33 protein-coding genes and 1 tRNA gene (1 of these 34 running past the window's edge) are annotated in these 57,671 nt (G+C 54.3%); 14 read left to right on the top strand and 20 right to left on the bottom strand.

The window, feature by feature from the left end; genetic code table 11:
• The 7 genes from FRY97_RS10255 to FRY97_RS10225 all read right to left on the bottom strand — a co-directional run.
• A protein-coding gene (locus FRY97_RS10255) for a T9SS type A sorting domain-containing protein (RefSeq protein ID WP_147167436.1) crosses the window boundary here: on the bottom strand, positions 1 to 483 show its start. The gene continues 4,074 nt to the left of window position 1, outside the view; only the first 483 of its 4,557 coding nucleotides appear in the window; it begins with the start codon at positions 481 to 483; the stop codon falls past the left edge of the window.
• A gap of 64 nt (positions 484 to 547) precedes the next feature.
• Positions 548 to 7,441, bottom strand: coding sequence for a LamG-like jellyroll fold domain-containing protein (locus FRY97_RS10250; protein WP_147167435.1), 6,894 nt, complete (start codon positions 7,439 to 7,441; stop codon positions 548 to 550).
• 22 nt (positions 7,442 to 7,463) lie between these two features.
• Positions 7,464 to 8,381, bottom strand: coding sequence for a hypothetical protein (locus FRY97_RS10245; RefSeq protein ID WP_147167434.1), 918 nt, complete (start codon positions 8,379 to 8,381; stop codon positions 7,464 to 7,466).
• A gap of 10 nt (positions 8,382 to 8,391) precedes the next feature.
• Complete coding sequence (locus tag FRY97_RS10240; protein WP_147167433.1) at positions 8,392 to 9,297, bottom strand: hypothetical protein; 906 nt, start codon at positions 9,295 to 9,297, stop codon at positions 8,392 to 8,394.
• A gap of 22 nt (positions 9,298 to 9,319) precedes the next feature.
• Complete coding sequence (locus FRY97_RS10235) at positions 9,320 to 10,336, bottom strand: hypothetical protein (RefSeq protein WP_147167432.1); 1,017 nt, start codon at positions 10,334 to 10,336, stop codon at positions 9,320 to 9,322.
• Positions 10,337 to 10,368: 32 nt separating this feature from the next.
• Entirely contained in the window at positions 10,369 to 17,223 is a 6,855-nt protein-coding gene (locus tag FRY97_RS10230; RefSeq protein ID WP_147167431.1) for a LamG-like jellyroll fold domain-containing protein, read from the bottom strand.
• A 33-nt stretch (positions 17,224 to 17,256) separates the two neighbouring features.
• Entirely contained in the window at positions 17,257 to 18,144 is an 888-nt protein-coding gene (locus FRY97_RS10225; RefSeq protein ID WP_147167430.1) for a hypothetical protein, read from the bottom strand.
• 1,376 nt (positions 18,145 to 19,520) lie between these two features.
• On the opposite strand from FRY97_RS10225, the gene FRY97_RS10220 reads away from it, so the two are divergent.
• On the top strand, positions 19,521 to 21,161 hold the full coding sequence (locus tag FRY97_RS10220) for an AraC family transcriptional regulator (protein WP_170254580.1): 1,641 nt from the start codon (positions 19,521 to 19,523) through the stop codon (positions 21,159 to 21,161).
• An 11-nt stretch (positions 21,162 to 21,172) separates the two neighbouring features.
• On the opposite strand, the gene kynU is transcribed toward FRY97_RS10220, so the two are convergent.
• Complete coding sequence (gene kynU / locus FRY97_RS10215; protein WP_147167428.1) at positions 21,173 to 22,477, bottom strand: kynureninase; 1,305 nt, start codon at positions 22,475 to 22,477, stop codon at positions 21,173 to 21,175.
• Positions 22,478 to 22,528: 51 nt separating this feature from the next.
• Complete coding sequence (locus FRY97_RS10210; RefSeq protein ID WP_147167427.1) at positions 22,529 to 23,527, bottom strand: alpha/beta hydrolase; 999 nt, start codon at positions 23,525 to 23,527, stop codon at positions 22,529 to 22,531.
• 379 nt (positions 23,528 to 23,906) lie between these two features.
• On the opposite strand from FRY97_RS10210, the gene FRY97_RS10205 reads away from it, so the two are divergent.
• On the top strand, positions 23,907 to 25,502 hold the full coding sequence (locus FRY97_RS10205; RefSeq protein ID WP_170254579.1) for a T9SS type A sorting domain-containing protein: 1,596 nt from the start codon (positions 23,907 to 23,909) through the stop codon (positions 25,500 to 25,502).
• 90 nt (positions 25,503 to 25,592) lie between these two features.
• On the opposite strand, the gene FRY97_RS10200 is transcribed toward FRY97_RS10205, so the two are convergent.
• From FRY97_RS10200 to gltX, 5 genes are all read right to left on the bottom strand, one after another.
• The gene (locus FRY97_RS10200; RefSeq protein ID WP_147167423.1) at positions 25,593 to 27,635 is read right to left on the bottom strand and encodes an OmpA family protein; all 2,043 of its coding nucleotides are present in this window, start codon (positions 27,633 to 27,635) and stop codon (positions 25,593 to 25,595) included.
• Between the two features lie 390 nt (positions 27,636 to 28,025).
• The gene (locus tag FRY97_RS10195; RefSeq protein WP_147167422.1) at positions 28,026 to 28,997 is read right to left on the bottom strand and encodes a PorP/SprF family type IX secretion system membrane protein; all 972 of its coding nucleotides are present in this window, start codon (positions 28,995 to 28,997) and stop codon (positions 28,026 to 28,028) included.
• A 65-nt stretch (positions 28,998 to 29,062) separates the two neighbouring features.
• Complete coding sequence (locus FRY97_RS10190; protein ID WP_147167421.1) at positions 29,063 to 36,238, bottom strand: T9SS type B sorting domain-containing protein; 7,176 nt, start codon at positions 36,236 to 36,238, stop codon at positions 29,063 to 29,065.
• 430 nt (positions 36,239 to 36,668) lie between these two features.
• On the bottom strand, positions 36,669 to 36,863 hold the full coding sequence (locus FRY97_RS10185) for a hypothetical protein (RefSeq protein ID WP_147167420.1): 195 nt from the start codon (positions 36,861 to 36,863) through the stop codon (positions 36,669 to 36,671).
• A 36-nt stretch (positions 36,864 to 36,899) separates the two neighbouring features.
• On the bottom strand, positions 36,900 to 38,636 hold the full coding sequence (gene gltX / locus FRY97_RS22335) for a glutamate--tRNA ligase (protein ID WP_170254578.1): 1,737 nt from the start codon (positions 38,634 to 38,636) through the stop codon (positions 36,900 to 36,902).
• A gap of 442 nt (positions 38,637 to 39,078) precedes the next feature.
• Between gltX and FRY97_RS10175 the strand changes: the two genes are divergently transcribed.
• Complete coding sequence (locus tag FRY97_RS10175; protein WP_147167418.1) at positions 39,079 to 39,729, top strand: polysaccharide deacetylase family protein; 651 nt, start codon at positions 39,079 to 39,081, stop codon at positions 39,727 to 39,729.
• A 94-nt stretch (positions 39,730 to 39,823) separates the two neighbouring features.
• Here the strand turns inward: FRY97_RS10175 and FRY97_RS10170 are convergent, their stop codons facing one another.
• Positions 39,824 to 40,375 carry an ExbD/TolR family protein gene (locus FRY97_RS10170; protein ID WP_147167417.1) on the bottom strand — a complete coding sequence of 184 codons (552 nt, stop codon included), beginning with the start codon at positions 40,373 to 40,375 and terminating at the stop codon, positions 39,824 to 39,826.
• A 115-nt stretch (positions 40,376 to 40,490) separates the two neighbouring features.
• Here FRY97_RS10170 and FRY97_RS10165 point away from each other — a divergent pair, with 115 nt between their 5' ends.
• The 5 genes from FRY97_RS10165 (at position 40,491) to rfbA (ending at position 46,303) form a co-directional block, all read left to right on the top strand.
• On the top strand, positions 40,491 to 41,492 hold the full coding sequence (locus tag FRY97_RS10165; protein ID WP_147167415.1) for a tocopherol cyclase family protein: 1,002 nt from the start codon (positions 40,491 to 40,493) through the stop codon (positions 41,490 to 41,492).
• 96 nt (positions 41,493 to 41,588) lie between these two features.
• On the top strand, positions 41,589 to 41,975 hold the full coding sequence (locus FRY97_RS10160) for a YkvA family protein (protein ID WP_147167413.1): 387 nt from the start codon (positions 41,589 to 41,591) through the stop codon (positions 41,973 to 41,975).
• Between the two features lie 189 nt (positions 41,976 to 42,164).
• Positions 42,165 to 44,612 carry a TonB-dependent receptor gene (locus FRY97_RS10155; RefSeq protein ID WP_147167412.1) on the top strand — a complete coding sequence of 816 codons (2,448 nt, stop codon included), beginning with the start codon at positions 42,165 to 42,167 and terminating at the stop codon, positions 44,610 to 44,612.
• 427 nt (positions 44,613 to 45,039) lie between these two features.
• Positions 45,040 to 45,426: a response regulator transcription factor gene (locus FRY97_RS10150; protein ID WP_147167410.1), complete on the top strand. Its 387-nt coding sequence runs from the start codon at positions 45,040 to 45,042 to the stop codon at positions 45,424 to 45,426.
• Between the two features lie 10 nt (positions 45,427 to 45,436).
• On the top strand, positions 45,437 to 46,303 hold the full coding sequence (gene rfbA, locus FRY97_RS10145) for a glucose-1-phosphate thymidylyltransferase RfbA (protein WP_147167408.1): 867 nt from the start codon (positions 45,437 to 45,439) through the stop codon (positions 46,301 to 46,303).
• Here the strand turns inward: rfbA and FRY97_RS10140 are convergent.
• Complete coding sequence (locus FRY97_RS10140) at positions 46,300 to 47,400, bottom strand: glycosyltransferase (RefSeq protein WP_147167407.1); 1,101 nt, start codon at positions 47,398 to 47,400, stop codon at positions 46,300 to 46,302. The two genes, rfbA and FRY97_RS10140, sit on opposite strands and share 4 nt — an antisense overlap.
• A 234-nt stretch (positions 47,401 to 47,634) precedes the next feature.
• Between FRY97_RS10140 and FRY97_RS10135 the strand changes: the two genes are divergently transcribed.
• Positions 47,635 to 48,789, top strand: coding sequence for a vWA domain-containing protein (locus FRY97_RS10135; protein WP_211356845.1), 1,155 nt, complete (start codon positions 47,635 to 47,637; stop codon positions 48,787 to 48,789).
• Here FRY97_RS10135 and FRY97_RS10130 read toward each other — a convergent pair.
• The gene (locus FRY97_RS10130; protein ID WP_147167406.1) at positions 48,786 to 49,274 is read right to left on the bottom strand and encodes a regulatory protein RecX; all 489 of its coding nucleotides are present in this window, start codon (positions 49,272 to 49,274) and stop codon (positions 48,786 to 48,788) included. The genes FRY97_RS10135 and FRY97_RS10130 overlap by 4 nt on opposite strands.
• Positions 49,275 to 49,736: 462 nt before the next feature.
• On the opposite strand from FRY97_RS10130, the gene FRY97_RS10125 reads away from it, so the two are divergent.
• From FRY97_RS10125 to FRY97_RS10115, 3 genes are all read left to right on the top strand, one after another.
• Positions 49,737 to 50,552 carry a mechanosensitive ion channel family protein gene (locus tag FRY97_RS10125; RefSeq protein ID WP_147167405.1) on the top strand — a complete coding sequence of 272 codons (816 nt, stop codon included), beginning with the start codon at positions 49,737 to 49,739 and terminating at the stop codon, positions 50,550 to 50,552.
• A 161-nt stretch (positions 50,553 to 50,713) separates the two neighbouring features.
• A tRNA-Ile gene (locus tag FRY97_RS10120) sits at positions 50,714 to 50,787 on the top strand.
• 200 nt (positions 50,788 to 50,987) lie between these two features.
• Positions 50,988 to 51,197, top strand: coding sequence for a hypothetical protein (locus FRY97_RS10115; RefSeq protein ID WP_147167403.1), 210 nt, complete (start codon positions 50,988 to 50,990; stop codon positions 51,195 to 51,197).
• Positions 51,198 to 51,243: 46 nt separating this feature from the next.
• Here the strand turns inward: FRY97_RS10115 and FRY97_RS10110 are convergent, their stop codons facing one another.
• The gene (locus FRY97_RS10110) at positions 51,244 to 52,785 is read right to left on the bottom strand and encodes a hypothetical protein (RefSeq protein WP_147167402.1); all 1,542 of its coding nucleotides are present in this window, start codon (positions 52,783 to 52,785) and stop codon (positions 51,244 to 51,246) included.
• Positions 52,786 to 53,162: 377 nt separating this feature from the next.
• On the opposite strand from FRY97_RS10110, the gene FRY97_RS10105 reads away from it, so the two are divergent.
• Both FRY97_RS10105 and FRY97_RS10100 read left to right on the top strand, forming a co-directional pair.
• Positions 53,163 to 53,570 carry a LytR/AlgR family response regulator transcription factor gene (locus tag FRY97_RS10105; RefSeq protein ID WP_170254577.1) on the top strand — a complete coding sequence of 136 codons (408 nt, stop codon included), beginning with the start codon at positions 53,163 to 53,165 and terminating at the stop codon, positions 53,568 to 53,570.
• A gap of 65 nt (positions 53,571 to 53,635) precedes the next feature.
• A complete protein-coding gene (locus tag FRY97_RS10100; RefSeq protein ID WP_147167400.1) occupies positions 53,636 to 54,799 on the top strand; it encodes a glycosyltransferase family 4 protein in 1,164 nt (387 codons plus the stop codon).
• Here the strand turns inward: FRY97_RS10100 and FRY97_RS10095 are convergent.
• A complete protein-coding gene (locus FRY97_RS10095) occupies positions 54,753 to 55,907 on the bottom strand; it encodes a prolipoprotein diacylglyceryl transferase (RefSeq protein ID WP_147167399.1) in 1,155 nt (384 codons plus the stop codon). The genes FRY97_RS10100 and FRY97_RS10095 overlap by 47 nt on opposite strands.
• Positions 55,908 to 55,987: 80 nt before the next feature.
• Positions 55,988 to 57,337, bottom strand: a complete 1,350-nt coding sequence (mtaB, locus tag FRY97_RS10090; protein ID WP_147167398.1) for a tRNA (N(6)-L-threonylcarbamoyladenosine(37)-C(2))-methylthiotransferase MtaB — start codon at positions 57,335 to 57,337, stop codon at positions 55,988 to 55,990.
• Between the last annotated feature and the right edge of the window lie 334 nt (positions 57,338 to 57,671).

Raw genomic sequence — 57,671 nt, 5'->3', positions numbered from 1 at the left:
GAACGCCTGCCCCTGCAAGGAGAAACGGGTAGGTATGCCGTTGAGCAAAATCGGGGCATCACCTCCGGGGTAAGCATCGATTACGTAAGGAGCTAAAAGGCTGCCAAACTCGGCTTGATGAGAAAAAGAGAGCGCAGAGAGGGCTTCGATAACTTCATCTTCTTCATCACTGTAAACCCAAACCTCGATCTCGGCCATTGGCTCATGGGAGAAAACAGTAGCAAAATGATAGGTAATGCCATTGATCATGAAAGGGCTGCTCAAGCCAACGACCTCCCCATCGGAAATAAAGGCTACCTGATCTTCCAGACGGTTGGACAGCTGCCCTTCTATAGAGATGATCGCGGTGACTGTTGCGCTATAATTGTAAGTACCGGGTGCAGGAGCCTGCCAGTCCGGAGCCTGAGCATAAGCAAGTGATGGCAAAACAGCCCAAACTGCCAGGCAGGCCAAATACTTTAAGTTGTCAAAAAGGAGCTTCATTGCTGTAGGGTTTTAACCAAAAGGGGGGTACAAATCAGTTGCACCCCCGGAAAAGGGGAAATGGTTATTTTCGGATTTCTATTTTTTGTACGGCTTGCTGTCCGCCAGTGCGCAGCACAGCCAAGTATAGCCCATCTGGCAAATGGTGTACATGCCACTCTAGAACATTGAGACCAGGCTGAGCAGTACCCTCCAGTCTGCCGACCTCCCGGCCGAGTAAATCGTATAGGCATACCAATGATTCGCCTGCTCTTGGGGCATGATACTCCATTGAGGCTACGTCTTGGGCAGGGTTTGGGTAAGCCCGGAAGGACAACCCTTTAGACCGATAGCCGTTACTACTGCTGGGAGGTAACAATGACAAAAGTACCGGGCTCTCCACTTCCCCTAAGACCGTATTGGAGATAAAGGTGAGCTCTTCGGACAATAGGCGTTCCTCGCCTACAGCTGAATCATAATAGCGGAAAGACAGAGGCTCTCCCTCTTCATTAGCAAAGACCGTAAGGAACACCAGGTGAGCACCGAGGGCCTCTATGTATATGGCCGGCCCTGCACCGCGCAGTTGTTCGCCGACAAATGCACCTACTTCATCTCCTTCTTGGAGCAGTACCTCGCCGTCTTCTCCCTGCACAATAGCCACCAAGTTCATGTTGAGCTCATAATCATAAGCATCAACTTCCCAATAGGCAGAAGGCAGCCGCTCTGCTAAGCGGTACGGAACGCGCAGCTCTTCTTCGCCCGCGCCACTCAAGCTTTGTGGATAGGCCAAAGCCCCTCCATTTTGCAAGCGTATCTGATACCCTTTAGTTGGGCTCATAAAGTTGAGGTTGCCTACCCAGCCCACACCGGCTACATACTGTGCAAAAGTCCCTTGCCCTTTGACAACATCCCCATTGGAGGGGGAGAGGGAAGCCAAAGCAGTATCCACAGGAAGCCCTTGCTGTGGCAAGTAGCTGATCCAGTTCCAGCCCGGCTGCAGCGACAAGACGGTAGAATCCGTATCGACAGGCCGCCCCTCAACCCATAAAGAATCAATAAAGGTAGACTTATACTGATAGCTTTGAGTGTGGCTGAGCGCTGTCAATGTACCTGCCCAGGCGTTGCCCGCTTCAAAGTACAGCGCAAAAGCCGACTGCCCTTTGATGGTCGCCCCTTCTGGCCTTGAAACACTAGAAAGCACTTGCCCAATAGCGGGGTTGTCCACCTCCACGTTATAGGAGATCCAGTTCCAGCCGGGGTACAAAGGGATACGTTTCAACTGCCTGACATTGGTATTCAAGGCCTGAGGTGAGGTGGGATTGCCGACAAACCCACCTGCGGTGAAGGGGAAAGACTCCTGCGTGCTGTTGTAAAGGATACATTCTTCTGCATCCCAGACTTTAAAGGTAACCTCTTCTCCTGTAGGCTGATTGCTGTATACAGTTAGGAATACCAGATGGGTATTGAGCTGAGGCACAAACTCAACATCTGCAGTGCCCCTCAGCTCTCCCCCGACAAAAGCGGCTACCTTATCGAGCCGGTCAGAAGAGGGCTCCCCCTCTATGCTCAGGGCTAGGGTAAGGTTCATGGAAGAACTGAACGCCATAGGATTGACACTCCATGCAGGAGGAGGGCAGACGACCCGCAAATCCATAGTGAGCGGCTCTGAACCCTCTGCGGTGACCATCTGCAGCAGGCCACTATACGCGCCAGCGATCAAGTCATCTCTTACGGTGAAGGTAACTGTCTCAGTGCCTCCGGGCAGTATGCTCCCCATCATAGGGGACACTTGTGCCCAACTTGGTATATTCTGCAGCTCAAAGCTCTGTACCAGCCCACTTTGATTCTTGATTTCCCGTTCGATGACTAAGGTATTCCCTTCCGTAACCACCTCGCTGATCCGGGCCTCAGACCAGTACAATGCCGAACGGTTGACAAAGAACTCCCATACGATAGGGGTTTGCATAGCGTTGCCAAAGAGGTCTTCAATCCCCTCTGCCCTCACACGGAGCGTTTTGTTCTCAATAAACGGATTGGCTACATTGGGCACAATGACAATTTCATCTTCGCTACAAGAAATGACCGCATCGACCAATTCCCCCGTGCTTGTATCATAAAGCCCCAAGTTGTTGTTCTGAATATTGGAACCGATGCCTGCAGCCTGTATGATTTGGTTGCAGTTTACCCGCTTGGTAAACATGACCGAAATTTCATCGCCCAAATTCAGGATGCCATCGGCAGGTTTGGGAGTGCCAAACAATTGGGGAGGCTGTGTTTCTTTACGCCCTTTAATGACTTTGGAGAACCCCGGCGGCAGGCTCGTACCGGAGCATTGGGTTACTGCCCGTATCTCATAGGGGCCATCGTTCAGAGGGGATAAATCCCATTCCACCACTTCAAAAAGCGCTCCTAGTGAATCTTTGGGCACTTCCGCAATATTGATCCAGCTGCCGTCGCCCATGGTCGGCCGGTACTGCAGCCGGATGAGCTGCAAGTCAGCATCTGACTTGTCGTATCCATTCAACGTAATGAGGAGCCGGTTGGTATCCTCAGGGGTAATCAGCCAGTTCTGCATGGGCGAGCCAATGCTGACTTCACTGCAAGGCTCCAGAAAGTAGACATCGAGCTCCAGCTCTTTATAAAAGCGTGGATCCACCCCTGCCCGGGGGATGCCGAGCCCTACTGCCCGCTCAAACTCGCATTCTGAATATAGGGCGATGCGCAGGTTTTCATAAGTGTACGCTTCCGGCCCCCGTTCTATCGTCAGGGTGACTGTTTGCGTGCCATTAGCCGGGATTTGATACATCTGCCCGTCTCCGAGGAGGGCATCTCCATTTACACTCAGCGCAGCACCATCCGGGTTGCTCTCCGGCACTAGGGCCAGGATATAAAACCCAATATCCCCGGAAGGGGCTGTGTTTTCCAATGAAAGGGTGAAGACTGCTGCATCTTCCGCGTTCACGTTTGTCGCGGCCAGGCGATCCGCCGAAAGGCCTACCTCTTCGCGGTGCTCGGAATACTGCTGTTGGGCATCCAAAAAAGAGGAAGTGGGCTCGTTCGGGCAAGAAGTTGTGCCCGCCTTGAGGTCAAATACCGGTACTTTGAATACCTTATCCTCGCGGATGTCTACTGTGAAATTATCAAATACATCATCGTCGGTCAGCACATAGCCTACCGTACGGGTAGATTGCTCTGTGTCCGTTATTTCGCTCCCGCCGCTAAGCGTAACGCCTAACTCCGTACTGACCTCCCCGCCAATACCAGCAACGGCAGCTCCGACCGCCCCTGATATGGCAAATCTTGTAGTAACTCCTCCACCAAGGGTTGCACTAGTGGCCTCCTCTGAAGTGTAGGTTTCTTCAAAAACCGTCCCCGCAGCAAAGGAGATGTTCTCCTTGAATGCGGCTACATTTCGAATGGTTTCATTGGTGTTTAGTATGCTGTTCCAACGATCTACAGAGGCCATATCTCCAATGGTCTGTAAACCCGGTATCACAATATCCCTAATCTGCCGCTCTGTATATAAAAAGGTGGTGGCAAAGCCTTCCGGGAAAACGTAGATACCCTGGCTAAGGTCGTAGGCCGAATCTGCCTCAATGTAGTTGAGCTCATCTGTTATGCCGTACAGCAGGTTCAGCGCTGCCCCCATAATGACATCGCCCCCCATATTGCTGCCGACTACCAGGTCTTCATCGGAAGTAGAAATGGTCTTGGTAGTCGTCATACAGAGCTCTGCCGTTTTACTGGTAAAGTTGTTGTACGACATTTCAAAGGTGGCCCCGATGTCAAGGGTGTTATCAACATCAAGCGAGATCCCTGCCCCGATCCCAACGTCGACAGATAGGTCTGCTCCAAGCGAAACCACGGCCTCCACTGAAGCATCGCCACCGATGCTCCCAGAAAAGGTGAGGGCAGAGCAGGTCGTTTCCCCTTCCTCTACAAAAGCATAGCTGCCATCTCCTGGCGGGTCGTGCAGAATGAGCATTGGGATACCGGGTGAAGTAGTGGCAAACTGTGTCTCCCTGGGCCGGCGCCCTAAAACTACCGCTTCCACACTTTTGGCGACATAGTTGCTGGAGGAGTCCCTTCTGGCTTTGACTTCTATTTTCTTGCGGAAGCCTTCCGACTCGATAATATTTGGCGCCCCAGCTTTGAAAGTGTGTATCAACACGCCCGCTGTCATCAGCGTATCAATATCTTCCGTCAAATCGGCTATTTCGTTGGTAATGACTAGCTCAGCCGTGTCCAGATAACAGGTTTCCCCTCTGAGGTAAGGCTCGAAGACTTTGATGTTAAGCTGAGAAGGCTGCGTCATGCTTAACATATTATCGCCTATGCTGTTCTGGGGGAGCTCTGAAAATTCCAGCTCCGGGCTGGAACGGTAAACAAAGTCTACGGTATCCCTTTCGGTAAACCGCATATCTAGCGTCACCCCTCCGATTTGGCTCTGCAAGTAGGATTTAATTTCCGGAATGTCATGGTGGCTGACCGCTATCTCTATGGAATCGGGGGGTAGGTCATCGAATACAAAGGTGCCTGCTGTATTGCCCGGGCTAATGGTAATTTCCTTCTCGTAGCATCCGTTCAGGGTACGGGCTTTTACTTTCACACTGCCGGTTTCAGGAATGATCGTCGCCCCGCAAAGGCCGCCGGCCACCCGGCCTACCACCGTGCGCTTGGTCTGATTTTGAAAGAGTACGCCCGCAATCGGGGACTGTAAGTTAAAGGTTTCAAACACAGCGGGAAGAAAGGCCTGTCCTTCGCGTACAGGCTGTAGACGGACGGTGGCTCCCGGCTCGAACTCCGCGATAAAGCGCCCTTCCTCGTTGGTCTTCACCGGCGGGATGCGGGGCGCCCCGTTGACATAAATTTCGGTATTGGGGGCCGCACAATCTGTGTTCAGGTACCGTATTACGCCAGCAACCGGTACCGTGGAATTATCCCGGAAGTTGATTTCTCCAATGGCGGTATTGCTGGTATTCAGGTTGACAATCCTCGAAGCCGGGCTGAACAAATGGGGGCGGGCCCGCTGCCGGTAGGCATCCGGAGTGAACACAATACCCTTTAATTGGCCAAACCCGGTCATCAGTTCCCCTGCGTCCCGCACCTCTGCACCGCTCCCTTCATCGAAACCAAAGTAATTGGCCAGGCGAGTATCGCCAGGATCTATCCCCCCCGTAGAAGCAGCATGGAGCTGTAGGTCGGCAACAGGCAGGAGGGTATCGAAAACAGCCCATTCATCCACGAGCCCTAAGAGGGTGTGTTGCCCATCTGGGCGTGAGCCAATGTACCAATGCCCCCCGCTGTAATCTTGCGACAGTTGCAACGGCTGACTACCGCCTACCTGATTGCTATCGATATAACTGCTAACGGTCTGCCCGACCCGGTCAATGAGCAGGGACAAGACCTGATACCCCGTATCTACAGGGCCGAGATTGACTGGGCTGCCGCCTGTTGTCAGCCAATAATTTCCGTCTTCCACATACCACTCCAGCTCATAGCTTTCGTGGGCCAGCAGCGTCTGCCGCAATTGCTGGCTGAATGGCTTGGCGGCCAAGGTGAGGGTGAACAGGCTATCCGGCAAGTCAAAAGCAGGTAGCCGGGCCTCGCTATCAAATGCCGGGTTAAACTCCAGCGCGTAGCTATCGTAGAATTTTTTGGATGGCTTGGCCTGGAAAGACTGCGCCTGACTGTAATTGACCCCTTCTATATAATACAGCCCAGCCTCATCGGTCACGCCGCCGTTCAGGACAGGAGCGCTATCGGTGTCGAAGGCAGGCCCATCGAGTTCAGTATCAAAGTCGTTGGCGGTAATATCAAATATTTTTGCGCCGGTGCCTTCGTCAAACTTCCAGTAAGCGACCAGGCCATCAGCCAGGCTTGACGCCGTAATCCCTTTAAAAAGAAGCAGTTCGCGTTGTGTAAGCATGCGGTCGTAGATGCGCACATCATCCAGCCTTCCGGCAAAAAAGCCGCCTTCTTCCCGGAAAGCACCCAGCCGGAAACGGGCTGGCTCGGTGAGCATAGGCGCTTGCAGGAGCCCGGCAAATTTGCCATCTACGTACAACATCCCTAAGCCGGAGGCATAGGTGAACGCTACGTGGTGCCAGCCGGAAGGGGCGTCCTCAAATAAGTAAACGACTTCATGCGGCGCGCCATCGCCCACTCCGGCAATGAGCCCCTTGCCCTCGGGCGTATTCACGGCGTGCAGCCACCAGTTTTTATTCAGGTCGCTCCCCAGGTCGATGATGCCTGTGCGTTCTTCTGCGCCACCCACTTTTACCCAGGCCGTAGCCGTAAAGGCGGTATCCGGCAGCGCATCCTGATAACTCATACAGAGGAAATCGTCTTGCCCGTCGAATGACAAAGCGTACCCGGCTGTGGGCGTAAGGGTGACAACGACCTCCTTCACCGGGTTTTGGCTGGCCGTCTCCACTCTACCCGTTACGACCCCATTGGGATTGACGAACCCTACATTGCTTCCCGGGAAGCCCTGCCCGAAAGCGTTGATGCCAATGACCTCATAGGTGTAAAATTCACCCGCCTGAACGTTAAAATCAATGAAGCTGGTGGAAGACCGGTTGAGGTTGGCTATTGTGGACCCGTCGCGTCTGAGAATGAAGCCGCCGCTCGCCTTGGGGCTAAAGGGGTCCATCGTCCATCGGATCTCGATGCGGTCGGGGAAATCCCCCTGCGAAGCGCGCACCACCGGGCCAATAGGAGGGGCAAGCAGGCGGCCCCAAAAACCACCGCTCAATAGGCCCGTGCCCGAATACGCCTGCCCGGTAGCCGGCTGCCCAACGGTAAAGTTGGCTTTGCGGGTAGCGGAAAGGGCATTGCTCACGCTGCCAAAATATACGGATGCTTCCCCGGAGGCGATGTCCGACGCTGCAAGCGGGTTGCACTCCGTTTCGGGCTGCGCCTGCCCCAGGACGGGGCAAAGCAGGAGTAAGTAAAGTAAGTATGGATAAGCCTTCATAAGCTCAAACTTTTTCGTTGTTTTATCGGACCCGCATATACATGTACACGGCTATGTTTTGGGGCCGGGTTTCACCACTTCCGCTAGGATTGACCGTTATTCCTGTAGTAGCAAGGGCGGTATCGTGCCCATCTTCAGGGGTGTTAAGCTCTGTACTAACTACTGGCTCTGGATCAATATCTTGACACAATATGACTTCCGGTTGATCAACCTCGGATGTCTCTGAAATATACTTTTCAGTATAATTATGTATATGCCCAGGGTCTTCCACCTCGTGTACATGCCTTTTGAGGCTATCTGCCTGATAGGTGCCCACAGGAGTATCCGGGCTGCGACCGGGATCCTGACGCCCCTCACTCAGGCTCCGGTTATCGTGCCCCCGAATGAATTTGCCGTAGGCATTGGGTACTGCAGATAGCCCGGACAGCTGTGCAAGAGGGCTGTCAGATGGTATGGCCTGACCCCGCATCAGCTCCCAGCAATCGCCGTGCTGCTCCTTAAAGAGGGCCTCCGGTAACAGGGACCAGGCTACATCGCCCACAGCCCCCTTACAGCCCGTTATTTCGAAGACAGCGTTCACGCTTGCCGCCCTCAGGGCGTAAGGGATGGTCGTCAGCTGAAACCGGGGTTCAAACTCTTCCCCTTCGTAAACTACCCCAAGGTAGAGCTGCGTTTTGAACAACTGCCCATCGAGGGGCTCGTAGCTGCCCAGGAAATGTATAAAACTGCCTTCTATAAGCTGTACCGGACCGGTTTCTGACCATAGGGGGGTGCCACCTTGCCCTTCATCGTAGAGGTGAAAAGTAAGCGGGCACTGCCCATTCAGTACGAGCCCGGCTGCCGTGGGCCGCAGTACGCCTTCGCATTTCACCTTCGTCTGTGCCCAAAGGGGGCTACCTCCCAGCAAGAACATTAGCCCGAGTATCCAATAATTTTGCATGGCATGATTTTTAATGAATGCGGATGTAAGCATAGAGATTGATATTTTTGGGGCGGGTCTCCACTCCTCCAAAAGCAAGCACAGAAATATATGTACTATCAGTTGAAGTAGTGCGCTGTTCGCTATTTGGTGAAATATCTGCAGCTCTGTTTGTTTGCGCGGTTGCATCAGTTGCTGCCGTTGTTTGCCCATTACGAGTGTCCAGGTAATTGTGCTTGTGCCCGGGGTCTGAGACTTCATGGCTATGAGACTGAAAGGTATCCGCCTGATAACTGCCCACAGCCTGCGGGTTGCCTCCCCGTTCGGGGTCCCACTGCCCGGTGGGGTCAAACGCCCGGAAAAATGCCCCCCTTCCTTCCGGTATCGTATCCATTTCTGGCAAGAGCTGCTTGAGGCGGGTATCCGCTGCCAGGGTCCGCTGCTGCAGAAGCACCCAACAATCGCCGTTGACCTCCGTGAAGAGATCAGGAGGGAGTACCGACAATTTAATCTGCCCCACACCACCCAGGCAGCCGGTTACATTTTCAGCTACGCCTGCGTGGTTGGCCCGTACAGCATAAGCGGCGGCGGTGATCTCTGAACGAGGAGCAATGGTCACCTTCTCAGTTGCCGTTTCCAGATAGACCTGACCATCATTAAAAAGATTGCCTTCCAGAGGGCTGTTGAAACCTAAATCATGGTTGTAAAAACCATCCCGGATTTCCAGGGAATCAGATTCTTCCCAGAGCAGGTTGCCCGCTTGTGGGCTATCGTACAGCCGGAAGGTTACCCACTCGGTACGGTCAGACACCGCTTCTCCGGCACTATTTTTAAAACTGCCCTGCACATTGATGGTTACCGTGCCCGGCTGTGCCATTAGGGTAAAAGGCAGGGTTATCCATACCACGAAGGCCCATAGTTGTATCCTGTTTATCATTGCTACTGTAGTTTTCCTTGTGTTAATCGATGCGGATGTAAATGTAAAAGTTGAGGTTTTCCGGCCGGGTTTCCACCTCACTTGACCCGCCTTCCAGAAGGGTAATTCCGGTGGGGATTTTCTCGTTCTCAGGGGGGAGTGACGGAAAAAGTGGATTAGGTATCTCATTCGTAGTCCGGGTTGTTTCAGCAGCATTAATCCAACCCGCCACATCTTTTTTGAACAAACAGAGATTTCCATCATTAAACCGTCGATTGTCGGGATTGAACCGATCGGTAAACGCATGCTTATGCCCCGGGTCATTCAGGCTATGGGTGTGGCTGGCAAAGGTATCCAACTGCACCGTGGCGACAGCCGGGCTATTCCCCCGGTCGGGGTCCCGCCCCTGATCGCCCCGGTCGTCAAAGGCACGCAAGAACATCCCCCTGGCATCCGGCACCTCCTCCATGCCCGTCAGTTCCCGCAATTGGGTATTCAACCCTAGCCCCTGCCCATCCATAAGCACCCAACAATCGCCGTTCTGCTCCCGGAACTTATCGGGCGCGAGTGCCGAGATTTTCACATCCCCCACAGCCCCCAGGCAGCCGATGAGCTGATCAGCCGTAGTTGCTGTAAGCGCGCGCATAGCGTAAGGGGCACTAGTGAAAGCCACCCGCGGGCGCAGCTCCTGCCCGTCAATTGTTATGCCCAGGTACAACTGATCGTCAAAAACCTCAGGGTCGAGGGGGTTTTCGGAGCCCAGGTTATGGCTAAAGACACCCCCGGAAAGATTCACTTCGGCAATTTCCTGCCAGAGCACAGATCCACCGTTCTCGCTACGGTATAATTTGAAGGTCATGGTCTGTGCCCCATCGGCCAGAGGGCCATCGAGCACATCCCGTACAAAGCCCTGTACATTGAGCAGGGAGCCGGCCTCCTGCGACAGCAGCGGCAGCGGCAGCAGGCCGAGCAGTAGCAACGCGCCAGCCTTTAGTATAACCCGGAACTGCTGCCAACTGTCTGAAACTGCCACCTTCTGCCCATAGTGTTGGTTTTGCATTAGCCCAGAAAAATGATTATTGATATTGCCCATTACTTTTGAATTTCCAGTCTGCTTGTAAAATATTGATTGCCCAGCTGCAGCCGCAGGAAGTAAAGCCCGGATGGCAATGTGCCGGGAAGCTGCCAATCGAGTTGGTTTTCTCCGGCAATAGCGCTCAGGCTCTGCTCTGCTGCTTTTCGCCCCAAGGCATCGTAAAGGCCTATAGTTGCAGGCCCAGGGAGCGGGGCATAAAAGTGGAGGCTGATGGATTCGCTTGCCGGATTGGGATATACCCGTAGCCTGTCATGCTCTTGTCCTTCTACAGTATTGCTGCCCAGAGTCAGCGGCTGAGGTTCTGCTACGGTGCCGAGTACCGCGTTTGATACGAAAGGGACCGACTCTTCCAGGGGGATAACCGCTCCACTCTCGGCCTCGTAGTAGCGGAAACGGATATCGCCAGCATCTTCTGCTCCATATACCGTGAGGAAAGCGAGGTAAGCATCGAGATGAGGGACATAAACCGGGCGGCAGCTCCCTCGAAGCGCTCCCCCTGAGAATGCGCCAACCTCATCATATGCCTCCAAGATGTTGCCGCCTTTATCCGATGCTTCCACGAGCGCGATGATGTTCATACTCCTTTCGAAAGCCCTTGGGTCTGCCTTCCAAAATAAAGGAGTACTGCGCTCTTCTACGCTAGTGCCACCACTGAGCTGTGGTGCCTCACCTCCGCTCAGGGCCGGGTAGGCCAATGTCCCTCCATTTTGCAAATAAAGCTGATAACCACGCGTGGGCTGCATAAAACCGAGGCTGCCAATCCAGCCAATACCGGGAACAAATTGTGCAAATGCATCCTGTGATTTCAGGATATCGCCCGCTGCGGGCTCAAGTGCCGTCAGGGCGCTGTCTATACTGAGCCCCTGCTGCGGCAGATAGCCGATCCAATTCCAGCCCGGCTGAAGGGGGATGAGGACAGAATCCGGATTGACCGGGTGGCCCAAAATGAGCAGGGAATCTTGGACGGAGGATTTGTACTGATAGCTTTGGACGTGGGACAAAGCTTGCAGCGCGCCAGTCCATACATTGCCTGCATCAAAAAAAACACTAAACGCAGCCTGGCCCTTTATTGTCCCTCCCTGCGGACGGCTCAGTGCAGCGAGTATATTGTTGAGGGCCGGCTCAGGTGCTTCTACATTATAAGAGAACCAGTTCCAGCCTGGATCAAACGCTATTTTACGCAGCAGCAGGTTGTTCGTGTGCAGTACCTGAGGAGCTCCCGGCGAACCAACGAGCTCGTCGGCTATGAAAGAAAAAGACTCCGCAGTGCTGCCGTAGAGTATGCACTCCCGGGCGTCCCAAACACGGAAAGCGATGCTCTCACCTGTAGGCTGATTACTATAGACGGTGAGAAAGGCCATATAGGCACTCAGTTCGGGGACAAACTCCACATTGGCAACTCCCCGTAACTCCCCGCCAACAAAAGCCCCAATCTGGTCTAGGGGGTCTTGAGACATTGCCCCTTCAATATCCAATGCCAGAGTGAAGCTCATCGAATAGCTGAAAGTATTGGGGTTGACCTCCCAAACCGGAGGAGGGCATACCACCCTGATATCTAAATCGAATGGCTCTACCCCCTGAGCGGTCACCATATTGAGCACCTCCTGATACTCTCCGGGCGGCAAGTCATTATCTACTTGGAACATGACCGTCTCAGATACACCAGGTGGGACCGTACCCGTAGTGGGGAATACCTCTAGCCAATCCGGGATGTTCTGCAGCTGATAGCTAAATGCTGCTCCTCCCTGATTAATGATCTCTCGCGCCACAGCCAGGCCGCTGCCTTCCACAACCGCTTCTTTGATACGGGGCTCCGACCAGTACAGCGCAGAGCGGTTGACCTGAAACTCCCATACCACAGGCACAGCTAATGCATTGCCAAAGAGGTCTTCCACTGCTTCTACTTTCACCCTCAGCAGCCGGTTTTCGATATACTGATTGGGGACATTGGGCACGATTTTCAGCTCGTCCTCATTGCAGGTAATAATGGCGTCTATCAAAACACCAGTGGCCGCATCGTACAACCCCACGTTGTTGTTTTGTATGTTCGTCCCTATGCCCTCTGCCTGTGTAATATCATTACAATCGATACGCTTGGTGAAGCGGATAGAGATTTCATCCCCAGGGCCCAGTACCCCATCAGAGGGCTGCGGGGTGCCCAACAGCCTCGGGGGGCGGGTTTCTTTCCTTCCACGAATGACCTCCGAAAAACCAGGGTTCAGGGCTGGGTCATCACATTGAGTAACCGCCCTGAGCTCATAGGCGCCATCGTTGAGGTTTGACAAACTCCAAGTGGCCACCTCGAAGACCTCGCCTAGTGAATCTTTGGGGATCTCGGCTATGTTGATCCAGCTGCCATCTCCAACCTCTGGACGGTACTGCAAGCGGATCAAGACGAGGTCGTCGTCGTTTTTATCGTAACCGTTCAAAGTAATGAACAGCGTATCCTGATCTTGAGGCGTAATGACCCAATCTTGCATAGGTGCGCTGATGTTGACCTCACTGCAAGGCTCCAGGAAATAGACATCTAGCTCCAGCTCTTTGTAAAAAAGCGGATTGACCCCTGCCCGTGGGATGCCCAGCCCGACAGCCCGTTCAAACTCGCACTCAGAGTACAGTGCTACCTTGAGGTCTTCATAAACATAAGCCTCCGGCCCTCTTTCTACAGACAGGGTTACCGTTTGGCTGCCGTTTGCTGGGATTTGGTAGACCTGCCCGTCGCCCAGGAGTGCATCTCCATTGATCGTAAATGCTGCTCCATCGGGGTTGCTCTCCGGTACAAGGGCCAAAGTGTAGAAGCCGACATCCCCGGAAGGGGCCAAATTGCCCAAGCTAAGGTTGAATACGGCCGCATCGGTGGAATTGATATTGGTCGCTACTGCATTGCCGACGGAAAGTGATACTTCCTCCCGGTGCTGCGTATTGGGCTCGTGTGGGCAGGAAGATTGACCAGCTTTGAGGTCAAAGACCGGCACTTGATAAACCCTATCCTCCCGGATATCCACCGTGAAGTTGTCGAATACGTCATCATCAGCAAGGGTATACCCTACCGTGCGCGAAGTTTGGCTGCTGCTGCTGTTCTCGGTGCTCCTGTTGAAAGTAATGCCCAACGATAACTCTTCCAGTGCCCCTACACCGTTTAGTGTCCCCCCTGTGGCAACAAATCCGCCAAGGCGGGTACTAAACTCATTGCCGGATGTAGAAATGGTTGTCTCCTCAGAAGTGAACGATTCCTCGTACACGGTGCCGGAAGCAAAAGAGATGTTTTCCCGGAAGGGAGCATTCGCCCGGTTTTGCTCGTTGTACGCCAGTATCCTGTTCCAGGCATCAACAGACTCGGTATCGTTTATAAGTATAAGAGCCGGGATGACGATATCCCGGATTTGCCGCTCTGTGTAAATAAAGGTCGTCTCAAACCCATCGGGCTGTACCAAGATGCCTTCGCTGATCACATATTGCTCTGTAGTGTCATTGTAGCTCAACTCCAGCGACTTCCCATACAGGATGTTCACCGCTGCGCCCACAAATACATCTCCGCCCATACTGCTGCCTACGATCAAATCTTCATCCGAAGTGGAAATCGTCTCTGTGGTGGTTACACATACTTCCATCTCATTGCTCAAATAGGCATCAAACCCCAGACTGACGGAATATCCAAAATCAAGAGTGGTCTCTATGGGTATAGAGATTTGGGCCACCGGTGGGCCCACGTCTACCGAAATATCGGGGCCAAGGGATACTTGTCTGCTATTCACAGCCTCACCCCCTCCGCCTATGGTAAAGCTCATCTGATTACAGGTCGTCTGCCCGGATTCTACATAAGCGAAGCTGCCGTCGCCCGGGGGGTCATGCAAAACGAGAAAAGGGATAGCCGGGGATGTGGTGGCAAACGGAGTGGAAAGGGGGACTTTGCCCAAGACTACCGCTCTGATCTGCCCGTCTACGTAGGTATCGGCACTGTCTCTTCTGGCTTTTACAACAATAGGCTTTTTATAGTCGCCTACCGTCCTTGGCCAACCGGCTCTGAACCGGTGCCGGAGGATACCTTCCGTCATAAGGGTATCAATGTCCTCGGTGTAATCGGCCAAATCATTGGTGATGACCAACTCTGCGGTATCCAGATAACACACCCCATCGTAGTAAGGCTCATACACCCGGATATCCAATTGGTTGGGCTGCTTCATCTGCAGCATAAAATCGCCCCGGCTGTTGGTGGGGAGGTCGGAAAACTCCAGCTCAGGCCTGGAGCGGTAAATGAAGTCTACCGTATCCCGCTCGGTGAAGCGCATATCGAGGACAACTCCTCCAAGCTCGCTCATGAACGACTGTACATCAGGGTCCGGGTGGGTTACCACCGCTATGGATACAGAATCCGGGGGCAGATCGGTGAAGGCGAACTTGCCATTAGCTGGGACGTTCAGGGTTTTTTCGTAACATCCATTCAGGGTACGGGCTTTGACTTGAACTACCCCCTCATTGGGGCTGGGGATGATGGATTTCCGGCACAGCCCGCCAGCTACCTGCCCGACCACCGTCCGTTTGGTTTGGTTTTGGAATAAGACTCCGGCTATGGGCGTTTGCAGGCTGGGGGCTTCAAAAATAACTGGCAAAAAAGTCTGTTCGCCGCGCACCGGTTGCAGGCGGATGGTCGAGCCCGGTTCAAAATCAGCTACGAAGCGCCCGTCAGCATCGGTCTTGATAGGAGGAAGGGCAGCGGCCCCATTTACAAAAATCTCGGTATTGGGCGCATAACAGTCCGTATCGATGTAGCGGACTACTCCGGCAATGGGCACTGAAGATTGGTCCGTAAAGTCTACTTCACCAACCGCAGTATTGCTACTGTTCAGGCTGACCACGCGCACACCGGGGGAAAAAGCATGTGGCGTAGCTTTCTGCCGGTAGGCCTGAGGCGTAAACTCCACCCCGGAAAGCTGCCCAAAGCCCGTCATCATTTCGCCGGCATCCCGGGCTTCCGTACCGCTCCCTTCGTTGAAAGCAAAATAATTGGCGAGGCGGGCATCACCAGGGTCTATCCCTACATTCACATCTACATGCTCCAACAAATCTGCCATTGGGAGGAGGGTATCAAATATAGCCAGTTCGTCTACCAGCCCGAGCAATGTATGCTCGCCGTCAGGCCCGGAGCCTACATACCAATGCCCATTGCTGTAATCAGAAGACCAAGCCAGCCCTTGGGCCGCTGCTACTTCTGTACTGCCAATATAACTGCTCACAGACTGCCCCAACCGATCGATACGAAGCGCAAGCAACTGATAGCCGGTATCTACGGCCCCGAGTTGGATGGGTGCCCCGCCTGTAGATAAATAGTAGCTTCCATCTTCTATGTACCACTCGAAATTACCGCTTTCGTGTGCCAGAAGGGTCTGCCGGAAGCTGCCGCTAAACGGTTTGAGCAGTAATTCCACAGTAAGGCTGCTATCCGGCAGATCAAATGCTGGCAATTTCACCTTGCTTTGAAATACAGGGTTGAACTCCAAAGCGTAATTTTCGTAGAAACTCTTATTTGGCCGGGCCTGAAAGGTCTGAGCAGCGCTGTAATTGATGGACTCGATAACATAAATGCCTGCTTCGTCGGTGATGGCCCCGTTCCTGACTCCCGCATCATCCGCATCAAAAGCCGGGCCTTCGAGTAGGGTATCGAAGTCGTTATCGGTAATGTCAAAAACTTTCTCCCCCATGCCCTCGTCAAACTTCCAGTAAGCTACTAATCCGGGGGTGTTTCTCGAAACGGTGATGCCTTCGTACAGCAGCTGTTCCCGCTGACTGAGCAGGCGGTCAAAAATCCGTACATCGTCGATCAACCCCTTGAAGTTCCCGCCTTCATTGCGGAAGGACCCTATGCGGTACCGGGCCGGGGCAGGCTGCATGCTGGCTTGCATGGCTTGCACAAATACACCGTCTACATACAGCAGGCATAGGCCGGAAGCGTAAGCAAAACTGACCTGATGCCAACCCTCCGGGTTGTGCTCGAATATATAGGTCAGCTCGTGGGGGGTACCATCGCCCACCCCCGCAACAATCCCTTTGCCCTGAGGAGTGGAAACGGCGTGCACCCACCAATTTTGGCTGAGGTCGCTACCTAGATCAATAATGCCGGCACGCTGTGGGGCATCTTCGGCTATCTTCACCCATGCGGTGAAAGTGAATGCCGTATCGGGCAGGGCTTCTTTATAGTCCATGCACAGGTAGTCGTCCACTCCGTCAAAGCGGAGGGCATAGCCTACCGTTGGGGTAAGGGTTACCGCCACTTCCCTGACCGGGTTTTGGCTATTGGTCTCTACCTTGCCAGCCACCACTCCATTAGGGTTGACGAAGCCGACATCAGAACCTGCCGAGCCATCGCCAAAGACATTCAAGCCAATGACTTCATAAACATAGACCTCTCCGGCTTGTGCGTTGAAGTCAATGAATTTTTTAGCCGACCGGTCAAGGTTGGCAATGACGGAGCCATTGCGCCGGATGATCCATCCATCCGTAGCCCTTGGGCTAAAGGGGCCAAGGTTCCAGGTGATGTCTATGCGGTCCGGGTATTCTCCTTTGGTGGCTACCACGGTGGGCTTCAGCGGGGGAGCAAGGAAACGCCCCCAAAAACCTGTGCTCATCAGGATGTCGCCGGAGAAGAACTGCTCGGTCAGGGATTGCCCTACCGTTATGTCCAACCGGCTGGTATTGCTCACTGCATTGGCCTTGCTGCCGTAGGTAAAGTAGGCTTCCACGGCTGCAACCGTTGAGGCCGGCTCCGGGTAGCAGACGGTATCCACCTGTCCGTTCAGCCCAAAGGGTAGGCATAAAATGACCAGGTATACGGCCCTACGTATTTGTTCTTTCATTGCCCTGCTTTTTACCGGTTGTGAAGTCCTCTCTTAATTGATGCGGATGTAGACGTAGAGGTTGATGCTCTTCGGCCGGGTCTCGGCTCCGCCGGTGTGCTGAATGGAAATGCCAGTGGTGGAAGTCGTTGTAGGGCCAAAATGGCTTCGGTCTTCTACACCTCCACTTTGGTTTTGCTCGGCATTTGAGACAGCTTCTGGAAATGTATTTGGATGGCTTACACCCCTATTATGACTATGCCCAGGATCATTCACCCCATGATTATGCGACCGTATCTCGTCCCCTACGTAGGTACCGGGCGGCGTATCAGCCGAGCGGCTGGGGTCTTGGCGGTTGCTGTTGCGGTCGTCGTGCGCCCGCAGGAAGAGCCCCCGGGCATCGGGCAGCTCAGCTATGCCGTAAGCGGCATTGAGCTTGGTATCCGAAGAGAGCCCGACCCCATTCATCAATACCCAGCAATCGCCGTTTTCCTGCCTGAACTGATCGAGCGGGAGGATGGAGTACTTGACATCGCCCACCGCCCCTTTGCAGCCGGTCAGGGAGACAGCAGTAGTTGCAGAGTGGGCATGTAGGGCGTAGGGGGCAGAGGTCAGCTCCACGCGGGGGGTCAGCTCGGTGCCATCCACCGTTACCCCGAGGTATACGCGCTGGGAAAAAACATCCAAATCGATAGGGGTCGTGCTCCCCAGGTTGTAGTTGTACACGCCTCCTGTGACGGTTACTTCAGCAGTCTCTTGCCACTGTGCCGTCCCTCCAGCCCCATCGTGGTACAGCTTAAAGGTCATGGTCTTGGTGCCATCGGGTATAGCGGCCCCATCGGAGTTTTTGAGGGCGCCCTGTACATTCAGGCGGGGGGCGCCTACCTGTGCCCAAAGGGCAAAGGCGGAGAAAAGCATTAGGAAAGTAAGGAGCTGTTTCATGGTCAATGCATCAATTAAGTTTGGGTTTGACGTATTCTTTCCGTCTCTACTCAAACATATAGCCCCTTCCCTTTAGCCTCTGTCTCAAATCACGAAAATAAATGAGACCGCCTTTTTTTTTAACTAATCCAGCAGCAACAAAACACCATAAAACACTTAAAATCAGAATCTTGACTTTAAAGAACCCAACACATCTTTAGGCCCCTTCCATTGAATTGTTGCACTGCCCCGGCTCCAAAACCATCGGGTAAAAACAAGCGGCAGGCACCTCAATCACTAGAACAAAAACCAGATTGTCGTTTCTTTTGGAGTTTGCCCAGCCTGCTTTGCAAGATGGGCCTGCCCCCTCCGAAAGGATAGGGGCCTCCCCCTGCCTAGCAGCAGGGGTCGCTATGCTGCGGGGCTCGCTATCCGCTCGGCCCTATCGGGCTTGCCACCCCTCCGCAGCGCTAGTCCGATGCCATCAAGAGGGCTAAAGTCTATTTATACCTTTTAAACTATTTGCGGACAAAATTTGGAATTGCTTTACCCTTATCCTAATTTGCAGCTTGATAGCGAAAGCACCTAGTTCGCTACCTGCCCAATCCACTCCTGTAACACTTCTCTGAACTTCACTTCAACGCTTTGCTTAGGCTGCTCCACAGCCTGGCACAAGATGTCAATTTATTATCATGCTAGTCAGGGGAGTGGGCTAGTGCATAAGCTCATTCCTCTCTTTTACCCTGATTGCCCATCCCTCTACTGTACCTTCGTTGAGGCAGCTGAGCTGCCCACTCTGTTGCAGGCTTCTGCCCTGCAAATAAACACAACTACTATTACGGGCAGCAAATTGAGGTTTGTTGCCCCTTTTTATTGCCGTACAGCCTATTAGCCGCTAAGGCTCTATGTCCGGGAACTGTAAAATAAAAAAAAGGGGAACTGCGCTATAGCACTTGATGTTGCCCATCTGCTTTATCTTTGGCTTCATACCAAGCCTTTCCCTAATGCCTTAAGTCATAAATCTCTGATACTTAAGTTGAAGTTGTTTTCCGGCTAATCAAGGCGAAGGTTCGCGGCTTTAGCCCGAGCTAAAGGAGCGGTTCTTTAACGAAGAGTAGGCGGAAAACAACGAAACTTGGGGGGTCAAGGATTTATGGCTTGAGGCACTAATCCTGTGCATGCTCACGTAGCGATCAGCAAATCGCTGAAGGATAAATGCTGCTGTGTTGAAAACCAACTATCCTACGCCAACATAGCTGCAGGTATACCCCTATTGTGCTCGGCTTTTTGCTTAGGCCACTGCTACGCGAGCTATAAAAGTCGTGCCGTCTGGCCAAAAACTACCTGATACGCAGGAAAACAGCCGGCCTATTGCCCCAATTCAAACTATGCCCCTTATGTCTACAGCCACATTTCGCACAGGCAGCTTAGTATGTTTTTTCCTATTGCTGTTTTTCCTTGGGACAGCTCAGGTTTCCCGTAAAAACTTTCAGCAGGTATTTGTACAGGCACAACAACTTGCACATCGTGCCCCCGATTCGAGCATAGTGATCGGCAATCAACTTTTGGAATATGCACAATCCACGGTAGAGGACTCACTGCTCGCTAAAGCCTATTACGCCTTAGGCTACGCCCATTATTTCTCCGGCAATTCTCTATTATCCAATTACTACTATGAGCAGGTGATTGGGGCTCCTTACGTAGAGCAGCATAAAGCCTTTGCCTCTTCTATTTACAACAATATAGGCATCAATCACGAGGTCATGGATAATTTCGACCTGGCCATCGACAACTATCTGAAGTCTATACTCCTTGAAGAAGAGAGAGGGAATATCCGTGGGAAATACCTGACGTGGATCAACTTGGGCATCCTTTATCAAAAAATCAACGGCCTAGAACAAGCCCATCGCTACCTAAATGGGGCACTCGAGTATTTCGAAGCAGAACAAGATAGCACAAGCCTTGCCTTGTGCCACCAAAACCTAGGCACCCTGTACATTAGAAAAAACAAGAAGGATACGGCCTTTTTCTACAATCAGCTTGCACTTGATTATTACCAGGAGCAAGGGCTTTTTTTCAATTATGCCAATACGCTTCACAACATCATCATTGGCACCCTTTCTAATGAAGATACAGAGCTGGCCAGCTACTATTTCAAAAAAGTGGAACCCCGCTATGGACAATATAAGGACTTCCCTGTCCTAAGGGCGTCCTACCACTTGCTGAAAGGCGAGCTTCTCGTTCAACAGGGCTACCCTCATGCAGCAAGGGCCGAACTTGACCAAGCTATTACTGCCTACGATTCTCTGGAAATCAAACAAAGCGTCATTCAAGCCCTTGAATACGTCCTAATGTCTTTTGTGCCCGAGTCAGAGCAAGATGCCTTCAATGCCTACTTTCGCAAGTACACCGCCTACAATAATGCCATCTTCTCCAATAAAGTCGCTCAAAACCTGAGCCGCGCCGAGGTAGCCTTTGGCGTGAAGTTGCTGGAAAAAGACCTCGCACTGAAGGAAGCCCAACAAACTGCACACCGCAGGGTGATACAAGGGCTAGGGCTGTTCCTTCTGCTGCTCAGCGGCAGTACCTATACCATCTTTAGGCTATGGAGAAAACAGCTCAGCCAAAACCAGAATTTGCTGCGCCTCAACAAAGAGCTTTCCCTAAAATGGCGGCTATCTACCAACCCCGAAAAACAGAAGGGGCAAGACTTATTCTTGCTCATCAATAGAGCCGTAGCAGAGGAAAAACTTTTTAAAGACCCCAACCTCAACCTCGATATGCTGGCTCAGAGAATCGGTACCAACAAACGCTATATTACAGATGCCCTGCGCATCCACCACGGTCAAAATTTCAATCAGTTTGTCAATGAATTCAGGATTGAATATGCCAAATCTCTGCTCGAAGCCAACCCCGAGCTCAATACAGACAGCCTCAGTGAAGAGGTGGGCTTCAATAGCCGGGCTACTTTTTACCGGGCATTCAAACAATTCACAGGGCTTACCCCTGGCGAATATGTGAAAGCAGGAAAAAGTTAGAGCCTGCCCCCCTATCCCGCTTGGCCCAGCAAAGTTACAAACCGGTGTACCTCTTCGAACGTGTTGTACAGCGGGACGGGGGCGACCCTTATCACACCGGCTTGCCCTGCTTCCAAGCCCCGGCCAGAGAGGTTGTCTTCCCGCCAGTCACAGACTACGCCCTTCTGCCCAAGGTAGTCGTACAGGGCCCTGCCCTCCTTCTCCGTATAAATAGAGACCTGACAGCCACGGCTCGCTGCGGCAGCCGGAGTGATGACCCGGAATCGGGCTGCACTGCCGGGCAAAGCGGCAAGCTCCTGAAGGAGGAAGGCGGTAAGCTTTTCGCTTTTCGCCCTTAAAGCCGGCATAGTGGCTTGCTGAAAAATATCCAGGCTCGCTTTATGTACCGCAAAGCTAAAGATTTGGGCATTGCTCAGCTGCCAGCCGGCAGCTCCCGGCATAGGGCTGAACCCCTTGCGCATCAAAAAGCGCTCACCCTCATCGTGGCCCCACCACCCTGCGAACCGGGGCAGCTCAGGGGACCGGCCGTGGCGCTCGTGCACAAAAGCCCCGCTTGGCCCGCCGGGCCCGGAGTTGAGGTATTTATAACTGCACCAAACCGCAAAATCGGCGCCCCAGTCGTGCAGCGCCAAAGGGGCATTGCCCGCTGCGTGAGCCAAGTCAAAGCCTGCATAGGCTCCTACCCGGTGGGCGGCTCCCGTAATCGCCGCCATATCAAACAACTGCCCCGTGAAATAATTGACACCGCCGAACAAAACCAATGCGGTTGCTGCCCCGTGCTCATCTATCGCCTCCAGGATATCGGCCGTGCGAAGGGTGTCCTCGCCCGGGCGGGGCTTCACTTCTACTATGGCTTCGGCCGGGCTGTAGCCATGCCACTTCACTTGGCTCTCTACCGCATACTGATCCGAAGGGAATGCCCCTGCCTCCATAATGATCTTGTACCGTTGAGCCGTAGGGCGGTAAAAACTCACCATCATCAGGTGGAGGTTGGTGGTCAGTGTATTCATGACCACGACCTCTTCGGGCTTTGCGCCGACCACGTGGGCCGATTGTGCCAACAAAAACTTATGGTAGTCCATCCAAGGCATCTCCCCGCGGAAGTGCCCTTCTACACCGTGTGCCCTCCAATGTTCCAGCTCATGCAGTAGCGCGGGCTCTGCAGACTTGGGCTGCAGGCCTAAGGAGTTGCCGCAAAGGTAAAGGCTGTCCCTCCCTTCGTGCTGAGGGATGTAAAACTGATCGCGGAAGTGGCGCAGGGGGTCCTGCTCGTCTAGCTGACGGGCGGCTTCTAAGCCGGTAATGGCCGTGGGCATTTTTTCTTGTAAAGATAAAAAAACAACCGTAGAGTAGTGGGCTACAGCCCGCTACTGAGGCGCCCACCCTAGCACGCCCTCTGCAAAGTCGTTGATCGCATTTTGAACGGCTGGCAAATCGGCTGAACCAACGTAGGAGGCTAATGCGTGATTGGCAACGTTGGCAAAGGCGGCCTTCCGCTTAAGAGGGCCGGGGGTGCTGATCTGCTCATACATCTGCAACATAGCAGGCACAGATACGACCTCATCCTGTTCCTCCTCGTTTTTGTAATAGTACCCCAAGAATAGCGGCTGCCGGACCCCAGCGAAGGTCTCAGGCAACATGGTATGTTCTACCAGGTTCTGCAGCTGCACAAGCCCTTCCAGCCGGTAGCTGTTGTACCAGTATTTTTTGAACTCCTCGTCAGCTTCAAAAGACCGGTTTTTGCTGCCCATCATTTGCCGGGCAATCTGTAGCCCCCAGGGCTTGGTCAGCAAGCTGGCACTGCCCGACTTGATCGCGATGTTGGGGGAGAATGCAATGAGCGCGTCTACCGCCTCAGGAGCGTGGGCGGCCAGAAAAAGGGATAGGGTGCCCCCAGTGGAAGTGCTCATGACCAATACTTTTTCGCCCAAGCGTTTCCCCACGGCAATCGCGTGGGCGGCTGTAGCCAAAACAGAATCCGGGTGATAGTGGAGCAGTTTGTCAGGGACATCAAGCCCGTGGCCGGGCCAACGAGCGACGTACAAGTTGCACCCGTACCGCTGTGCAAACTCCCGGTGGGTAGGCTCGCCCTCCATATAAGTGGCTGTGAACCCAGGAAGGTAGACTACCGACCATGGCGTGGGCCGGTGCATGCTATCGGCCCAGATAATGCGGGCTTCATTGTCAGGCTTGAGATCAAGAACCTCGCTTTCTGCCCGCGCAATGCTGTCTGCTAATGCCTGCAAGCTGCTGTCTAGCTCAGGGAGCCTGACTTGCAGTACAGGGGGTGCTGGCTTGGGGCCAAGCAGGTACCCCACCATCAGGCCCACAACAACCACTGCCAGAGATAACTGTGCTTTCTTCACCTCGCTTTTTCCGTTAAAGGTAAGTTAAAAACTAGTGCTTATATGACTTTGGTCACGCTAGAAAGCGGAAATGTGTGCTAGGTTTACCGGGCGTAGGCCAGATTGCCATTTTTTTAGGGCCTGCCCCTGCCGCAAGGAGGGGGCCTGCCCCTGCCAAAGGGCAGGTGCCGCTATGCTACGGGGCTCGCTGTCCGCTCGGCCCCTCGCCCTACAGGCGTCGGGCCTGGCCTTTGGCCACCCCTGCGCAGCGCTAGGCCAATGCCAGGCTATAAAGCCCGGAAACATAAACACCTGCGGCATTTTAGTTTACGCCCATTTTACCCTTCCATCTGTTAATACAGCACACCTCATTGGGGTGCGCACTGAAAAAACGAGAACCATGTTCAGAAGCTTATTCGCGCTCTTGTTTGCCTTGGCATTCCCCTTGCTAGCTCAGGCACAGCCTGCTTTCTCAGTTGGCGTAAGCCCTTTTTCCATCCCCGGCTTCGAGGGGGTACAATCCTTTGTCTCTGCTACACACAACGGCTACATAGTGCTATTGGGCGGCCGCAAAGATGGGCTGCATCAGCGGCAGCCTTTTGCTTCTTTTGCGGCAGCAGGCAATAACGCCACAATCCACGTCTTACAGCCAGCGTCTGGAGCGTATTGGAGCACAGCCCTTTCCGGCCTTCCTGAAGCGCTGCAGGAGCAGCTGCAGTCGACCAATATGCAGTTTCATCAGTCTGGCGAGCAGCTTGTCATTACTGGCGGCTATGGGTACAGCGAAAGCGTAGGGGACCATATTACGCACGCCCTCCTGACGGTAGCCGATGTGCCAACCCTCATCAATGCCGTGATCAATGACGGTGATTTGGCCGCTGCATTTGAGTTTGCCCCTGATGCCCGGATGGCGGTCACCGGTGGTTACCTCCACCACCTGCAGGATACCTTTTACCTGGTGGGCGGGCATAAATTTACCGGAAGGTACAACCCTCACAACGGGCCTTCCTTTGTACAGGAGTATACCAATCAAGTGCGCCGCTTCACCCTGGACATGGAGGGCTCCCCTGCCATCGGGTTTTATGAAGCTTGGACGGACGAGATGAACCTCCACCGCCGGGACTACAACCTAGTGCCGCAGGTCTTCCCCGGGGGCATACATGGCTTCACCGCTTTTTCTGGTGTTTTCCAGCATGCTGCTGACCTGCCTTTCCTGAACAGCGTAGACATCACAGCGGAAGGCTATACTGTCAACAATGATTTTGAGCAGTTCCTAAATCATTACCACTGTGGCACTGCCCCATTATACGACCCGGCAACAGGCGAAATGCACACCTTGTTTTTTGGGGGCATGAGCCAATATTATTTCACCCCGGAAGGCGATTTGCGGCAAGATGATCAGGTGCCTTTTGTCCCTACCATAGGTGCAGTTACCCGCTACAGCGACGGCACCATGTCGGAGTATAAAGTGGGAGAGCTGCCTGCACTGCTTGGAGCTGGTTCAGAGTTTATACCGGTAGGCAATGGCTATAGCGGCTGGCCCGAGGTACAGCAAATGAGCTACCCTGCTGCGGGCGACAGCCTCTTCATCGGCTACCTGGTCGGTGGCATTGAGAGCAGCAGCGAAAACATATTTTTTGTAAACAATGGCACTCAGAGTGCGCCCTCCGGCACTTTGTTCAGCGTATACCTAAAGGCTGAAAGCGTATCCGCAGCAGAGGAAGTCAACCAGCCCTCAGGGATTGCTGAACTGAGCCTGTCTCCCAATCCTGCTTCAGGACAGGTGGCGCTGTCTTATCGGCTATCGAGCCCTTTGCAGGTAAACGTGACGATAGCAGATATGAATGGCCAGATCATCCGTCAGAAAGGTTTGGGGCTACAGCTGCCTGGCCAGTATGAAGAATGGATAGACACCGCTCAGCTTCCTGCTGGGGCTTACCTCTTGCACCTGAGCGCAGGCCAATCGCAGCGGGTGCTGCCCTTGGTCGTCCACTAAGAGCGTGTTGGGACTTTCGGGGCGAAGTATAAGCGAAAAAGTGTCCCGCTGTCTAGCGGGATAGACCGATTACTAAAGTCCCAACACCCTCTAATTGGCCCGGGTAATGAACACTTCCACCCGGCGGTTTTGGCGTTGCTCCTCTGCGCTACAAGATTCGCAAGGGCAATCGATGAGCCGCTGGCTTTCCCCTTTCCCAATGGTTTTGACCCGGCCTTCAGCCACCCCTTTGCCTGCCAGGTAGGCCTGAATGGCCAGCCCCCTTTCCTGTGAAAGGCGGAGGTTGTAATCTCGTGTGCCCTGGCAGTCGGTATGTACAGTGATATCGACCTCCATTTTGGGGTATTGCAGCATAAGGCGGGCCAGCTGCTCCAAAGCGGCTGTGCTTTCCAAGTCGATTATAGCGGAGCCGTAGCTGAAGGCCAGGCCGCTGAGCACAGCTTCCTGCCCTGGGCGTATCGGCAGCGGGAACAAGGGCTGCTCGTTTCCAGTAGTTGCAGGGGTAGAGGAGCGGGCCTGATTGCCATCCTGCCCTTCTGGAGCAGCTGCCAACTTGAGGATAACCCCCTTGGAGTAGCTGCTGCGGTTGTTCTTGGTGCTGATTTCCGTTTCATACGGCAAGTACCCAACCTGCTCAGCCAAGATGTGATAGTCATATCCGTTTTCCAGGCAGTCGGTAAACTTGCCGCTCATATCCGAGCTGAGGGTCTTCATGCGGTTGGTCTGCCGGTTGGTAATGAGGATAGTCGCCCCTCCTGCAGGCCGGTTGCCGTTGTTGTACGTTACAAAGCCATCCACTGTCATACAGTCGTTGCGGTCCATTGGGATTTCAACAGGCCGGTTGTAAGTATTCTCCCGGGGGCGGTAATCCTGTTCAATCGTCCGGTACCCCCTTCGGGAGATGGAAATGCGGTAGGACTTATTGACATCGAGCAATATGTAGGCCTTTCCCTCCCGGTTGGTCAGTTCGTTAGGCGCTGAAAGGGCACTGCCTGAGCCCTGGGCCACTGCGGGCTCATCGTCCTCTGTGTCAGGGGCTTCCAGCTGCCATTGGAGCGGCAGGAGCTCCTCTTGGCCGTCCGCCCCGGTTGCCAGCTCATAAATCTGAATGGCCGCATTAGAGATCGGGGCTCTGCTGTTGATATTGTACACTTCAAAAGTAGTGGTGAGCAGATCCGGGAAAGTGATCCCCTGAATGCCGTCAGGGGCAAAAAAAGCGTAGATATCGTCATCGCCTTTCCCCCCAGGCCGGTTGGAGGTAAAGAAGCCCGCATTGCCCTCCGGGTTGAGGATGAGCCCAAAATCGTTGTCCGCGCTGTTGAATGGCTTGCCGATATTGACGGGGTCCTTCCAGCCGTTCTCTTCGTTGCGCTCCATCATGAAGATATCAGCCCCCCCATAACCATTTTTGCGGTTGGAGGCAAAGAAGAGGGTACCGCTGTCGTGGTAGAAAGGGAATAGCTCATCATCACTTGAATTGACCTTGTTGCCGAGGTTGTAGGGCTCCGACCAGCCATTGCCATCCCGTATAGAGAGGTAAATATCAAAACCGCCATTGCCGCCTTCCCGGTCGGAAGCAAAAAAGAGCAGCCGCCCATCGCTAGACAAGGCCGGGTGTAGGGTGGAGTAGTCGTCTCCATTAAACGGGAGCTCTCGGATGTCTTCCCAGTCAAGCCCACCGAAGGTAGCCTCATAAATTTTGAGCCTCACCCGCCCCCCATCCTCGGCTTTGCCGGTGGTGTGGTCAATATTGCTGCGGGTAAAGTATATCTTATTGGTATTGTTGTCAAAAGCTACTGGCCCTTCGTGAGTGTCGGAGTTGAGGTTGAGCGAAAAGTTGACCGGCCGGAGCGGGTTGCCGTTGGCGTCGAATGCTGAATAGTAGAGGTCGTAGAAAGGGAGCTTCGTAGCCGGGTCTTTGGGCCCTGCCATATGCCTTGCCGAAACAAAGACCAAGCCTCTTCCATAGTAAGCTGGCGCAAACTCAGAAGTCTTGGAGTTGAGCCGTTGTGCATTCATGACCTCAACAGAGGCATTGAGGGACTCCGCCGCCCGGAGCTCTGCCCGCCGCCCTCGCTGCCCCATCAAACTCATAGATAAGCACAGGCCTGCCAAGAGGTATAGTAATCTCATATGTGGTCGTCTGCTGATTAATGGAATGCCTCAGGCTTGCTTACCTTGCACTCGTATGCCAAATTAAAGATAATTCAACAAAAATGTGGAGCCTGCCTACACAAAAGGCAGCTCTGGCATATGGTCGTAAACCAAAATTGTCACAGGCGTTCACGCTTTTCGGGCTTTAGCCTGGCATTGGCCTAGCGCTGCGAAGGGGTGGCCAAAGGCCAGACCCGACGCCTGTAGGGCGAGGGGCCGAGCGGATAGCGAGCCCCGTAGCATAGCGGCACCTGCCCGATGGCAGGTGCAGGCCCCTCCTTATGGCAAAGGCAGGCCAAAAAGACGACAATCTGTTGCGCCCTGCATATCCCTAGGCTGCCTTCTGTAAGGGCTGTGCTGCTTTTGGCATCAGTTCCCAAAAAAACGAGGGCTGTCATACTTGGAAGCCGTGGAGGTATTCCCAAAAAAGTAATGCAGGAAAAGCTCAGCGCTTCCGTCGTTGTAATCCCTAAGGTCGGACAAGGTAAAGTCATAAGACAGCCCGAACATCATCCGGTCTGCAATCTTAGCCGACAACAAGCCTGATACGGACTCACCTATACTATTAGCTTTGTTGCCGCCCAAGCGGTAAGAAGCGCCCAAGGAGTAATTCTCAAAAAAGGTGAACATGAGGTTGAAATCGGCGTCAAAAGGAGCGCCTTTCACATACTTCATCAGGACATTGGGCTGTAGGAGGACATCATCGTCTACCAGCTTAACCGTAAAGCCGGTCATGGCATAAATATGAATGTCTTCTCTGGAAATGGTAGTGCCCCCTGTATTGGCCAGGTCGATACTGCTCCGGATAAGGCGGGGTGAAGACACCCCTGCGTAAAAGTTGTTGGTATTGTAGTAAAGGCCAAACCCGAAATTGGGCACCGTACGGCTCTGTATGCCCATGGGCAGGGCTTCGTCTGTCTCTATAGGCTGGTTGGCCCTCAGCTCGTCATAATTGGCCTGGAGCAAGCGGATAGAAGCTGCAAGCCCAATGCCGAAGTAGCCATTGCCCAGCCGGAAGCGGTAGGCATAGTTGCCCTCCAGCGTATAACGATCGATGATGCCCACGGAACTGCGGATCAGGCTGGCCCCTACCCCAAGGCTGGGCAGTGGGGCCGCATTGAAAGTAAGCAGCTGTGCTTGTGGCGCCCCTTCGAGCCCAATCCACTGCTGCCGCCCCATGGCAGTGATCCGGGTATTGCCCGTGGAGCCGGCATAGGCAGGGTTGAAGCCCAATTTGTAGTGCATAAATTGGGTAAAATGGTCTTCCTGTTGGGCGAAGGCCACTTGAGCAGCCATCAGCAAAGCTCCAAATAGCATCAGGTGCAGATAGTAGTTTTTCATAGGGATAGCAGTTGTTACAGCCCGGCACTTAGCACCGGGCTGCTGTATTTATTGATGGCCGGTTTTTAACGTTGTATCAGCAGATAACCGCTCATCGGCTGCGAGCCGTCGCCCAAGTCGAGTATATAAAAATAGGTATCTACCGGGAGGTCCTCCCCATTGAAAGTCCCGCTCCAATTGTTGGGGTAAGGGACAGGAGAGTTGTACACCTCGTCGCCCCAACGGTTGAATACCGATAACCGGCTATTCGGGAATTCATTGCCTTCCAAAAGGCAGGGGATAATGAAGGCATCATTGACCCCGTCCCCGTTGGGGGTGATGACATTGGGCGCCTCACAGACTAGCCCTTCGCCAACCGTAAGCCGCAGGACGGCTTCGTCACAGGCACACCCTTCCCGGCACACCCTGTAAACGAGCTGATCTGTCCCTGCGAAGTCAGGGGCAGGCGTATAGGCGATCTGATTGTCAGCCAGTACCCGGGCTGTGCCATTGGCCGGGGCTACCGCAATTTCCACTGTAGCACCCTCCGGCACCATATCATTGAGCAGCACGTTGGTAAACGACTCAATAGCAAATGCAATCGTACGCGCGTCATCCTGTGCAACGGGGGGTGTCTGATAATCAATCACCAAGGTATCACGCGAATCTGGCCCGCACAGCCCCTGATCCAGGGTCCATACGATGAGGTTGTCGCCTACAGCCAGGTTCAGTACTTCCGTATCGGTATTGTTCCGGTTGGTAAATACCAGGCCCGGATCGGGCGAAGACCACCGGCCCGTACTCCCGAATGCAGGCTCACCGGCAGCTAGCAAGGCCAGGCCCTCGTCGTCACACACAATTTGGTCAAAACCAGCGAAAGGGTCATTATCTGCTATGCTGACGAGCACTTGGCTGCTGTCTACTCCGCACTCGCTGACCACGGTCCAGAGAAAGGCATAAGTATTGCCCGGAAGAAGCCCTGCACCAGATATGGAGGTCTGTGGGTCGGCAGGGTTGTCAATAAAAATATTGAAGTCTTCCTGCACGGGTGTCTGAGACCACTCACCTTCGCCCTCTCCCGGTGCAACGGCATTCAGGTTGAGCAGGCTGCCCGGGCAGATCAGCGTATCCATGCCGGCAATAGCCGGGGCAGGGACCGCTATGCTCAGTATAAGCGTGTCCATACTGAAGTTTTCGCAAGCGCCATTAGAAAGGGCCCACAACAGCGCATAAGCCGTATTCCCCTCAAGCCCGCTCACTGAAGTGCCCGGTACAGTTGGCATTTCGATATTGGGCACATTGCCTGTCGTATTGAGCAAAGACCACCTTCCGCTGCTTTGGGCAGGGGCAGCTGCATTCAGCGAAATGGTAGCGCCTTGGCAAGCTGTGGTGTCCATACCTGCAAATGCCGTTTCTTCCGGAATGGTATCCAGCATGATGACAATAGTAGGCGAAGGGTCCGAAATACAATCGCCCAAAACGGCTTCTACATCTATATTGAGGCTCCCAGCGCTGCCAAAATCATTGAACAATAGGTTGGGGGTCACGGTCGTATCTACAGGCACCCCAAAATTATACCAAATGTAAGAGATGCCAGTGCCCGTGCTGCCATTGGGCACGGATACAGCAGCGGTAGCGCCCGGCGCATCGATACATATCGGGCTGTTGGCCTCCAGCAAAGCTGGAGCAGGAAGGGTTTCATTAACGATGACCTCAACGCTAGCCGGGGCTGATTCGCACCCATTGCGGGAAGCAACAACCTGGTAAGTACCGCTGTGCAGCAAGGGGTCTGCGCTAGGCACTGCAGGGTTTTGCATAGCAGAAGTGAACGGCCCGGACCAAGCATAGGTAGCCCCTGCTGAGCCGTTCGCAAACAGCTGCAGCTGAGTGCCTTCACAGACCGGGCTGTTGCTCGATGCTTCCACGCTGGGCGCAGCGTTGACGGTCACATTGCGCACTGGAGAAGGGATGGAAGAGCAGCCGTTTACAGCAATGTAGACTTGGTACCCGCCGGCATCGTTTACCGTTAGGTTGTCGACATTGAGCACAGGGTCTGGCCCAGTATTTATGGTACCGGCTGGGGTAATCCAAAAATAGGTAGCATTTGGGATGAAAGCAGTGCTCAACTCGAGGGGCTCCCCCTCGCAGAAAGTGTAGCTCGAGCCCGTGGCTACCGGAGAGGGCAGCCGGCCCGGGGCATCTTTAACCTGCAAAGTGGTTGAAGCCGGCAAAGAAGGGCAGCCTTCAGGGGTAAATACCGTCAACGAGTAGGTGAAGCCATTTTGAATGCCTGTCACATCGGGTATGGTGGCCACAGCGTTCGTAGAATTGAAGCCAGGGCCCGACCAAAGATAGCTGTAGGAGCCATTGTCTATAGGGAATACAGTGGCCTCTAGCACCACATCGGTTTCTCCATAAAGGCACTCGGTGGCGTTATTGCTCACGCCGATGATATCAATAGCCTCGACGACCTGGACATCTACGCTCGACGTATCCGTACACCCTTGGGCGGTAGTCACCCTCAGGGTATAGGTGCCCGTACGGCCAGGGCCTACCTGATTGAGCACCGGGTTCTGGGCAACAGAAGTATAGCCGTTGGGGCCGGTCCACATATAGCTGGCACCCGGCAGGTTGGGAGCGCTGTACAGCTCAAGAGAAGACCGCTCGCAGAGCGGGTCTTCGGGAGCGATATTGGTACTGACCATAGCCACAGGCTGTGTATTGATGGCGACGTTCAGCCCAAAGGACATATCCGAATCGCAGCCAAATTGTGTGGACTGTACCGTCCACACCCCTGAAAAGCCATTATCGGCATCCGTTATGGTAAGGCTGTTGACAGGGGTAGTGATGGTGCTCAGGTCGGGCGCTGTCCAAGTGTAGGATGCCGCTCCGGCAGGCTCTGCCCGCAAAACAAGGGTTTCTCCCTCGCACAGCTGATTGTCCTCGACCGCCAGGCTAGGCCGGTTGGGCTTGGGCAGTACGTTGATGATGGAAGCCGCAGGGTTGGAAGCACAACCGTTGCGGGTAACCGTCAGCTGATAGGGGCCGGAATCCTCAAGCCCGATAGGGGAAATGACCGGTGGGTATTGGAGTGCAGAGGAAAAACCATCGGGCCCGGTCCACTGATAGGAAATGCCCGGGCCGGCAACAGGCGAGCCCAAGGATACCGCCCCCCCCTCACAGACGGTAGTATTTGCAAAATCCACAAAAGCTTGTGGGCGCGGGGTCACCTGTACGGCTTTAGCCGGCGAAGGCTCTGACAGGCAGCCGTTGGCTTCTATCACTACGTAAAAGAAACGGATGATACTGCTGCCCGGGTTCGATGGCGGAATGGCAATCATGGCCTCGTTGGTCGTGCCCACAAGGCTGCCATTCGGGGCTTGCCCTTCGTACCAGAAGTAAGTTGCATTGTTTAAAACCACCGAGGAGTTCAGCACGATAGGGTCTTCAGCACACTGCTGCCCAGCTGCCAGTACGGTAGCGGCCAACGGCTGCCCGGTAACGTCCACATTTACTACTTCCTCTGCAATACACCCGGTAATCCCTTCTATGCTCAATACGTAGGCACCGGCATCATCTTGGTCTACATTAGGGAGTATGGGGTTTTCCAAAGTAGAAACGAGCTGCCCGTTGGGGCCCCTCCATTCGTAAGAATACACGATGCCGCCCTCTGCTGCAGGCGGGTTGGCAAACAGATAAAGGGTATCCCCACCGCAGATGCCTGAGGTGTAGGTTGGCATAGGCTTCTCTGCTTCAATCCTAATAGGGCGGGTACAGGTAGAGGTGTTTCCAGCAACATCTATAACTGTGAGCGTAGCCATAATGGTCGTTTCTGCCTGATCGCAGGTAAAGGTATTGGGAGAAAGGAACATGGTGTCTATGGCGCAATTATCGTAGCTGCCAGCATCAAACTGCGCTACGCTGACGGTATCCACATCGAGGCCGGAAGGGTTGATGTCGACAAAAGTAGCATTGCACAGCGCGACGGGCGGCTCGTTGTCCAGCACTTCCACTTGGAAGCTGCAAGTGTCGAGGTTGCCCACGGCATCTTCAATCACATAGTAAACCGTAGTGGCCCCGACACTGAACTCGTGCTCCGGAGCCAAGCCTGGCAGCGGCATCTGAGTATAGGGCAGATCGGTAGCCCCTTCTGCATAGTAAAAAGGCGTCACCTGCTGATAGGTCAGGCTCATGAACGCATAGCTGAGGCTGTCCGGCTGTCCGTCCATACTGACTGCCCCCGGGCTGCAGGGGTTGATGCCGTCTCCTGGCATGCCCGGCGGCACCAGGATGGTATTGGGCTCCAAGGTAAAGGAGACTTCCCCATCTGCGGCCCATTCGTTGAAGCTGGCAGCCGGGATGCTCAGGGTGAATTGCCCGGGCGCTGCGCAGGAGGCTGCTCCAATAGGCGTACTGCTGAGAGTATCCCCGGTTTCGCTCAGGATGTTGAAGAAAGCCCCGGCAGTGCTGAAGTCCCCTCTGAGGTCTAGCGATAGAGCCACATTCCCCACTGCGTTGGCAGCTACCCCGCTGAAGGAGTAGCTTTTGGAGCTGGCCAGATAGTCGTTGAGGTTGGGGTCGAAAGTAAAGTTGAGCCATGCGCTCGCTGTATCGCCGGGCAGGGTTTGTGTAAATGGTTGTTCTAGCCCACAGTTGTCTGTAGCAGAAGCAGGCAGTGGCAGCGTCACTACTGCAGAGCACTCCCCTGTATCCAGCGGCACGGCGATGTCTGCAGGGCAGGCGAGCTGCGGCGCTTCCTGGTCTTCAACCAGCACTTGATAGGAACAACTGTCCACGTTCCCAGCACAATCTGTAGCGTAATAGGTGATCTGATTCGGCCCGATGGGCAGGGTGACCGTCACCGGCGCAATAGGGGCCACGACGTTCCGGCTGCCCCCGTTCACCTTATACTCGTATCGCAGCCCATCGAGGTTGGCAGCCTGAAAGGACAGGGTAGCATTCACTGTGCTGCCATTGGGCTCACAAATATCGTTGATGGCAAAGCTGCCGGGGTTGGTCGGAGGGATATTTGGCTCGAGGGTGATGTTGATGACCCCGTCCACTGCCCAAAGATCGAGCAGGGGCTTAGGCACAGTGAGCACGGTGTCGGCATTGCCGCATTGCACCCCAGAACGCCCACTGCGGCCAATCAGCGTGCCATCTTCTCCTATCACCCGGAAGTATTCGGTGGCGCCTTCAGCATCTACATTGGTGAGCTGTAGGTTGAGCAGCCCGTTGCCTTGCGCATTGATCGGCAAGGGCTGGCTGACAGCAAACGTGAGCTGAACGGGGTTGACCGGTGTGCTCCCTTCCTGGCCTGGTGCGGCATTGGAAGTGATGGCGGCATTGTCGCTCACGCTGATGTTGGAGACTGAAGCTGCACAGGCTTCTGAAAGGAAGGGGACCTCAAGTGTAAAATTGGCAGAGCATTGCCCGAAGTTGGTCCCAACAACCACATCAGCCGGGCACGCCTCAAAAGCAGGTGGCGTATCATCAATAATGACGAAAGCAGCTGTGGTCTGTGAGCTGTTGCCACAGCCATCGCTCACCACAAAATCGACCAATAGGTTGACAAGGGTATCGCTGTTGGCAGGGCAGTTGATAGGGGGCATGCCCACAGCTGACTGCCCGGTGCCGGAAAGCAGGGCACTCCAAGAAAGGCTATCGGCTACCGCACACAGATCGGCCGCCAACGCGCCGCCGTTGGTGCTGATCCAATCGTTGTAGGCATCCTCTACGCTCATGCCTTGCATACAATTGATAACGAGGTCGCCCGCCGGCGTATTGATAGTGGGCGCAATGGTATCGATAACCGTAATGCGCTGTAACTGTATGCTATCGTTGCCGCACACATCTGCTACGCGCCATTGCCGTTCAATGGTGAAATTGTTCTCACAAGAACCGGCAATCACCGTTTCAGATAAAATCTCCACCGTCAGGGAATCTAGAGGTGCACAGTTGTCTGCTACCATCGTAGGCTCCCCGGTAACAGCCAGGCTGCTCTCCAGCCCACAGTTGACGGTGGTATCGGCAGGCACGGTAAATGCAGGCGCTTCGAGGTCCCGCACAGTGATCACTTGGTTGGTAGCGGTAGCGTTCCCACAGACATCTTCTGCCCGCCATTGCCTCCTGATTTGGTAATTGTACGAGCATTCTCCCGGAAAGGGGAACAGCTGATCCGTGAAAGAGACCAAGACGGTGTCCCCGCAATTGTCCATAGCATTAGTCACATTGCCGGTAATGCTGAGGTCCAGCTCATCGTCTGAGCAGGAAATAGAAACAGCTGGCGGGACGGTGAAAGTAGGGGCAGTGCGGTCGCGGACTTCGATGATCTGTATGGCCGTGGAGAGGTTCCCGCAGTCGTCGGCCACCGTCCATATCCGGCGGATATTGAACTCCCGTGGGCGGCAGTCCAGGTTGCCATTTACATCAGGTATGCTATAGGAAGTATCTTGTACAAAGGTAATATTGGGCATGGCAGTACAGTCGTCGGTGGCTGTCACCATGCTGCTTGGATTGTTGGCGAGGTAGCCGTCCGTTTCGTCGCATTCCAGCTGTAGCCCGGCAGGCACATTGGCTAAAACCGGGGCCACCGTATCAATCGTAATGAACCGGGCCAGGTAAGCGGTATCGTTCCCACATACATCCTGTAGGCTAAAGGTGACGAGGAGGGTATCACAAGGAGCAGGGATATAGGAAGAGCCCGGCATATCATCGGTGATAAGCATATTGAGCGGGGTGGGGCTACAATCCATGACATTGGTCCGCATGATGGTAAGCCTCGACTGCCGCCAGTTATCGAAAGCCATATCGGCTACGGCACAGGAGACGGTGGTGTCGAGCACAATCCCATCGGGGTTGGTCGTGGGCGGTGCCATGTCTGGCCGGATAATGATGCGCTGTGTGTAGGAGGCCAGGCTCATATCGGCGAAAGCGCCAGACCAAGTCCGGTAGAGGGTGTCCTGCATACAAGGGTCTACCACGCCGGTTAAGCCATTGCTGGAAGTGCTGTCGGTTGGCGGGAACAGGAATACACTATCCAAAGGGTTGCCAGGATTGAAGAGCAGCAAGGTATCGGGGGCCGGTATATCACAAACGCCGTTCACAATAGTGTCGTTGGGCGGTACCGTGAGGGCGCTCAACATCGAGGCTGTGCCCTCAGCAGCCGCTGCAGGGGGCATGGCCCAAAGCAATAGTGCCGGCAGTGCGAGCAGTGCCTTGCATTTGTGCAGAAATATCAACGGGTGTGCAGTTTTCGTCATCGTTGCGTTTATTTGTGGGGCTATTCAGCCAAAGCGGGTAAACAAACAGGCACAAGGCAAGGCCATAGCCTTAGCTTGTGCAACAAAGAAAGCTGCAAGCCAGGTCCTAGTCCTGACAGGCAGCAAGGGGATGGTATCAGATACCGGTGATAGGCTGCAGGCATATAGCCATGACCGGCTGCGGGGGTGTTGTCTGTGTTGGCCTCAAGCGCCTTCTGTAGACCCTTGGTCAGCATGTTTCAATCGGTTTGTGGTTAAAAACAGGCCTGCATACAAAGCAGGGGCTGTTTGTTTTTGGGAAAGCCTGGAAGGGCACGCTCAGGGCACCTTCAAGCACAGATGTCCGCAAAATATCAAATTCCAGCCAGTAAACTAGGATTCCCAGTACTGGAATGGGTTGTAAATCAGCGAAATGGCCAGCGGGATGGCATTACTCCTCCTCGTCCCGGCTTTTTAGCTTTTTGTCTTCCAGGTTCTTATTGAGGAATTCGTTCACACGGTCTACATCAAAGCTGGTAGTCACTTCCCCAAACTCGTTGATTTTGATCTCGAAGCCTTCCAAGTCTTTGTGCACACCGGGCTTTTCAGCTTTACTGTCCTCTTTTTTTGGATTGTTCTTTGCCATATAGCCAGCATTTTATTGATTCGGGCAGTGCAGCGGCTACGCTCCCACCATTTGGTTGAATGCCTTGAACGCCCTGCGCATACGGTTGGCGACTTCCTCCTGCCCGAGCAGTTCCATCATTTCGAAAACAGCCGGCCCTTTCATAGTGCCCGCGTTGGCCAGGCGGAGCATAGGCAGCACTTCGCCAAACTTCAGCCCGTGCGCTTCCATGAATTGCTCTGTAGCGGTGTTGATGGCTCCGGCCGAAAAGTCGGGCAGCCCTTCCAGGCTGTTAACGAGGGCCTCGAAAAGTTCGCTGCGTTCGGGGTCCCATCGTTTCTGCACCATTTTTTCCTCGTAGCCCCTTGGCGGCTCGAAGAAGTAGTAGCCATTTTCCCAGAAGTCGGTCAGCAGCGTGGCCCGCTCCTGCATCAGCCCAATGAAAGCGTAGAGGAAGTTTTGCCCTGGCTCGTGGCCTTGCGCTTTCAGCAAAGGCGCGACTTGCCCGGCCAGCTCTTCTATAGGGGCTTTGAGGATGTACTGCTGATTGAACCAATGGGCTTTGTCAATGCTAAATCGGCTGCCCGATTTGTTGATACGGGGCAGAGAGAAAGCGGCAATCAGCTGCTCCATTGAGAAAAGCTCCTGCTCGTCGCCGGGGTTCCAGCCCAGCAGGGCCAGGAAGTTGATGACCGCTTCGGGCAAAAAGCCATACTCCCGGAAGCCGATGAAGCTCTCCGCTTCTGAGCTGCCTTTCCATGACAATGGGAATACGGGGAAGCCAAGGCGGTCGCCATCGCGCTTGCTGAGCTTGCCGTACAGCGCGCTTTTCAGAAAAGCCTTGAGAGCAGCCTTGCCCTCGTCATCTTTGTCTTTCACCTTCAAGCCCGAGGCCAGGTTTTTTTTGTCCTGCAGGATCTGCAAGGCCAGCTGCTCAGCTTTGCCGCCGAGGCTGTCCGCTGCTTCGGGCATTTTGCGGGCAAACTCTTCTGTTAGGCGGGCGGCCAGGACTGGGGTAGAGGATTTGTCCAGGAAGCTCTCCGGCGCAGGCTTCAGGATGAGGGGCAGGTGGGCGAATGTGGGCATACTGTCTTCCCAGCCCAAAAAACGGTACAACAGTACGTGATGGGCGGTGCTGGAAAGCCATTCTTCCCCCCGTATGACATGCGTGATCTCCATCAGGTGGTCATCCACGATGTTGGCCAGGTGGTAAGTGGGCATACCGTCCGTCTTCACCAAGACCTTGTCGTCCAGCTCGTTGCTGTCAAAAGCCACTTCCCCCCGCACTTCATCCTGTATAAGTATCGTTTCGTGCTGCGGTATCTTCATGCGCACCACATAAGGAGTGCCATTTTGCAGCAGGGCCTCTACCTCGCTGCCCGGCAGGCTGAGGCTGTTGCGCATCCGCATCCGGGCACCGGCATCATACTTAAAGGTGGCGTCTTTTTCCCTTGCAGCTTCCAGCTCTTCAGCCGTATCAAAGGCATAATAAGCATGGCCAGCCTCGAGCAGCTGTTGTGCATACTGCTGGTAGGTGTTTTTGCGCTCAGACTGCCGGTAAGGGCCATAATCGCCGCCAATGCCCGGGCCCTCATCTGGAGAAATGCCGAGCCATTGCAGGGCTTCGAGTATATAAGCCTCCGCTCCAGGGACATACCTGGACTGATCGGTGTCTTCAATGCGCAGGATAAAAGTTCCGCCCTCTTTACGGGCCAGCAGGTAGTTGTAAAGCGCAGTGCGGACGCCGCCAATGTGCAGGGCACCTGTCGGGCTGGGCGCGAAACGAAGCCTCATATATCAAGTTTGTTTTTGATTTTGGTAAAACAGGCCGGCAAGCCGCCCTTATTCGTGCACGAATATCCAAAATTATTCACGGGTATCCTGATTTTTAGGGGGCCAGCGTAGCAATTTGTAACCTTCACGCACGTTGTACAGCCAACTGTTGCCCAAAAAAAATGCTTTTAGAAAAAAAATGCAAAAAAGTGAATTTTCAGGCAGCAAATTTCAAGTTTCATGCGTTGTCTTATTCAACTGAACTAACCTCAACAAGTTATTCTCGCTACAATGTGCCCGCCGTACAACCTGTAGCCTGCCCTGACTGAAATGCACTGCTGATCACCTTTCGGGTTGCTTGCACGAATGGAATGCCGTTCAAGCTGCTTGCTAAGGTTTTTCAGGTGTTTAGGTCAGCAATTTGTCGTATTCCCATACCATGAACATATTTAATCCAAAACAAATGTATCTCGTTAAGACGCCTCAAATTATCCAAAACCTCTTCCCGAACTTCACCTGGAAGATCCCTGCACAAGAGAAGGTGGTTTACCTTACTTTCGATGATGGCCCTATCCCGGCAGTCACCCCTTGGGTGCTGGAGCAGTTAAAAGCTTTTGATGCCAAAGGCACTTTCTTCTGCGTAGGCGACAACGTGCGCAAGTACCCCGACGTTTTTCAGCAGGTAGTGGATGCTGGCCACGCCGTAGGCAATCATACCTTCAACCACCTCAACGGCTGGACTACAGAGAACATCCCGTACTTCCACAACGTACGGCATTGCGCCAACCGTGTGAACTCGGTGCTTTTCCGCCCGCCCTACGGCCGTTTGAAGCCTAAACAGGCGCAGTTCCTGCAGCGACATTACCGCATTGTAATGTGGGATGTGCTCAGCGGAGACTTCGACCCGAAAATATCTGCAGAGCAATGTTTGTCCAATGTGGTGAACAATGCGGAGCCTGGATCTATTATTGTGTTCCACGATAGCCTTAAAGCCAAGGACAAGCTGCAGGAAGTGCTCCCGCAGGTACTCCGCCACTTTGCTGAAGAAGGCTATCAGTTTGGCAAGCTGAACGAGCGCGAGCTGATCCTCCCTGAGGTGCGGGTAAGCGCATAACGACAATCCTACCGGCTCAGCCCGGGCTGCGATAAGAATTCTGCAATGTTATTACGAATTGAGGGCTGCTCCCCGGCAAAGGGAGCGGCTTTTTTTATTGCTGCCCGGCCACTTCTGCCCCGAAAGGCTCCGATTCGGAAATGGTCATAGGCAAGCTGCTCCGTATGGCCCCCTGTTGTGTAGAGCTGAGGCGGCTGTACGCCTGCCCGAACCTCGCCTGTGCTTCCTCTTCCCACAGAGCAGCATAGGCAGACTGTAGGGCATCATACACTTGTACGTAGTATTGGTAAGGCGTGCTCCTGCTGTGCTGAAGTGCTATGACAGCATGGCGCGGGCTGCGTGGCCAATCTGAGCGCTGCTGACGGTTGAGTATGCTCTCCTGTAGGCGTACAGAGAGCTCGGCTAACGGCATGGGCTCCCCTTCGAACAAGGCCTGCCCTTGCTCATTGACGAAAAGGCTTAGGACATTGCGCTCAGCCAGGGGCGTAGGCGGCTGATTGCCCCAAGGGGGGAGCAATGCCCGGATGCCAGTGTCTGATGCAATGGTAGTAGTCACTAGGAAAAAAATGAGCAACAAGAAGGCGATATCAGCCATGGACCCGGCCTGTATAGCAGCAGCCGATCTGCGTGTTTTTTTGTTAAACATGAGCCTTAGGTTTTGATTAGACATGATGCGCCCGTAGAAATCAAGGGCTATACTTCTATCTTTATCCAAGATGCTGTGGCTACCGCTTTTGGTGCCCGGCCAAACTCTTACCACCATGAAGAACTGGCAGGCTCGTTGGCAAGCGCTATGGAACCCCAGCCAATACCACGGCTGGGGGCGTACCCGGAATTATTTTGAGGGCTGGTACTACAAAATTGTCAGCCCTTGTGAGCGCCATGCCCTGGCCCTCATACCGGGCATCGCTATGGACCCGCAGGGCAAGGCCGAAGCTTTCTTGCAAGTGCTGGATGGCAAAGCCTGTACTTCAGCATATCATGCTTATCCAGCAGCTGCCTTTGCCCCTTCTGCGGGCCGGTTCGAGGTAGAGCTGGGCCCGCACCGGTTTTGGGAAAGCGGGCTGCAGCTGGGCTTGCCACAGCTCGAAGGGGCCCTCTCCTTTTCTCGCCTCGCCCCCTGGCCCAGCCGGCCCTGGTCTCCAGGCATCATGGGCTGGTATACATTCGTGCCATTCATGGAATGCTACCATGGCGTGGTGAGCATGGGGCACCGATTGGAAGGGGTGTTGAAAATAAAAGGGGAAGAAGTAGACTTCACTGGCGGGCGGGGGTATGTGGAAAAGGATTGGGGGCGGTCCTTCCCCTCAAGCTGGGTATGGATGCAGAGCAACCACTTCGATGGGCAGGAAGGAACGTCCTTTATGGCATCAGTAGCCCGTATTCCTTGGCTAGGCACCCACTTCCCGGGCTACCTCGCCGGCTGGCACTGGGAGGGCAGGATATTCCCCTTCACAACTTACAACGGGGCAAAGCTCGCCCTTGAAGTGGATACGGAGCATAAAACGGTACAGCTAGACTTTTCCCGCAAAAATTACCGCTTATCCATTACGGCACATCAGCGGGGCGGGCAGGGAGCGCTCGCTGCCCCGGTAAGCGGCGCCATGGCCGGAAAGGTGAGCGAAAGCCTACAGTCAGAGCTAAAGGCAGCATTCTTCAAAGGCGGGGAATGCCTGTACCAGGGCGTAGGGCGGCATGCAGGGCTGGAAGTAGCCGGCAATGTGATAGGCGAGCTTTCGACGGTGCTGGGCGGCGGTTCGTAGAAATAACCGCACTCAGCCCGGCCTGCCGGGCATCCGGGTTGTTATTCCCCCAGTTAATTCCTAATTTGAGAAGCCGGGACAAACCACAGCCGAAACATGAAGAATCCATTTAAGCCCTATATCAAGAAATTTTCTGAGCAGGCTTTCTGGCAGAAGATACGAAATTACGGCCGGCAGGCCGGGCTGAAAACGGTGTACACAGCCCTCCTGCTGTTTTATGCCTACCGCCGAAAAGAGACCCCTGCCTGGGCCAAGAATATCATGCTAGGCACCTTGGGCTACTTTCTTTCTCCTATCGATGCAGTACCAGACCTGACCCCCGTGCTGGGGTACACTGACGATATAGGCGTCCTGGCTTTCGGCCTGGTCACTATTGCCGCCTATGTGGATGAAGGGGTCCGCTCAAAAGCCAAAAGCCGCCTGTCCACTTGGTTTGGGGCTTATGATGAAGAAGCCCTGGCGGAAGTGGATGAAAAACTGTAGCCCGGCCCGCTCCCGAAGGGGCTAAAATTGCTTACTTCCCTCTTCCCTTTTACGTTTATCGAAAAAAATAGGCGGTACTGCAACTACGCCCGAATATTGCAGTCGGTTAGTCAAGGCTATACCCAATAGCCAGGCCATTATTCAAATGGGGCAGGTACCTGCCTGCTCCAGCTACAAACACCCGACTGTATGAAAAACTTTATCTCATTGCTATCATTGTCCCTCGCGTTGGCGCTCATCATGCCAGCTTGGGCTCAGGAGGGCAGCCTGCGCGGGCAGCTGCTCGATGAAACGAAAGCGCCCGTGCCTTTTGCGAATGTCATCCTTTACCAGGCCTCGGATACAGCCATGGTCAAAGTGGAAGTGAGCGACGACGCTGGACTGTTCCGGTTCCAATCCCTCCCTGTAGGGGAATACCTGCTCAAAGCTTCCTATGTTGGCGCTGCTGATATTTGGAAAGCCGGCATACAACTACAGCCTGGCGCCCCCTATGACCTCGGGGCCCTTCAGTTCGGCTCCACTTCGATAGAGCTGGCCGAAGCCACTGTCACTGCCCGAAGGGCCATGGTGGAGGTCAAGCCCGACCGCACGGTGTTCAACGTTCAAGGCACCATCAACAGCACAGGCTCGGATGGGCTCACCTTGCTGCGCAAAGCGCCAGGGGTGACCGTAGACAACAACGACAACATCAATGTGCTCGGCCGCTCAGGGGTGTTGCTCTACGTGGATGGCAAACGCATGCCGCTGAGCGGGGAAGACCTGAGCAGTTTCCTGCAAAACCTCCCTGCCGATCAGATCGACCGCATAGACATCATCACCAGCCCGGGCGCCAAATACGAAGCGGAAGGCAATGCAGGCATCATCGATATCCGCCTGAAAAAAGACGACAAAGTAGGCGCCAACGGCTCCCTCAACGGCACCTTTAGCCAAGGCCGGTTCAACCGCTCCAACCTGAACGCTAGCGGTAACTTCCGGAACAAGCACCTCAACGTTTTTGCTGCCGCCGGCATAGCAGAGGGGGAAGGCTTCAATGAGATGAAGTTCCTCAGCCTACAAAACGGGCTACGGCTTGATGAAATCAACGACCATCGGCATGAGCGCCAAAACTTCAATTACCGGCTTGGCGCCGACTTCTTCCTTGGCAATAAGCACACCATCGGGTTCTTGGCTGACGGCCGTGGCTTCAATGGTGAACACCGGGCTTTCAACCGGATCGAAATTTTCAACTTGTCTATATCAGGAGAGCAGCCTGATAGCATCCTCGTCGCCCGCAATACATCTATGGACGAGCGGCAGCAGCAGACCTTCAACCTCAATTACCGCTTCGATAATGGCAAAGGGCGTACGCTCAATATCGATGCCGACTATGGCCGCTTCCGCAACGAGAGCGTGCGCTTCCAGCCCAATCAGTACTTTGACGCCAATGAAGGCGAGCTGCTGAGCGAGGTCATCAATAGCTTTGACACCCCAACCGATATCGATATTTATACCTTCAAAGCAGATTACGAACAGGCGCTGTGGGGCGGCAAAATGAGCACCGGGCTAAAGCTGAGCAAAGTCGTATCTGATAATACTTTCCTCTTCTTTGATGTTTTGGCCGGGGAGCCGGTAAGGAACGACAACTCCTCCAACCTTTTCAATTACGATGAAAATGTCTATGCCGGTTACATCAATTATGCGCGGCAGCTGGGCGAAAAGTGGAACTTTACCGCAGGGGTGCGCGCAGAGCAGACCGATGCTACCGGAGATCTGCAAGCCTTCAGGCCGGAGCTGCAGGAGCCGCCCGTGGAGCTCAACTACCTCAACTTTTTCCCCAATGTAGGCCTGACTTGGCAGGCCGCCCCCAATCATTCCCTTGCACTCAATTACGGCCGCCGGATCAACCGCCCGGACTACAACGTCCTCAACCCCTTCAACAACCAAATCAGTGAGCTGTCTTACGAAAAAGGCAATCCCTTCCTTCAGCCGGAGATCGTCAACAATATTGAGCTAGGCTATACCCTGGCCTACCGCTACAACTTCAAGCTGGCTTACAGCAAAACAACCGATCAGATCACCCGCCTTATGGCGCCCGATGAGAACGACCCCCGGGCCGGCTTCATCACCTGGGACAACCTCGCCAGCCAAACGGTGGTCAGCTTCAATGCTAGCGCACCCGTTCAGTTTTCGGAAAAATGGAATGCTTACTTCAACCTTAGCGCTTCTCACCTGGACAATCAGGCCGATTATGGGAACGGTGCGGTCGTAGATCTACAGGCCTTTACCTATACCGTTTATCAGCAGCACACCTTCAACCTGCCGTTCCAGCTGCAGGGCGAAATCTCTGGCTACTATAGCGGCCCGGGCGTATGGGGCGGGGTCTTTGAGTACGAAAGCAACTGGAGCCTCAACCTGGGGCTGCAGCGCAAGTTCTTCAAAGACAAGCTCAACCTCCGCGTCAGTGCAGACGACTTGTTCTACGAGACAGGCTGGGACGGGCGCTCAGATTTTGCAGGCTTGGTTTCCCGCGGCAGCGGGCGCTGGGACAGCCGGCGCATCAGCGTAAGCATGAACTACAGCTTTGGCAACCCAAATATCAAGTCGCGCCGCCGCAATACAGGCCTGGAAGATGAGGCTGGCCGCTTGGGGGGAGATTGACCATTCCACGAAAGTAAACCATCTAAGCACCCTGGGGCCATGAACACCCCAGGGCTTTTATTTGGCGCTCCCCAGCAGGCATACCGTTTGCAGCAGCAAGGCCCGGGCGACAGCCAGATTGCCGTTTCTTTTTAACCTGACCCTGCGCAATGTGATGGGCCTACCCCTGCCTGACAGCAGGGGTCGCTATGCTACGGGGCTCGCTATCCGCTCGGCCCTATCGGGCTTAAACCCCTTCGCAGCGCTAGTCCAATGCCAGGCTAAAGCCCTAAAGGCATAAACGCCCGTAGCATCTTAGTTTACGCCCTAAGGCCCTCCCCATATTCGGCGACTCTGCACAACTTGTCTTATATTTGGGAGAATGCCGGCACAAGGCCTCTAAAACTAACCCCCTTGGCTGCTGTGCCCGTTTGCATACCCACCGCCTATGAAAGACATCAAGAAAATCCTGATCTGCGAAGATGAGGAAATCCTTTTGACAGCGCTCAAGTTCCGTTTGCAAAAGCAAGGCTACGAGCTGACCCTAGCTTCTGATGGAGAAGAAGCCAAAGCCCTGCTCCAAAGCGACCCGCCTGACCTCCTGGTCACGGACATCAGCCTGCCAAACATCTCAGGCACAGAGCTGGTCACCTTCCTGCGGGAAAGCCAGCAAAAAGATACCCCTGTGATACTGATAGCCCCTATGGATGACGAAGAGGCCATTGCCGAAGCCATGCGCTTAGGGGCTAACGACTTTGTAACCAAGCCTTTTAAGCCGGTAGAGCTGGTCATCCGAATCAGGTGCATTTTCGAAGCTCAGGCTGCTTTAAAATAACCAAATCCTCATGAAAGGAATTATCCTTGCCGGCGGGCTCGGCACCCGCCTCTACCCGCTCACGCTAGCTGTCAGCAAACAGCTCATGCCTGTTTATGACAAGCCGATGATCTACTATCCTTTGTCCACGCTCCTTTCTGCTGGCATACGGGATATCCTCATCATCTCCACACCCCATGACCTTCCCAATTTCCGGAAACTCCTGGGGGACGGGAGCGAAATCGGGTGCAATTTCTCCTACATCCCCCAACATGAGCCCAATGGGCTGGCCCAGGCTTTTGTACTGGGCGAAGATTTTATCGACGGCGACCCTGCAGCCCTGATCTTAGGGGATAACATCTTTTACGGGGCTGGCCTGGACCAGCTGCTCAAGGAGAGCACCAACCCTGAAGGCGGCGTGGTGTTTGCCTATTGGGTCGCTGACCCCGAGCGCTATGGGGTCGTAGAGTTCGATGAAGGGTTCAATGCCATCTCCATTGAGGAGAAACCAGCCAAGCCAAAGTCCAATTATGCAGTGCCCGGGCTTTACTTCTACGACAATGAAGTGGTCGATATTGCCAAAAACCTAAAGCCCAGTGCAAGAGGGGAGTATGAGATCACCGATGTCAACAAGCACTACCTACGGGAGGAGAAGCTCAAGGTTGGCGTCTTGGGCCGTGGGGTGGCCTGGCTAGACACCGGCACCCACAAGTCCCTTATCCAGGCTGGGCAGTTCATAGAAGTTATAGAGGACCGGCAAGGGCTGAAGATTGGCTGCATTGAAGAAGTGGCCTATGAGCAAGGCTTTATCGATGCCGGGCAGCTGGAAAAACTAGGGCACAAATACCTCAAAAGCGGATATGGGGAATATTTGCTGAACCTGCTGCGGCAAGATTAGCCAGCCGAGGCCCTGCACCGCGACAGGAAACCGGCAACAGCCTGCCGCAGCAGGCTGTTGCCGGTCGCTGGCAGCAGTGGGCTTTCGGCAGTGCGTTTGGCTGCAGCCAAGCCTTGGGCCAAGGCAACCCTCCCTTGCTGCTGTACGGCAGCCATCCCATTGTTTTCCCAATGTTGAGCAAGGTACTCCTGCTCGGTCTGCCCTGGGGTAGGGATGAGCAGGAGGTGTCGTACCCCAAGGGCTGACCAGTCCATCAGGCTGCTATACCCGGGCCGGCTGATAACCACCTGGCTTTGGCGGGCCAGCACAGCCAATTGCCGCTGCCCAAGGTAAGGGTAGACCGTTACGCGGCCAACCTGTTTTGCCCCCCCTTGCACTGGGATGCCCTGTGCCAGCAAATGCCGCCCCGGCAGCCTCGTCAACTGTGCCAGCAGCTCTTGCTCCAGCCGGCTGCGCTGAGGCTCTGGCCCGGAAAGCACGGTCATGCTCTCGTAGGCAGGTGGGGGCAATACGGGCTGGCCTTGAGCAGAAAACCTCGAAAGTGCGCCAATGTAGCAAGTGGGCAAACCGCTGAGGGGCGGGTGCCCGAGCTCATGGCTTAGGTTGGCATGCCCTTCGTAATCGGGCACCCAACAAGCCCCAAATCGGCGGATGAAACCCGTGTTGAGCCAATTGGCCAACGCTCCTGTCCATTGAGACGGGGTGCGGATGTGGAGCTGATGAGTGAGGAAAACCGTTGGGCAGGCCTTGGTAAAGCATCCAAAACGGTTGTCGGAGATGACCCCTCCTATTTGGTGCCGCCGGATATAGCCTTGCAGTGCATGGTGTTCTGCCATGACCGTTTTCAAAAGCCCGGGCCCTTGCCTGGCCATGTTCCAGACCATAGAAGCAGAGGCGTAGCGGATGTCATAGGCTGGCAGCGGGAGATAGGGCAATCCGGGCCGCTCAGCCTGTAGGAACCGCCCGGCCCGGCCTGCTGAGGCCAGAACAGGCTGAGCGCCCTGATGCCGGAGCTCATCAATAAGGGGCAAGGAACGGGCAGCATGGCCCAGCCCCCAGTCTAAGGCAGCAACAAGGATATTCAGCTTCTTGGGCATCGCACTATTTGAAAAGACAGGAAAGTACCCCTTTGAGACAAAGTACCCGATTTCATTACCGGCAATTGCTCTGGTTTCGTTAATTTAGAAGAAATACTGTAAAATGGTGCCCCGAAAGATAACCTGTATTTTGATTTTCGCCATGCTGGCATTCAGCTCTTGCCGCACTTACAACTGTGGGTGCCCGATGGCAGAGGAGCCCTCCGCCTGGGGAAAAGAACAACCCGCTCGCTTATGGACCGCCCGCTGATCAAAAGGCAAACCACGCTGACCGCAAATGTTGTAGCCTTCTGCCGCTTCCTACGGCAGAAAGGGTACACCGTCGGGCCCAGGGAAGAGGCGGATGCGCTGCAAGCCTTACTGGCCATCGCGCCATTCCACAGCCCTGAGGCCATGCAGCTCTGCCTGCGCGCAGCTTTGGCACGGACGTACGCCCAGCTCCACACCTTTGATGAATTGTACACACAATACTGGCGGGAACTAGACAAAGCTGTTGATTCGAAGCTGAAAGACGGAGCGCCTGAGCCAGGCCAAAAGCAGAAGCCCAAAAGGGGCGCTCAGGAGCCCAGCCTGATGAACATCAAAAACTGGCTGCAGGGCAACACCCAGCAGGAGGAGGCCGAAATGGCCGCTTACAGCGCTCAAGAGGCTTTGTCGCATAAAGATTTTTCGGTTTTGGCCGAAGCCGAAATGGAAGAGATGAGGCAGCTCATAGCACGCATTGCGCGTGCCCTGGCCAGGCGGGAAAGCCGGCGCAGGAAAGCCAGCCCCAAACCTTTGCAGCTGGACCTCAGGCGTACCCTGCGCACCAATATGCGCCGGGGCGGGGAGCTGCTGGAGCTGCGCTATTACAAGCCTGCCCGCCACAAGAAGCAGATTGTCCTGCTTTGCGATGTGAGCAAATCCATGGACCTGTACAGCCGTTTCCTTATACAGTTCATGTACGGTTTACAGTCTGCCTATCAGCACATAGAGACGTTTGTTTTCAGCACACAGCTCTACCGGGCAACAGCGGCGCTGCGGCAGCGCGATTTTGGGCAGGCCCTTTCGGAGCTCTCCGGGCGAGTGCCCGGCTGGTCTGGGGGGACCCGTATTGGCGAGTCTTTTCACGCCTTCAGCAATGAACATGCCAACCGGCTGTTGAACAAACAGACGGTGGTCATCATCATGAGCGATGGCTGGGACACTGGCGATACCGCCCTGCTTGGCGAGAGCATGAAGCGTATTCATCAAAGGGCTGGCAAGGTCATCTGGCTGAACCCTCTGGCTGGCAGCCAAGCCTACGAACCGGAAACCCAAGGGATGCAAGCCGCCATGCCATATATTGATGTTTTTGCACCTGGCCACAATGCAGAAAGCCTGAAGGCGCTCCAACGGCAGTTGCGCTAGCTATTCCCCTCCGCCCCGCTGTCAACCAACTGATGTACGGCAGGCCAGGTGAGCTGGCTCTCGAAGCCTTTGCTGAGCGCATAGCGGACGAGCTTAGCCTTTCTTGCCCAAGGGTCGCTTTCCTGCAGCTGCCTGTCCTTCTTTTCGAGCAGCTCCCGAAGTGCCTGCTGGTAGTCCGGCTCTGAGATTTCGGCCATCCCCTTTTTGATGCAGTAGTCGGAAATTTGCCGTTGCTTCAGCTCCCGTGCAATGCGCTGCCGCCCCCACTGCTTCATCCGGAACTTCCCCCGGGCAAAGCTTTGGGCAAACCGTTCCTCATTGAGGAAGTTATCTTGTATCAGTTCTGTGATGATTTCTTCCCGCCAATCCGGGTATACGCCCATATCCATCAGTTTTTGGCGTACCTCCTGATGGCAGCGGTCTTGGTAAGCGCAAAAGTGCTGCAGCTTGGCCAGGGCTTCTTCTTTTGAGTACCATTTGGGCATAGTTGGACAGGTTTCTAATAGTTGAGCGTACAGGGAACAGGCCTTTGGAGTGGCCTTTACCTACTTGAGCGTAAACCAAAATGCCGCAGGCGTTTAGGCTTTATGGTCTGACATCGGCCTAGCGCTGCGCAGGGGTGGCAAGCCCGGTAGGGCCGAGCGGACAGCGAGCCCCGGAGCATAGCGGCACCTGCCATCGGGCAGGGGCAGGCCCCCTCACATTGCGCAGGGGCAGGCCCAAAAAGACAATCTGTTTTGCAGCGGCCCACTTGCTCGTCTAGGCTATAGCCGTAGCGAACCCCCGGCAGTTTATCCCGTTGCTATAAAACATGCTAAGCCTGGCACAAGTGAAGAGAACGTTAAATTTCCCTCATCATATAGCAGCCAGGCACGGCTAAAGTCCGGAAATTTATTTCCTTAGCAAAACAGACCTTTGTTCAACCCTAAAACAGTAATTATCAACTTATGGATTTTAACGAAATTCTAGCACAAGTACAAACTTTTATCGCTGCCTATGCCATGCAAGTTGTGGGGGCTATTCTGACCCTCATCATCGGCTTTTGGGTGATCGGGCGCATTACGCGCGTGGCGAAAAAAGCGATGTCGAAAACCATAGAGGATGAAGCCGTTCGCGACTTTTTGGGCTCTTTGGTCAGTATAGGGCTCAAGGTGCTGCTCCTATTGAGCGTTGCTTCCATGTTCGGGATAGAAGTGACCTCCTTTGTCGCTATTTTCAGCGCAATGGCATTTGCAGTAGGCTTGGCGCTACAGGGCAATTTGGCCAACTTTGCCAGTGGGGTGCTGATCCTGATCTTCCGGTTCTTCCGCGTAGGGGACTTTATCGAAGCCGGAGGGCATGCCGGTACCGTCAAGGACATCCACATCTTCCATACGGTCCTTGTAGCACTAGACAACCGGCTGATCATCATCCCGAACGGGCAGGTGACCGGCGGGGCGATCCAAAATTACACCGTACAAGGCATCCGCCGCCACGATCTTACTGTAGGCATAGGCTACGATGACGATATCGATAAGGCGCGCAATATCATAGAGGAAGTCGTAAAAGGGCTGCCGAATATCGAACTCGATGCGGGCTACGACATCTTCGTGAAGGAGCTGGCAGACAGCTCAGTAAATTTTGCGGTCCGCTTTATGGCAAAGAACGAGCACTTCTGGCCTGCCTACAAGGTCTTTTTCGAGCGCATCAAAAAGGAATTTGATGCCAATGATATTGGGATCCCTTTTCCACAAATGGACATTCACTTAGATAAGCTGAACTAAAAGGGTTTCCTTTTTTGAGTAGCCGAGCGGCAACAGCTCTCTCTTTTATGTAGAAGCCTCTTGCAAGAGAAAGCAATTATCTGTAATTTTGCGCGTGCCGGATGCAGCTGTTCCTTTTACAGCTTTGTAAAGCTTGATCATGCTGCATTCAGCCGCCTTAGGGTCCCATAGCTCAGCTGGTTAGAGCAACTGACTCATAATCAGTAGGTCCTTGGTTCGAGCCCAAGTGGGACCACACAGAAAAGCCTCAGCGACAGCTGGGGCTTTTTGCGTATCAGCTGAAGTTTTTGTAGTCAGGCTTGTTAGCATGCTGACTTATAGCACTTTTAGGTTTGAATCCGTGGAGCATAAAGCCTTATATTGTACATTGCCCGGAGTAGCCTTTGATATCAAGGGCCGTGGGCTATTCATTTTTAGGAGAAAATAAGGAGCGTCATGAAAAAACGTAAACTCAGCATCAATCAATTCGAATCGGCAAGGCTTGAAAAGGGCAAAGCCGTAAAGGTAAAAGGTGGCTATAAGTACAGCCCATCAGGCCCAGGTTTTACGGGATCTTTTATTTGGGAAGGCGTGGATGTGCGCAATGAGCTCATTCAGCGCGACCTCAAATCGGACACCAACAAGCAGAGCACGCTATTTGGCTAGAAGCAGCCCCCTCCTTTTCAACTATGCACCGCAGCTGCTCAAGCTGTCAGGCAGAACGCGCCCGCTCATATTGATCTTGCAGCACTTCAGCGAAGGTGCGGCCTTCAATTTTGCTTTTCAGCCAGGCCATGATGTCAAATGCTTTGGTGAAAAAGCTTTGCGTTTGAGCGGGCTCGCCCCGCTCAAACGCATCTTTAATGCTGCTGTAGGCCCCTAATAAATCCTGCTTCGATGGCGCATTGATGGCCTTCCTGAGCAAGCTTAGCAGCTCCTGCTCCATTCTGTGCAGCTGCCCTCTTTTCTTCAGGTAGCGGTAAGTCGACCTGAGCAAGGAGTCGAGCAATACATAGTTGCCCAGCTCAAAGTGTACAATAAGGTTGAGTATGCGCGCGATGCCTTGCAGGTCTTGCCGCTCTACCGTGTAGTCTAAGTTGAGCCACTGATTCAGGAAAGCAAGGGCTTCATCGTATGCCCCGGCACCGAAGGCAATGTAGAAGTAGTTGTAGAAAAACGTAGGGGTCTCGAAGAAATGAGCCTCAAAACGCTCCCGGGCTTTTAGGTGGGCCCGGAGCTCCTTCATGCCCAGCTCAAACTCCCCTCGGGCAATGCAGAGCGAGAAACGGTTTTGATAATATTGCCGGTGTATCTTCAGCTCGTCATCGGAAGTGAGCGGGGGCACTTGCTTGAGTTTCAGCAAATGCGCTTGCAGCTCCTCGTGCCGCCCGAGCCGGCCACAGCTCATGATGAGGTTGCTCAGAGCAGAAATGTACTCCGAAACGTCTTCTTTCAAGAAGTGTGGCTGAGACTCCATAAGGCGGATAAGCTCGTGGCTGAGCTCATAAAACCCCTGTAGGTCTGAGATGGCCAGCCGGTAAATGGAAAGCGTCCGGAAGTAGTACACCCGAGCCTGATGGGAGTTGGCCCTCGAAGCCTCTTGCAGCAAGGGGTCGTCCACTACTTCGCCCAGCTTCTGCCGGTAATCGGCCCCGATCAGGGAGGCGTCTTTGCGCAAGGAGACTAGCAGCCGGAAGAAAAGGTTGCGGTAGGCCGAGACCGTCTGTAGCTGCTCGATGGTGAAACGTTCCTCCTCGCTGATGCGGGGGAGGGCCTCGTCTAGGTAGTCGATATCGGCCCTTGCATAAGCCAGCTGCTTTTCCCACCCCAATAGGTCTAGCAGTGCAGTAAACTGCTCGTACTGCCGGGCCGTTTTCTTTGCTTTGGCCAATATTTCCTGGCAGGCATCAAAGCGGGAGCGCCGGAACAACACCCGTATGCTCAGCAAATAGTGCTTGATCCTGTAGTCCGCTGAGGTCTTCTCATCGTACCCCTGCAAGCTCCTCAACACCCAGTCATAGAGGTAACTTTTCAGCTCGGAGTACTTCCGGCTTTGTACAGGGCTGTTCCCGTAAACGGCTTTGCGCAGCAGGCCGTCATCAAAAGACTGTTGTGCATCTATAGCATCGAATAGCCGCAGGTACTTGCTATCTGGGCCTGCCTGCTTCCCTGCGTATACTTTAAAGTACCTTTTCTCAGAGCCGGAGAGCCCTTTGATGAGGTCGAAAAGCTTATGAGAGGGTGTCTTTGGCATAAACTGAGGTGGTTGTGGTGCGGCTTAAACGCTTGCTGGGAGCGGTTTCGCCTTAAAAATCAAGGATTCAGGCCCGCCTGCTGTGCCAGCATGGCCACCTGGGATCTGGAAAAGCCACTAAATTTGAGCTTAGCAGGCTAAATGAAAATTTACCGAGGAAGCCAGGTTCATAAAGCGTTGCTCTGCAATAGGAACAACCCCTAAACGCCGACCGGGCTGAAATAGCTGTGCAAAGTACAAGATTATCTGCACTTCAGAAACCTGACAATTGTACAAATACTGAATTGCCAATAGCGGTCTTTTCATTCATATTGTGCGGAGTTCTGGCAATGAGTAAAACCAAAACTGGATTTTCCACAGATCTCCAAACTTGTGCTATGAAAACAATCTTACTAAAAGGAGCCTCCCGGCTAAATAGCTTGCGCCCTGTGCCAGGGAAAGCACCGGCCAAAGTAGCCTTCCCGGTCATGGAGGGGCTGCTCTTCCGCAAGCCTGCAGATATCCTTTACCTGCAGGCTGAAGGGAATTACACCAGTATTTGGTTCAAGGATGGCAGCCGGACCCTGCTGTCACAGAACCTTCGCCACACGGAGCGCCTGCTGCATGGGCGGGCGGAGTTTGTGCGGGTGCACCGCTCGCACACGGTCAACCTTACCTGCTTGGAGCGCTATGTACGGGGCAGGAACGCCTATGTGGTATTGGACAATGGACAGGAGATACCGGTGGCACAAGCCCGGCGGAGCGAATTTTGGCAGACCCTGCGTGATTACTTCAGCGTAGAATAACCTCTGCCCTGCACAAAGCCCGGCTGTTTTCCCTAGCTTTGCCAGCCCTTTATCTGCTGAAGCGCATGAAAATAGCCATCAATACCCGTTTCCTGCTCGCCGGTCGGCTCGAAGGCATCGGCCGGTACACCCATGAGGTATGCCGGCGGCTTGTAGAAGCCTGCCCGGAGCACGAGTTCTTTTTTTTCTTCGACCGCCCCTACTCAGAAACATTCTGCTACGCAAACAATGTCAACCCTATAGTAGTGCCTCCTCCAGCCCGCCACCCTGTCCTTTGGTACGCTTGGTTTGAGTGGGCCTTGCCCCTTGCCCTTCGCTACTACAAGCCCGATGTGTTGTTCTCCCCTGATGGGTATTTGTCCCTTTCTGCAAAAACCCCCACAGTGCTTACCATACATGACCTTGCTTTTGAGCACTTCCAGGAGCACGTCCCAGGGCTGGTCAACAGGTATTACCGGCATTTCACCCCAAGATACTGCCGGCGTGCGCAGCACATACTGACCGTATCAGGCTATACCGCAGAAGATGTGGCAGCCCGGTACGGCATCTCTACGGAGAAGGTGTCGGTATGCGGGAATGCGGGGCGCAGCAGTTTGCAGCCGCTGGAGGAATCAGGAAAAGCAGAAGCCCGCAGCCGTTATGCAGAGGGGGCCCCTTATTGGCTATATGTTGGCGCCATCCACCCGCGGAAAAACATCCACCGCCTGATTGAGGCGTTCGATGCCTTCAAAAGGCAGACCGGGCACCCAGCGCGCTTGATCCTGGCGGGCCGTTTTGCCTGGCAGCCGGGCCCCGTGCTAGCTGCTTTCGAGGCAGCAGCCCACAAGGCCCACATCCATTTTACCGGTTTCGTGCCCGATGAAGAGCTCCCTCTGCTGATGGGGGGCGCAATGGGCTTTGTATACCCCTCCTTGTTCGAAGGCTTTGGGCTGCCCCTGCTTGAGGCGATGCAGGTGGAAGTGCCCATCATCACGTCTGCTGTTTCTTCCATGCCAGAGGTGGCCGGGCCAGCTGCACTGCTCATAGACCCCTACCGGGTGGAGGATATCTCAAGCGCCATGGCCCGCCTCGCCTACGACGAGCCACTACAACAGCAACTGATCGCCTGTGGCAGGCAGCAGCAGCAGCATTACTCTTGGGAGAAAACGGCCGAAATAGTCGCAGCGAGCCTGTACGAAGTGGCTAACGGTGGCGGCGATAAACGAAAACAGCTCCGCCCAGGCCAATAAGGAATAAGGCTATGGCAATGAGCTGAGCCTGTGTATAGCCTAGCCCGCCCAGCTCGTATACTTCATTGATGCGCACCTTCTCTATGAAAAAGCGCTCTACCCCGTTGAGCGTAAGGTAAAGGAAAAACAATATCCCTGGGTAGCCGGCGGCAGCTTTCCTCAGGCCAAGCAACAGCCCGCCTATGCCAAAAGCCATAGCCGTTTCGTAAATTGGCGTAGGGTAGACCGGCGGGCTCAGGCGGGTACAGTACTTCATCTCACAGCCTGCAATCTCTACCCCTCTGCGCAGCACATTGTGCGGGTAGTCGTAAGCCCATGCCCAGTCCGGAAGGAACCACCAAACAGGCACAGGCGCTGCATTGACAATGCCCCAGTCGCCGTCTCCAGAGAAATGGCAGCCCAGCCGCCCCACGCCATATGCGATGATCAAGGCTGGCGCCACTGCATCGAGCACGGGTACAATTGGGATGTTTTTCCGCTTCAGGTAGAGCGCCACGAAGAGGAAGCCAAAAATAAGCCCGCCGTATATGGCCAGCCCGCCCCCAGAAAGCAAAGTGCCCAGCGGATCGGCCAGGAGGGCAGGGATATCTTCAATCACAGCAAAAAACTTCGCCCCTATTACCCCAGAAAGCGCAGCTATCATGGTGATTTCTCCTATGCGGTCGTGGGGATAAAGGTGTTGCACTACAGCCTTGCCACCGCTCTTTGCTTTGCGGTTGCCATCCCAGTAGCGGTAGCCGGCAAAAGCCGCGCCCAGCAACAGCCCGGCGGGCCAGTGGCCTGCTGTGGAAAGGAGGACTTCCGCTGCGTCGGCTTTCAATGCCGTGAAGTTGAGCAGGGCATAGGCCAGCTTGTAGCCAAGCAGAAACCCCCATATGCCGCTCGAGGCGATCTCCATGGGCTTGGGCGGCTTGTTGAGCTCAATGCGCACCTTCTCTGGCTCGAAAACCCCCAATTGGGCTTTCCGCTTCAGCTCCCGCTGTAAGATGAACGCAGCCGAAAGGATGGCGAGCACCAGAAATACGCCAAACGTTTTGAAAATCGATAGCCAGTTGTCGGCCGGGGTGCCCAGCAAGTCATGAAAAAAGTACGATAAGTCCGGGTACATACAGAGGCGTATTGAACAGGGTTAAGGTAAAGGCACCAACTACTGAAAGCGAGTGGTTTGGATACAAAAGCCAAGCGGTATCAGCTTGCCGGAAGATGTGCTGCCAGTACTGCGCTCATGCTCCCATTGGGCAGTGGCTGGCCCAGATGTACAGCGCCAAGGCGGTTGATCAATTCTGGCTGAAGGGGCAGATCTACTTTGAGATAGTTGTCAGTGTAGCCCGACATCCGGCCCTCCTCTTTGCTTTGCTCAAAAAGGACCTCCCTTGTCCCGCCCTCAAACTGTGCATAAAAATGGCGGCGCTTTTTCTCGCTGAGGATGGTCAGCATCTTATTGCGCCGCCGGCGCTCTTCCATATCTACGTGGTCGGCTCGCTCATAAGCCGGTGTATTAGGCCGCTCACTGTAGGTGAAGACATGCAGGTAGGAGATGTCCAGCGCATTGAGGAAACGGTAGGTTTCCAGGAAATCGTCCTCCGTTTCGCCCGGGAAGCCTACAATCACATCAACTCCTATGCAGCAGTGGGGCATCAGCGCCTTGATCTGGGCCACCCGGTCTTCATAAAGCTCCCGTTTGTAGCGCCGTCGCATTTCGCGCAGCTGCTTATTGTTGCCCGATTGCAAAGGCATATGGAAGTGCGGGACAAAGCGCCGGGACTGCGCCACAAAGCGGATGACTTCATCCGTGCAGAGGTTGGGCTCAATGGAAGAGATACGGAACCGGTCTATATTCTCCACCTCGTCGAGCTCGCGGATAAGGTCAATGAACATCGCCTCTTTCTTAGGGCGTACCCCTTCGATCACCTCTGTGCCATTGCCGAAGTCGCCAATATTGACACCGGTGAGCACAATTTCGCGCACGCCCATATCTCCTATCCGGCGAGCGTTGGCCAGTACATTCTCCACTGTGTCGCTCCTGCTGCGCCCCCGGGCGAGCGGGATGGTACAGAAGGTGCATTTGTAATCGCACCCATCCTGCACTTTCAGAAAGGAGCGGGTGCGGTCGCCAAAGGAAAAAGCATTGACAAACTCGTTGGCCTCGGCCACTTCTCCTGCGCGGACCATCCCTTTGCCAGGCGCCTTGCTGAGCTCTTCTACAAAATCGAGGATACGGAACTTTTCGGCTGCGCCAAGCACAAGGTCTACGCCTTCTATCTCAGCAATTTCTTCAGGCTTGAGCTGTGCGTAGCAGCCTACTACCACTACCTTCGCATCAGGGGCTTTCTTGAGCGCCCGCCTCACTATCTGCCGGCACTTTTTATCTGCAAAATCTGTGACCGAACAAGTGTTGATGACGTAAATATCGGCACCGTCCTGGAACTCCTGAACGGCATAGCCGGCATCTTCAAACAAACGCCCTATGGCGGAGGTTTCCGAGTAGTTGAGCTTGCAGCCCAAGGTATAAAATGCAACGCTGCGTGGTGTAGCCATGCTGTATCCCTTCCTTTTGAAGGCCCGGTAGGCGGGCCCGTAATATGATTAACGGATAGATAACCCGTTGGGGCCCTGCAAAGTTAGCGATTAATGCGTACTTCGCCAGCCATCAGCAGTTTATACTGGGCGCCAACCAGATGGTCGCTTTTTTGGCCTGCCCCCTCCGTAAGGATAGGGGCCTGCCCCTGCCGCAAGGAGGGGGCAGCGGGCAGGTGCCGCTATGCTACGGGGCTCGCTGCCCGCTCGGCCCCTCGCCCTACGGGCGTCGGGTCTGGCCTTCGCCCCCCCTTCGCAGCGCTAGGCCGATGCCAGGCTATAAAGCCCGAAAAGC

The organism is Phaeodactylibacter luteus, assembly GCF_007993045.1.
In the GTDB taxonomy this organism is placed as follows: Bacteria; Bacteroidota; Bacteroidia; order Chitinophagales; family Saprospiraceae; genus Phaeodactylibacter; species Phaeodactylibacter luteus.
This window is presented reverse-complemented; position numbering and strand designations above follow the sequence as displayed.

Coding starts and splice junctions, on each gene's coding strand:
- FRY97_RS10250 (WP_147167435.1), bottom strand. CDS start 7,441: ATGAAGGCTTATCCATACTTACTTTACTTACTCCTGCTTTGCCCCGTC.
- FRY97_RS10245 (WP_147167434.1), bottom strand. CDS start 8,381: ATGCAAAATTATTGGATACTCGGGCTAATGTTCTTGCTGGGAGGTAGC.
- FRY97_RS10240 (WP_147167433.1), bottom strand. CDS start 9,297: ATGATAAACAGGATACAACTATGGGCCTTCGTGGTATGGATAACCCTG.
- FRY97_RS10235 (WP_147167432.1), bottom strand. CDS start 10,336: ATGCAAAACCAACACTATGGGCAGAAGGTGGCAGTTTCAGACAGTTGG.
- FRY97_RS10230 (WP_147167431.1), bottom strand. CDS start 17,223: ATGAAAGAACAAATACGTAGGGCCGTATACCTGGTCATTTTATGCCTA.
- FRY97_RS10225 (WP_147167430.1), bottom strand. CDS start 18,144: ATGAAACAGCTCCTTACTTTCCTAATGCTTTTCTCCGCCTTTGCCCTT.
- FRY97_RS10220 (WP_170254580.1), top strand. CDS start 19,521: ATGTCTACAGCCACATTTCGCACAGGCAGCTTAGTATGTTTTTTCCTA.
- kynU (WP_147167428.1), bottom strand. CDS start 22,477: ATGCCCACGGCCATTACCGGCTTAGAAGCCGCCCGTCAGCTAGACGAG.
- FRY97_RS10205 (WP_170254579.1), top strand. CDS start 23,907: ATGTTCAGAAGCTTATTCGCGCTCTTGTTTGCCTTGGCATTCCCCTTG.
- FRY97_RS10200 (WP_147167423.1), bottom strand. CDS start 27,635: ATGAGATTACTATACCTCTTGGCAGGCCTGTGCTTATCTATGAGTTTG.
- FRY97_RS10195 (WP_147167422.1), bottom strand. CDS start 28,997: ATGAAAAACTACTATCTGCACCTGATGCTATTTGGAGCTTTGCTGATG.
- FRY97_RS10190 (WP_147167421.1), bottom strand. CDS start 36,238: ATGACGAAAACTGCACACCCGTTGATATTTCTGCACAAATGCAAGGCA.
- FRY97_RS10185 (WP_147167420.1), bottom strand. CDS start 36,863: ATGGCAAAGAACAATCCAAAAAAAGAGGACAGTAAAGCTGAAAAGCCC.
- gltX (WP_170254578.1), bottom strand. CDS start 38,636: ATGAGGCTTCGTTTCGCGCCCAGCCCGACAGGTGCCCTGCACATTGGC.
- FRY97_RS10175 (WP_147167418.1), top strand. CDS start 39,079: ATGTATCTCGTTAAGACGCCTCAAATTATCCAAAACCTCTTCCCGAAC.
- FRY97_RS10170 (WP_147167417.1), bottom strand. CDS start 40,375: ATGTTTAACAAAAAAACACGCAGATCGGCTGCTGCTATACAGGCCGGG.
- FRY97_RS10165 (WP_147167415.1), top strand. CDS start 40,491: ATGAAGAACTGGCAGGCTCGTTGGCAAGCGCTATGGAACCCCAGCCAA.
- FRY97_RS10160 (WP_147167413.1), top strand. CDS start 41,589: ATGAAGAATCCATTTAAGCCCTATATCAAGAAATTTTCTGAGCAGGCT.
- FRY97_RS10155 (WP_147167412.1), top strand. CDS start 42,165: ATGAAAAACTTTATCTCATTGCTATCATTGTCCCTCGCGTTGGCGCTC.
- FRY97_RS10150 (WP_147167410.1), top strand. CDS start 45,040: ATGAAAGACATCAAGAAAATCCTGATCTGCGAAGATGAGGAAATCCTT.
- rfbA (WP_147167408.1), top strand. CDS start 45,437: ATGAAAGGAATTATCCTTGCCGGCGGGCTCGGCACCCGCCTCTACCCG.
- FRY97_RS10140 (WP_147167407.1), bottom strand. CDS start 47,400: ATGCCCAAGAAGCTGAATATCCTTGTTGCTGCCTTAGACTGGGGGCTG.
- FRY97_RS10135 (WP_211356845.1), top strand. CDS start 47,635: ATGGACCGCCCGCTGATCAAAAGGCAAACCACGCTGACCGCAAATGTT.
- FRY97_RS10130 (WP_147167406.1), bottom strand. CDS start 49,274: ATGCCCAAATGGTACTCAAAAGAAGAAGCCCTGGCCAAGCTGCAGCAC.
- FRY97_RS10125 (WP_147167405.1), top strand. CDS start 49,737: ATGGATTTTAACGAAATTCTAGCACAAGTACAAACTTTTATCGCTGCC.
- FRY97_RS10115 (WP_147167403.1), top strand. CDS start 50,988: ATGAAAAAACGTAAACTCAGCATCAATCAATTCGAATCGGCAAGGCTT.
- FRY97_RS10110 (WP_147167402.1), bottom strand. CDS start 52,785: ATGCCAAAGACACCCTCTCATAAGCTTTTCGACCTCATCAAAGGGCTC.
- FRY97_RS10105 (WP_170254577.1), top strand. CDS start 53,163: ATGAAAACAATCTTACTAAAAGGAGCCTCCCGGCTAAATAGCTTGCGC.
- FRY97_RS10100 (WP_147167400.1), top strand. CDS start 53,636: ATGAAAATAGCCATCAATACCCGTTTCCTGCTCGCCGGTCGGCTCGAA.
- FRY97_RS10095 (WP_147167399.1), bottom strand. CDS start 55,907: ATGTACCCGGACTTATCGTACTTTTTTCATGACTTGCTGGGCACCCCG.
- mtaB (WP_147167398.1), bottom strand. CDS start 57,337: ATGGCTACACCACGCAGCGTTGCATTTTATACCTTGGGCTGCAAGCTC.